Below are 57,671 nucleotides of genomic sequence, written 5' to 3'. Positions count from 1 at the left end.
TTTCATCTCATCCTTTGCAAACAGGTCACCCTGGCCATCATCCTCAGATGATTTTTTTGATCGTGAACGCGTGACCTCTTCACCGATATATTTCCTCGTCAACCGCCGAAATTCCATGCGTTTAAAAAACTTGCCAAGCTTCTCCTCATTGGGACCTTCCCATCCCAGCTTTTCCCATTTAACCGTATCGGGTACATCCGTTTTGATCTTTACCATCTCTTTGGCATGTAAGGCCTCTTCGGCATATTCCTGCAACCCCTCGCGATGCCTTTTAGAGCTCATATTCGGCGCATCATCGATAGCTTCCTCAAGTGTACCGTATTTATTAATTAGCTTGGGAGCTCCTTTTTTACCGATACCCTTAACGCCTGGAATATTGTCGGATTTATCACCCAAAATGGCTAATACATCCACTACATTTTCTGGATATACTCCAAAATAGTCCTTAACGCCTTCCCGGTCTATCAGGTTAAATCCTCCATTCTGGTTATCAGGCTTATACATAGTAATATGATCGTGAACCAGCTGCATAAAATCTTTATCCGGCGTCACTAAAAATACATCCACATCTTCAGCATTCGCCCGATCAGCGATGGTGCCTATAATATCATCGGCCTCATAACCGTGCTGTTCAAGGTTTTGGATGCCGTATCCCTCAATCATCTCCTTAATTAGCGGGATACCAATTTTGAGCTCCTCCGGCTGTGGTGGACGGTTGGCTTTATAATCTTCATCCATTTCGTGCCTAAAGGTCGGTTCATCAGTATCCCATACTACAGCAATATGTGTGGGTTCATGTTCTTCCAGCAGTTTCTCGAGTGTATTGGCAAATCCCAGAATAGGTCCTGTTGGGATTCCCTCTGAATTCTTTAAATTACTGCTGATAAATGCATAGTGCGAACGATAGGCCAACGCCATACCGTCTAATAAAAAAAGGAGGCTTTTAGACATTCTTTATCTTATACTTCAATCTTTTAAAATTTGGAAAAAAATATTCCTTCATTAAAACAGTGAAAAGGTAAAACTTTTTAGGCTCGTTTTCGAATAACGAGTTTAAGAAAAATTTGATCATTTCTGCATGGGTCTTAAAAACGAAGCACAAACTGCTTTTAAAAATACCAAAACCTTCTATAAAGAATATATCTCGGGGATGACCCGGGAGCGTATCGGTAAAGAGTTATATAAAGATACAGACCGGCTAAAACAACTATATAAAGAAGCTGTAGGTGAAGATATTCAGCGAGCCGAAGACCAGGAAGTGCCGGGACATTTAAAATTTCTACGGCTTTTTTCCGCTCTGACCCAACGTTTGAATCCCACACGAAGGCTGTTATTTGGTTTATCCGTTGTATCCTTTATTGCCTATTACTTGTTTGGATTTCTGCAAATAACCGGCTTTGTAATATTTTATGATCTGTTAATTCCGTTTGCATTCGGATCAATGTTGATGCTGCTCTTGGTCGAGCTGCTTGAAAAATCGGATATGAAGCGTGAAATCGATCTCGCACGTGAGATACAACTTAGTCTGCTGCCAAACACAGAGCAGAAACGCGATCAGCTCGAAATGTTTTCCTTCGCCAATACTGCAAAAGAAGTAGGTGGTGATTATGTAGATATTATCCCCACTGATAAAGGTACTTATATTGTCATAGCAGATGTTTCTGGCAAAGGATTATCGGCCGCCCTGTATATGGTCCGTATGCAAGCTCTGGTCCATCTAATCATCGAAAAAAGCCATCCCAGTCCTAAAGAACTATTCCTGGAACTCAACAACTATGTAAAATCTGACATCGAAGATAAAACATTTGTAACAGCTTGTGCAGCATTTTTTCCAAAAGGAGAAGACAGTTTTAACTTTGCACGTGCCGGACACAATCCGCCGATCCTTTACAGCAAAGAACGGGACGCTACGTTCAATTTACGTTCTGACGGGTATGCCCTTGGGATGACCTCATCCAGAAATATGGAGCTCCACCTTCAGCAAAAGAAGTTTCATTTTAAGCCCGGCGACAGCGTTATTTTTTATACAGACGGATTAACCGAAGCACGAAATGAATATGGAGAAGAATATGGTGAAGAACGCCTGGACGGCATAATGAGCGTTTACGGATCACTGCACGCCCAGACAATTATTCATAAAATTCATTCTTCACTTAATAACTTTATCGGCAACGAAGAGCCGACAGATGATGTCACATTTACCTGTGTTCACCATAACGAATAACTCGGAAATTAGCTCACTAACTTTTTAGCTTCTTCGACCATACGTTCTGCCGTTATATTGAATTTTTGAAAGATCTCTTCAAAAGGTGCAGAAGCTCCAAAGCGATCCAGCCCTATAGCTACACCTTCATCACCGACCCATTCCTTCCAACCAAAGGTTGCGGCAGCCTCAATAGAAACACGAGCTGTTACTTCATCAGGTAAAACCTTTTGCTTATAAACATCATCCTGCTGGCGAAAAAGCTCCCAGGAAGGCATGCTTACCACCCGGGCGTCGATATCTTGATCGGCAAGTTTTTCTCTGGCGTCCATAGCCCGCTGAACTTCTGATCCGCTACCCATAAGAATCACATCGGGCTGGTCTTTGTCTGAATCCGCGAGTATATAACCCCCGCGCAAGGTATTCTCGGCTGCATTTTCTTCGTCACGGGCAAATGTCGGTACATTTTGTCGTGTCAGCACGATAAGTGAAGGACCATCTGTATGATCCAAAGCAGCTTTCCAGCACCAGCCCACTTCATTGGCATCGGCCGGACGTAGTACCAGTGTGTGCGGCATTGCTCTCAACGAAGCCAGATGTTCTACCGGCTGATGAGTAGGGCCATCTTCTCCCAGTCCAATGCTGTCGTGGGTAAACACAAAAATAGATGGAATATGAGAGAGCGCAGCTATACGAATGGCCGGACGGCAGTAATCCGAGAAAATCAAAAATGTACCTCCGTAAGGAATTACTCCACCGTGCAAGGTCATCCCGTTGAGGGCTGCTCCCATAGCGTGCTCACGTACACCAAAATGGATATTTCGTCCACTAAAATCAGATGACGAAAATATACCACCGTCATCTATCCAGGTCTTATTACTTCCCGTCAGGTCAGCAGATCCCCCGATCATATGCGGGATTTTCGCAGTAATAGGTTGTAAAACTTTACCTGAAGAAGCTCTTGTTGCCAATCCTTTTTCATCAGCTTCAAAAGTTGGTAAGATATCCTTAAAATTCTCAGGTAGTTTTCTGTTTAGAGCATCCTCCAATTCTCTTACTTTTTGAGGATATTTCTCTTTATAGTCGCTATAAAGCTCTTGCCATTGCTGATAGACGTTAGCCCCTTTATCTTTTTCTTGTCTGAAATGATCTGATACTTCATCAGGGATATAGAACTTTTTATCAAAATTCCATCCCAGGTTATTTTTTGTCCTTGTAATCTCTTCTTCTCCAAGAGGTGATCCGTGGGCGTCAGCACTATCCTGCTTATTGGGACTGCCGAAGCCTATATGAGTCCGGCAAATGATAAGGGAGGGTTTATCAGTAACCTTTTGCGCTTCAATTATGGCTTTTTCAACAGCATTGCGATCATGACCGTCAATCTTTACAGTATGCCAATCATTTGCTTCAAATCGCTTTTGGACATCTTCTGTAAAAGCGAGATCTGTACTGCCGTCAATAGAAATTTCATTATCATCATACAGATAGATGATTTTTCCGAGCCCCAGGTGACCTGCCAATGAAGCCGCTTCCTGAGAAATTCCTTCCATCAGATCTCCATCACTTACAATGCCATACGTATAGTGATCAGTGATCGGGAAATTATTTTCATTAAACTTAGCAGCCAAATGAGCTTCGGCCATCGCCATTCCCACCCCGGTGGCAAATCCCTGGCCCAGCGGTCCAGTTGTAGTTTCTACTCCGGGCGTATAGCCATATTCCGGGTGACCCGGTGTTTGGCTGTCGAGCTGACGAAAATTCTTCAGCTCTTCGAGCGGCAAATCATAGCCGGTAAGGTGAAGCAAGCTATATAAAAGCATTGATCCGTGACCTGCTGAAAGCACAAAACGATCACGGTTATACCAGTCCGGATTCGCAGGATCATGTTTCAAAAACTTCGTCCATAAAACATAGGCTGCATCGGCCATTCCCATAGGCATACCGGGATGTCCTGATTCCGCAGCTTGCACGGCATCCATCGATAAAGTTCTGATTGTATTAACACACAATTCATCAAGAGAGGTAGTGACTTGGCTCATTTTAAAAGAGGATTCAATAATTTTTATTTAGCAGCATAAAGTAAATTAGAGCTGAAAATAGTTAATGCTATGCTTACATAAAAAATTCTCTTTATAAAAAAATTAAGGCCTCCTGATTTTTCAGAAGGCCTTAATTCAGCGTTAAAGTTTTGTAGGTTGGCAAAGACTAGTTCGAAGCACTTTCCTCGCATTCTAAATCATATTCCATCGCATGCTCTGCCGGAGACTTGAAACTGCCGTAGGCAGCATTACTGAATGCGGAGCACGCCTCTTCTTTCATACCTAATCCTTGATATGCATTACCAAGTTCAAAGTAGTATTTCGCCTGATCGCTACTTCCGCCCGTTTCGAGTTCTAACCCTTTTTGAGCATAATCTCTCGCTTGATTCCATTCTTGAATTTTGTTGTGTGCTTCAGCCAAACGAAAGAACAATTGTGCCGACTCAGGGGTATATTCCAAAGCTTTTTTATAGGCTTCTATACCTTCTTGAACCTGATTTTGCTCATTAACGAGGTTATGACCCCGTGATAAGTATATCCCGCCTAACTGTTTATTAGATTCAGTAATTACTGAACTGTTATTCTCTTGCTGTGCAATTTCCAGAGCCTCTTCAAAAGATGAAATTACTTCATCCTGGCTATATCCTTCTGTATTCTTTTGCACTAATGCGATTTGATAATAAGCATTGGAATAATTGGGATTGGCTTCTATGGCATTATTCAATGCATCTAAAGCAACTTCAGGCTGATTACTCTTATATGCAAAAACGCCCTTATTGTAAAGTAGTTGAGGAATAATTTGAGATATTTTCTCCTGTACTTTAGCACTTTCATAGTCCTCCGCTACATCCCTGGCATTTTCAAAGGCTGCAATTGCATTATCAAAATTGTCTAAATTTTGATTCTTCTGAAGATTTTTATATTCGCTCACAGCTTGTTTATAGTAAGTATCAACCAGCTGCTGTTCAGCCCGATCCACAAGGTCAGAACCCTCTTCACCTAATTCTTGAGCACTATTTATAGTCTGGTTAAAGGTGTTTATAGCCTGTTCAAACTCACCATTCTGCTTTAACTCAATGCCTTTATTATATGTCTTAACAACAGATCTTCGATCTTGTGCTTGCATCTCACTAGCTGCACCCAGCACAAAAAGGCCCAGTAATAATACCGTAAAGCTTGATTTTAACAACTTCATCATTTAGTTCTTTTTAGGTTGACTGTTCAAATAAGCAAATGTAATGAATTAATCATTTTACTTAAAAGCAAAACTTATATCCTGCTCCTTTATTGTTTCACTTTAAGTTTCTGCTCTGTTTTATTAAAGGATTATTCTCCTTTTTTGTTTCTGATTATTTGTCGCATAAACATGTGATAAATAAATGCTTAAAAATTCGGGCTAAGTGTATGTTTCTGATAAAAGTCGCAAATTATACTTACCGCCTCTTCAGGTTCATCTGTTAATTGAAAGAGGTCTACATCATCTTCTGATATTGTGCCGTTTTGTATCATCGTATTTTTTATCCAGTCTACAAGACCGCCCCAATAATCACTGCCAATTAACACAATTGGGAATGGATTAATCTTTTGTGTTTGGATCAAGGTTAAGGCCTCAAAGAATTCGTCCAGTGTACCAAAGCCACCAGGAAAAACGATGAAACCCTGAGCATATTTCACAAACATTACCTTTCGTGCGAAAAAGTAATGAAAATTTATAGTATAATCTTTATCGACATGGGAGTTGACCCCTTGCTCATGAGGCAGAGATATCCCCAGGCCTACTGATTTGCCACCTCCTTCCTGGGCTCCCCTGTTGGCTGCTTCCATAGCTCCAGGACCGCCGCCAGTTATAACACCAAACCCCTGCTCGGTAATTTTACGGGCTGTCTCACGCGCCATTTCATAATATTTTTCTCCTTCTTTAGTGCGTGCTGATCCAAAAATAGAAACACAGGGCCCAATCTTGAAAAGCTTGTCGTACCCTTCTACAAATTCACCCATAATTTTAAAGATACTCCAAACATCACCTTCGTGACTATCACGAAAATTATCAGGTACTTTCAGTTTTTTATTTTTTCTGTTGGAATTTTCCATAATCAATGTCACTTCTTAATTAAATCGATAGATAATGTGATACCGGGTGTACGTTGAGCCATTATCTCAGGTTTAATACTCGGTCGCATACTCAAATCCTCAGAAACATCAAATGAGCGCATATGTGCAAAAACATAGGCATCTACAATATTTAATCCATAAGCTACCGCCAACCCTACATATACTAAATCTCTTCTATTGCGAAAAGTGTTTCGCTGGGTTCTGATTTGCTCAAGATTAGCATTCTCCGGAATATATGACGGCGTTGGCCCAAACCGTAAATCATCATTTTCAGTTTCCGGATTTAAATTATAATAAGCCGCACGATAATCATGATATTTTTTATGCAGATGTACACTATAATAACCCAATCCTCCTAAAATGCCATAGATGACAGGGACTTTCCAGGCTTGTTTATTAACAATCTGTCCCCATCCCGGCATAATCATCGACTTGTAAAGGACCGAAGTGGGATCGGGTAAATCTTCGTTCAAATTCTCTTCGGTCGTATCCTGAATCTGATAATAAAATGTGGGCGATGACGCCGAATAGGACTTTTTGTTTTTATGTGAAAAGTCTTCTAATGACGAAGTGCTTAACGACTGCCCCACAATTTTAAATGGTGCAATCAGAAGAATGGACAGACTAAGAAATAGAATCGAAAAGATCGAGCAGGCGATCCAATTCCTCATCCGAATAATATTCGATACGTATTTCGCCACCATTCTTTTTTGACTTGATGTTTACCTTGGTACTTAATGTACGCCGCAGCCGGTTAGATATTTCTTTCAGAAAAGCGCTGTCCTCATCTTTCTGATCCTTTGTTTTGGATTCCTTTTCCTGCTTATTCAACGCCCGAACTGCTTTTTCAGTCTTTCGAACGGAATACCCCTTATCAATAATCTTGTTATAAATTTTTTCCTGATCCTCTTCATCCTCTACCGATATCAACGCCCGGGCATGCCCCATCGAAATTTTACTATCTCTGAGACCAGCCTGAATAAAAGCCGGCAAGTTCAGTAGTCGCAGCATATTAGTAACGGTAGACCGGTTTTTGCCAACACGTTCGGCCACCTCGGCCTGGGTGTAGTCGGCTTCTTCGATCAATCTCTGATAACCCAGTGCTACCTCAATGGGATTTAAATCTTCGCGCTGAATATTCTCGATAAGGGCATATGATATAATATCATCATCATTGACCTCGCGGATGTAAGCCGGTATCTCTTCCAGTCCTGCCAGTTTGGAAGCCCGAAGTCGTCGTTCACCACTGATCAACTCAAAGCGCTTTTCACCAATGTATCGAACGGTAATAGGTTGGATAAGGCCGTGATTATCAATCGAATCCGCCAGTTCATCCAGTCGATCCTCATTAAATTCTTTGCGCGGCTGATGCGGATTCGGTCGTATGTTATCTACCGGCACATGTAAAACAATATTCACACGCTGCTTCGGATCTACATACGGCGATTCTTTATCATTGTCAGCTGCTTCACCCTTCTTTCCCTCGGGCTGTTCCCCCTCATCCTCGTACTCAGGGAAAAAAGCTCCTAAACCACGTCCTAAAACTTTTTTTGATGCCATAATATAATCACCCTAACTACTTGCAAATACGGGGCTATTTTCGAAAAGCTTCTTATTTCTGCGAATAATTTCGCGTCCTAAAGCAAGATAATTCTTCGCTCCCACACTGGTTGAATCATACAATAATGCCGGTTTGCCAAAACTGGGAGCCTCCGCCAGCCGTACATTACGCTTTATAATTGTTTCAAACACTCGGTCGTCAAAATATTTGCGTACTTCTTCAGCTACCTGGTCCGATAACCGTGTACGCGTGTCGTACATGGTTAAAAGTACACCTTCAATTTCAAGATCCGTATTCAGGTGCTGACGCACAATTTTTATCGTATTCAGCAGCTGTCCCAATCCTTCAAGCGCAAAATATTCACATTGAACGGGAATCAGTACCGAATCGGAGGCTGTAAGCGCATTTATCGTAAGTAGGCCCAGCGAAGGCGGGCAATCAATGATGATGAAATCGTATTGATCTTTGAGATCAGTAATCGCTTTTTCTAATATTCGCTCGCGCTGTTCCCGATCAATCATCTCAATTTCTGCGCCTACCAGATTGATGTGAGATGGTAAAAGCTCCAAAAAGGGCAGTTCGGTTTCACGGACAGCATCGGTGGCATCCACCCCTCCCACCATAACTTCATAAATTGAGTGTGATACTGTTTTAGCCTCAATCCCCAACCCACTGGTGGTGTTACTCTGGGGATCAATATCAATAATAAGTGTGGTATGTTCTATTGCCGCGAGGCTGGCAGCAAGATTAATAGCCGTCGTCGTCTTGCCAACGCCACCCTTTTGATTAGCTATGGAAATTATCTTACCCATGTAAACAATCTGTGCAAACTATTATCAGTGTAATGTTTCGAAAATATAATGGGATGACTTATGGTAAACAAAAATTCTTATTAACAAGTTATACACCAAAATATCAACAATGCTATTGTCAAGTATTTCAATAAGTTATAACTGATCAGCTAAGAAAATATTTTGGATTTTTGTACATCCCAAAAAGCAGAGTGGGCAGCACAGTAATGCTAATTAAAATAAAGGCCGAATATTCGATTGAATATCCGGCTTTGGACGGTATGTCCTGATTAAATGAAATTGTCGATGCTGGAATAATCCATCTCAAAAGCTTTAGCTACATCACGATAGACAATTTCGCCATTAACAATATTCAGGCCCTTCTTTAGTTCCGGATCGTCATCCAACGCCTTTTCCCAACCCTTGTTGGCAATATCTACTGCGTATGGGAGAGTGACATTGGTCAAGCCCAGGGTAGAAGTGTATGGAACTGCTCCCGGCATATTTGATACGCAATAATGAACCACATCGTCCACTAGATAGATCGGGTTGTCATGAGTCGTAGGTTTTGAAGTTTCAAAACAACCTCCCTGGTCGATGGAGACATCTACCAAGACCGAACCTTTTTGCATATCGGCCAGCATATCACGAGTAACTAAATGAGGAGCTTTTGCTCCGGGTTTTAACACCGCTCCGATAATCATGTCCGCACTGGGGAGCATGCTTTTAATGTTAGCTTTCGAAGAATACATCGTATTTACATTTCGTGGCATCACATCATCCAGATATCGCAGGCGCGACATATCGATATCCATAATTGTAGTATTGGCGCCCATACCAGCCGCAATTTTGGCTGCATTAACACCCACGATACCTCCGCCGATAACCAGAACATTGGCTGGTTTAACACCAGGTATACCCCCTAACAAAATTCCTTTACCGCCTTCTGGCTTTTCCAAATACTTAGCTCCTTCCTGCGTTGCCATACGGCCGGCTACTTCGCTCATCGGGATTAACAGCGGCAGCGAACCGTCTTGTTTTTCCACCGTTTCATAGGCAATAGCCACACATTTCGATTCGGCTACAGCTTCTGTCAGTTCCCGACTGGCTGCAAAGTGGAAATAGGTAAACACTATCTGATCTTCCTGCAGTCGATCATACTCTTCTTCAATCGGTTCTTTCACCTTCATTATCATTTCTGCACGATCCCAAAGCTGGTCAACATCATCTACAATTTCAGCGCCGGCTCCAATATAGTCCTCATCGGGAAAACCACTTCCTTCACCGGCTCCCTTTTCAATCAATACGGTATGACCGTTATCTATCATTTTTGTTACTCCGCCGGGTAACAATGCCACGCGATTCTCGTGTGTTTTTATCTCTTTGGGTACACCTATAATCATGGATATAATAGTTTTGTTAGCAGTATTTCCTTTAATAAAATCCGTGCCAAAGGTAGGTAATTTTTCCGAAAAAAATGAAATAACAGTGTAGAAATATTATATCTCCACACAACTTAGTTTTGCAGCTCCCGATACTTTTGTAAACCGGCTTCTTTAATCCTGACATGACCGTATAACCAAGGTCCGCCGATTGAAACGATCTCTATGTACCCGAGTCCTTCAAAATATTCGAGAATATTTTTTATTTCAGCACGGTTTAATTTTAACTTTGCGTTGATATCCTGAACAGAAATTTTCTTTGAAATATCCCCTTCAGAAAGATTGCCAATTACTTTTAAGTATTGATAGTATTTTTCACTGAATTCACTGCCAATTATCATATGCTGATCATGCAAACTTTTAAACTTTTACAGTACTTTTTTAATACAAGGAAGGCAGCTAATGAAAATATTATCGAACTATTACGATATTGTTAACTTCTTATTTATAGTAATTTGTCGCATCAACTTTTAAATACCCTATAATTATCCTATCCTTCCGGGTAGTCTTCAGCCAAGATAACGCCATATGATTTCGAAAGAGATACTCCAAAAAGTCCGTAAAATTGAGATTCGTACCAAGGGAATGGTAAACAGCCTTTTCGGCGGCGAATATCAATCCGCTTTTAAGGGACGAGGAATGGAGTTTTCGGAGGTTCGCGAGTACACCTACGGAGATGACATTCGCCAGATCGACTGGAATGTTACGGCACGTACCGGAGATCCCTTTATTAAACAGTTTGAAGAAGAGCGTGAACAAACACTGATGCTTTGTGTGGACATCTCTCCCAGCGGGATTTTCGGAAGTAAGAACCAAAGTAAAATGGATCTCTCGATTGAAATCTGTGCTGTTCTGGCCTTTAGTGCTATCAAAAATGGTGACAAGGTGGGACTTATATTATTTACTGATGAGATTGAAAAAGTCATCCCTCCCAAAAAAGGTCGCCTGCACGTTCTGCGATTAATTCGTGAACTGTTAACTACAGAACCCGAAGGCACAGGTACAGATATCAGTGAGGCTCTTTCTTACGTAAATCGGCTGTTGAATCGCCGGGCCATAATTATTCTGGCCAGTGATTTCCAGGATGAAAGTTATGACCGGCAACTGAAAATTACGAACCGTAAACACGATCTGGTTAATATCTTTATTAACGATAAGCTGGAAGACGAACTGCCGGATCTTGGACTAATTCCGCTAAAAGATGCCGAGACCGGCGAAGAAGTGCTCGTAGATACATCCAGCAAAAAGGTTCGGCAGGAATATCAGAAAAAACGCCGGATTAAAAAGGAGAAGTTACGGGACCATTTTATGCGGATGAAAATCGATACAATCGAGCTTGAAACCAACTCCTCCTACATTCGTCCGCTGATGACATTTTTCCGCCGGCGAATGCACCGATATTAATCTTAGGGTCTTTGCAAAATCTACCATGTCATGCTGAACCCTGTCCTGAACTTAATTCAGGATCTCTTCAGCATCTTTATCTCATGTAGATTTAAAAGCTAGTAACTCAACTTTTTGCAACAGACCCTGAAATGGATTCAGGGTGACACGGTTTTGCAAAGACTCTTAGCCAAATTTCTTCGTCACTTTGCGACCGTAATAATCGGGATATTTTTATCTTCTTTTACTGTATCTTCGTCGGCTTTTAGCTGACGTTCCAGCTCATTTCTTACCTCTTTGAATTCCTCCATCAAATTATCTGGCACGGCCTCAGATGACGGAAGTTCAACATTCATTGGATTTACATGTCTGTCATTTTTATACAGAGAATAATGGAGATGCGGTCCCGTTGATCGTCCCGTGCTGCCCACATAACCAATAACCTGTCCCTGCTCTACCCTGGCTCCGCGATGAATGCCGTTGGCAAAACCCTGCAGGTGCAGATAAGCCGTTCGATAGGTACTGTTATGTTTAACCTTTACAATATTTCCATTGGGACCGCGATATTGAGCTTCGGTTACCGTACCGTCGCCAACCGACAAAACAGGCGTTCCGCGAGGCGCTGCAAAATCAACACCATTGTGAGGCACTCTTCTTTTTAACGTAGGATGATATCTGCTGCGTGAATAATGCGAGCTGATACGCTGGTTATATTCAAACGGTGCTTTAAGAAGCGCTTTCTGAACGCTCTCCCCTTCCTCAGTATAATATCCATCGGCTTCGGGATGATTAAACTGATAGGCCCGATACGTGTCGCCCCGGTGAGTAAATTCGGCTGCCTTTATCTCTCCAATACCTAAAAATTCATCATTGATATATCGTTTCTCATAGACAACATTAAACGAATCACCTTCACGTAATCCAAAAAAATCGATCTGCCACGCAAAAATTTGGGCCAATCTGTATGCTAACCGTGGACTTGCATTTCTGCTACTGATTGTCTGATACAGTGAATTATTGATGGTACCTGATACCCGGACCGTCTCTTTCGAAAGCGGACGTGATGCCTTGTAAATTTCAAGCGAATCGGATTGCCAGTCGAAAACTACATAGTCCAGTGGATTTGGCTCCCAGACAATATGCTGGAGTTCGGCACTGCTGTCAGCGGATGAGTAATAAGCATGATACTTTTGTCCCGGTTTAAACGATCTGATATTTACAAAATCGCTGGCTTTCTGGGTAGCTGCGTAAATCTCCTGAGAACTGAAGTCAAACTTATCTAATATCAGGTAAAAACTTTCGTTACGCTTGACGTTGTACTGTTCTACTTTAAGACTGTCGATCTGTATTCCGAAATTATCGTAAGTGGGCGATTGAGCTACAGTGGAATCCGTCTGTTCGGATTCTTCTACTTCTGTTTCAATTTGTTGAGACTGCCTATCCGGCTGACATCCCCATGCTAATACAGCACAGAAGATCCCCAGTAAGATTTTTTGCATCTGATTGGTTCCGTTGAAATGAGCTTTAGAAATGAATTTGATTGAAAATAATATTTTCTAATCTTCTTTGACAGCAAAAATTCCTCTAATGTAGATTTTGTAATCTTTTTCTGAATGGAATGATTTTTCTATTTTGGGAGCCGCCCATTTCGGCTAAATACCAATTGGGGATTTAACTCGTTGTTTCAGGCATTAATAATCATAAGCTGGATTACGTGGTGAAAAAGAAGTTTCAGAACTTACTTTTATTGTTTTTTATTGGTCTCCTTAGTGCTATCCCCACTCTCTTGCAGGCACAAGGTCTCACCGAATATGCTCCCACTGATTCCCTTAGAGTTGGCGATACGTTTGACTTTGTTATCACACTCGATCGAAATCAAGAATACGATGAAGTTATTTTTCCTGATTCGGCCGAATTCGGCTCTACGTTCGAAATTCGCTCCCGGGATCAATATAAAGTTACCACTTATAAAGATAGTGTAGTCTACAAACTGCAGTTTTTCGGAACGTCCGATACCACCCTTCCTCAAACGCCTGTCCATTTGGTTCAGGATCAGGATACAACCACTCTTTATACTAATCCGGTACCTGTCCGTTTCAGCTCCACACTTGCTGAAGGAGAGGATTCTTTCCGCCCCCTTAAACCAATTTTCGAATTTGCTGCTGACTGGTGGCCGTATATTTTGGCATTGATCATCCTGGCATTCGCGGGATATTACCTGTATCAGTATTATTTGAAAAAGCAAAAAGAGGAGAAAAAATCGAAAGAGCGACCTGAATTTTCTCCAGAGCCTTTTGTTAATCCAATCAAAGAGTTTCGAAAAGCAATCAGAGAACTCGAGGATGCCGAACTCGAAGACCAGGAAGATTTCAAGGCATTTTATATTGATTTGGGAGATGCCATCCGACAATATTACGAGTCGCTCTATAACTTGCCGGCCCTCGAATCTACAAGTCGAGAACTACTGACAATGCTTAAAAATGGCGCTATTGATGAAAACCTTATAGCCGACACCCGTGCTGTGTTGCAAGAGGCCGATATGGTAAAATTCGCCAAGTTTAAACCTACCCAAAAACAAGCAGACCGGGCCCTGAGTAAAGCATATAATTTTCTGGAAAGAGCACGAGAAATAGATGGTCCCCGCATAGAACATCTCAGGCGAAAACATCAGGCGAAAATAGAAGAAGAGCGCAAGCAATTTTATGAGAAATATGAAAATCAGGAAAAAGAGGTACCAGCATGACGTGGGCAAATCCGGAATGGCTTTGGTTATTACTGCTGCTGATCCCCGTCATAGGGTATCAGATATGGAAATACTGGACGAAAAAAAATCCCAGTCTCACTTTTTCCGACACCTCGGATTTGAAAAATATCTCTGGCAACTGGCGCTCCTATGGTGTTTGGGTAACGCCACTTCTGCAGTGGCTGGCTTTTGCCCTCATTGTAATTGCTATCGCCCGTCCCCAGTACCAAAATACAACCGTAGAACGTGATGCCGAGGGTATTGACATTGTGTTAACGCTTGATATATCTACCTCCATGAAGGCCGAAGATCTTAAGCCCAATCGGCTGGAGGCGGCTAAAGAAGTAGCAGAGGATTTTGTTAATAAACGGATCTCCGATCGCATTGGGCTGGTGCTGTTTGCCCGGCAAAGTTTTACAATGGTTCCTCCTACACTGGATTATGAGTTGCTGCGAAATATGCTCGACGAGGTCGAAATGGGTATTGTCGAAGACGGTACTGCTATCGGTATGGGGATTGCCACAGCCGTAAATCGACTCAAGGAAAGTAATGCCGAAAGCAAGGTTATAATCCTGCTTACCGATGGACAGAATAACGCTGGTGAAATTGATCCGGTTACAGCAGCCGATCTTGCTTTATCCTACAATATTAAAATTTATACTATTGGGGCCGGCACGCGTGGAACGGCGCCATACCCTGTTCAGGATCCAATATTCGGTAATCGTTACCAAAATGTTGAAGTCGATATTGATGAAGAAATGCTGACTCAGATTGCTGATATGACGGGTGGTGAATATTTCAGAGCTACAGATACCGAAAGCCTGCAAGATATATATGAACAAATTGACGAGCTGGAAAAGACTGAAATTGAAGAAGTTATATATACGGATTATCAGGATCTGTATCCCCGCTTTTTGCTTCCGGGAATTTTACTACTGATCCTTAGTATCGTCTCCGACCGTTTTCTCTTCAGAAAAACAATTGAGTGAGAGTTGCTGACTCTGGGTACTTTCAATACTATGTCGAATTCATCTTGTCTGTTTTTGGATGACTGTACATATTCGATCCTCAAATGACGTCATTGCGGACTTGATCCGCAATCTCGCACGGCAAAAGCCACGTATTTACCTCTGGATGATACCAGCGGTTCGTCAAGGTAAGCAGATTTGTTCATACGAAACATGAATTATGATTTCCCGATCGACAGTCGAGAAATCTCCCGGACGAGGCGCGCGTAGGATCTAAAGGTTGCCTCCTATTCACTTACGAACTATTTCCGGAAGATCTTTCGACTCCGTTCGTTCCTCACTCCGCTCAACATGAAATCATCGTTGGCTATAGATTCAAATGAATCCCCCATAGCGCGTGTGCCCGCTCGTGCTATGATCACTATCCCCCCGAAAAAATCGCGGCTGACGAAAACTTAGTGTAACTCTGTGCCTTCTCTGTGGATCTTTGTGAAATAGCCTATTATAGTTGTGAGAGGGTTGTACCCTCGAACAAACCATTGCTGGCACAAATCTCTGACTTTTCTGTAATTGTAAGCCGCTGTTCTGTACGTCCTGCCAAAGCATATTTCCTGCTGTACGAGATCCCGGAGTAGGTCCGGATGACGTCGCTGGCTGGTGGTTCGCAACTCGAAAACGAAATCCGTAACTCGCATCCCAAAACGCGCATCACAATACCCCTCAAAAAGAACCGTTTAAATACTTATCTTAAGCATGATTAGAGTTTCAATCTAGCACTTTAACCTCTTCATGGCATTACAATCCGTTTTAAAAACATTTTCTGCCCAAATTCCGTGGCGTGATCTGAATAAGAATATCCAAGATCGCAACGCGATACTTCTTAATCATTTTGTGGGATCAACCCCTTCGCTGTTAGTTGCTAAGCTGGCTCAAAAGTATGATAAAGTAGTCGTCATTCACGGTGATACAGAATCAGCTCAGTTCATGCAGGGAGATCTGGAAGCACTGGATGTTGAACAAGCCAGCTTCTTCCCCGCGACGGGACACAAACCATATGACGATCAGCAGATTACCGATAGCTCGATTGTGGTCCAGCGATCAGAGGTGCTAGAAGAAATCAATACAAATCCAAAGTCAGTTCTCGTCACCTCGGCCCCTGCTATCTTCGAAAAGATTGTAGCTCCGGAAATATTCAACAAATCATCGCTGACAATTTCCAACGGCGATACCGTTGAAATCGACAGTCTGAAAGAGAAACTCGTTGATCAGGAATATGACCCTGTAAAATTTGTGAATCACCCGGGAGAATTCGCCCATCGCGGCGGTATTCTGGATGTTTATCCATTTTCAGGCGAATACCCGATACGGCTGGAGTTCTTTGGCAACGAAGTAGATTCGATTCGCGAATTTGATCCCGATTCACAGCGCTCGATCTCATTTTTAAATTCTGCACGTTTTGTACCGGATGCTTCCAGCCTTAGCGAAGGCAACAAGCGCGGACTCCTCTCATATTTTGATGAGGATACTGTTTTTGTCCTGATTAACCGATCGTTTATAGAATCGGATATCAAAGAACGTTTTCAAAAAGCATCCGAAGAATACAACGACCGTGAGAATAAGGACGAGCTTTTGCCGCCGGAAGATTTGTATGTAGATCCGGAAAGCCTAAAACAATCCCTCCAAGACCATGCTCAAATTCATCTCGGCGGATTCTCACAAAACAATGAAGCCGACTGGTCTTACCGGCTGGATGCCAGTCCGCAGCCCGACTTTAATGGCAGTATTAAACTGCTGCGTGAAAATATCCAGAAGCTGAGCAAGCAAAGCTACGATACCTATATCCTCTGCGATAATGAAGGGCAGCGTGATCGCTTTGAAGAACTGCTTGGCGAACCGTCAAAAAACCTCCGTTATCACCTGTCTGTTGAGTCGATCCATGAAGGCTTCACCCTTAATGAGCAGGGACTGGCAGTCTATACCGATCACCAGATCTTCAATCGATATCATCGGCCTAAAGTACGCCGAAAGCGTCATACTAGCAATATATCACTTAAAGAGTTGCGTGATCTCAATATCGGGGATTATGTCGTGCATGTTGATTACGGGATCGGCAAGTTTGCGGGATTTAAAAAGATTGAGGTACGGGGTGTAGAACAGGAATCTGTTGTCCTGCGATATCAGGAAAATTCGCTGCTGTATGTGAACGTTACGAGCCTGCACAAGATCCAGAAATATTCGGGCAAGGAAGGAACGCAGCCCCGAATCAGCAAATTGGGATCAGGCAAATGGGCACGCAAGAAGGCACAGACCAAAGAGAAGGTCAAAGATATCGCCCGCGATCTGATCAAGCTTTACGCAAAACGTAAGTCGCAGGAGGCGTTTGATTTTTCTCCCGACAACGCCTGGCAGACCGAGATGGAGGCTCGTTTCGAATTTGAGGAGACGCCCGATCAGCGCGAAGCCATCGAAGCGGTTAAATCGGATATGGAAAGCAATACGCCGATGGACCGGCTCATCTGCGGGGATGTCGGATTCGGCAAGACTGAAGTGGCTGTCCGTGCCGCCTTTAAAGCAGTAATGGATCACAAACAGGTTGCCGTACTGGTACCTACCACTATTCTGGCCGACCAGCACTATAAAACATTCGCCAAACGTATGAAGGATTTTCCCGTGAAGGTGGATGTCATTTCGCGCTTTCGGACACGTAAAGAGCAGAGAGAAACGTTAAAGAAGCTAAAAGAAGGCAAGCTGGATATTATTGTAGGCACTCACAGGCTTACGTCTAAAGATGTGGAATTCGACGACCTTGGTTTACTAGTTGTTGACGAGGAACAACGCTTTGGGGTTAAAACCAAGGAGAAGCTGAAAGAGTATCGTGCCACGGTGGACGTACTGACTCTTACAGCGACACCCATTCCGCGGACGTTACAATTTTCACTGATGGGAGCACGCGATCTCAGCATTATCAATACCCCGCCGGTCAATCGTCAACCGGTTGATACCGAAATTCACAGCTTTGACAAGGATCTAATCCGCGATGCGATTTCCCAGGAGGTTTCTCGGGGTGGGCAAGTGTTTTTCATCCACAATCGGGTGAAAAATATTGAAGCTATGACAAATATGGTGCGTGAGTTGATGCCGGATGTGCGTGTCCGTTTTGCTCATGGACAGATGAGCTCGAGCAAACTCGAACATATTATTGAAGATTTTTACGATCATAAATTTGACGTGCTTGTCTCAACAAATATCGTCGAAAACGGCATCGACATTTCAAATGCCAACACAATGATTATCAACCGCGCCGATCACTTTGGATTGGCAGAACTGCACCAGCTCCGGGGACGCGTGGGACGATCCCAGCGTAAGGCTTTCTGCTATCTGATTACACCTGATATTAAATCGCTCACCGATGACGCGCGGAAACGACTGCTGGCGCTCGAAGAATTTTCTGACCTGGGTGCCGGTTTTAACATTGCGATGCGCGACCTGGATATCCGCGGAGCCGGCGACATCCTGGGAGCTGAACAAAGCGGCTTCATCAACGATCTTGGTTTCGAACTGTATCAAAAAATACTGAATGATGCGGTTAAAGAACTTAAAGAGCAGGAGTTCAGTGATGTATTTGATGATGTTGAGGTAGAGATGGAACTTCCGGAAACACAGGTGGAGTTTGATCTGCCTGCCCTGCTCAAAACTGATTATGTTTCGGATAATGTAGAGCGGTTGAATCTCTATCGTAAACTGTCCGGAGCGGATGACCTGGAAGAGATCAGGGATTGGAAAGAAGAAGTCGAAGACCGATTCGGTCCTATTCCCGAGGCTACACAAAATCTGATCACTGCTACCGTCATTAAGCTGTATGCTTCGAAACTGTTCGTAACCAAGGCACGAATACGCTCTGATCGGATGTGGCTTGAATGTCCGAAGCACGATTCAGAATTGGGTGAAGAGTTTTACGGCAATTATTTCCAGCAGGTACTGCGAGCACTACAAAAAGAAGCGGAAGATCGCTTCGAAGTAATCCAAAAAGATGACAAGGTCCGATTTGTGATCAACGAAATTCCGAATCTGCAGGCCGCGGCAGAATTTCTCAAGGAACTTTCGACTGCCTATCATCCGAAAGAGGAGGTCAGCTTTGCTTGAACGGTATGTACAGCTTATAAAAAGAGGCGACGTTGTCGCTTTTCCCACAGAAACAGTATACGGACTCGGCGCTGATGCGTGGAATCGGGATGCGGTACAAAAAGTATTTGATATCAAAGGACGCCCGGCCGACAATCCGCTTATCGTGCATGTAGCAGAATACAGAACCGTCAGGGAGTTTGCCAAAGAAATCTCCGAGGACGCGGAAAAGCTGATGCACTACTTCTGGCCAGGTCCGCTTACGCTGATCTTTCAAAAGAAAGACGAAGTACTCGATATTGTCACTGCAGGACTCGATACCATTGCGCTTCGTTGGCCTAAGCATCCGCTTTCGCAAGAGCTTATAGCACTGGCCGGTCCATTGGTTGCGCCAAGCGCCAACACTTCGGGCAAACCAAGTCCCACCAAGGCTGAGCACGTGAAAAAAGATTTCGGTGAAGATTTTCCCGTCATCGATGCCGGCGAAACAGAAATTGGTTTGGAATCCACGGTATTGGATATCTCCAAAGAACCTTATGAAATTTATCGTCCGGGTGCGGTGAGCGCAAAACAGATCGAACAGATTGTTGGCAAGAAAGTGTTAACTGCTGATTCATCTCCGGAGGATTCGGCTGCCAAAAGTCCGGGGACTAAGTACAGCCATTATGCACCCGATGCCGAAGTACGGTGGCTGGAGGATTCGCCGAGCGATATTAATATTAAAGCTGATACCTTGTATCTGCTTCACAGCCGTGATCTGCATCAGTCAGCTGGCAATATCATCCTTTACCGCGGCAATTATCGCCGGATGGCACACGAACTCTACGATCGTTTCCGACAGGCCGATCTGCAGGAATTTTCTACAGTGAGGATTGAGCCATTCTCTGACTCCGATAAAGAAAATGAAGAGCTGATTCCTGCCCTGGTGAATCGTATTGAGAAGGCGCTGTCGTAGCAGATTGACCGGCCGTTGGCCTTCGCCCGGCCTTGAAAGACCGGGCTATTCCTGTAAAACCAAAGCTGTCTGAAGACAGCTACAGTTGTGAGGGAGTTGGACTCCCGAACATTTTCCCACCTTGATTCCATAGAGTAAACATTCAAGCGAATCTAAAGCGAACAATTGCAAAAGTTGCTGCCATCTATTATCCTAGTTTAAAACAAAGGCTATATGTTATGGGTATAAATAAATTCATCATTGCTTTGTCAGGCCTCTCACTATTGATTGGATGCGCCTCAATCCCCAAAGAATCTCCCGAACTCTCTCACGAAGTCGGACAGCGCATATCCGCTATGAAAGAAGCCCACCTCAATTTGGTCGAGCAATATTTTAATCTGAAAAAAGAGGAGGTAAAACAGACCTTTGAAGAAGAATGGATCCCCGCCTACGCTGAAAGCTTTTTCTCACATCCCGAAACAAAAAGTTATTGGGATTCTCTTGCCGATGGCGATGAAGATGAACGCGTGCAATTTTTTGTAGAGACAAATCCGACTATGCTTAAGGAGATCCGTGCAAAACAGAATGAATATTTAGCACCGCTCAATGAGATGGAATCACAGGTCAAAGACAGCCTGCGAAGAGAATATAACCAGATACTTTCGGCAAACAATACGCTGACCAGTTTCTTATCCGGAGCTGCTGAAGTAAACGAGAATCGTGAGCAGTATTTGGAATTGTTTGGCGTAAAGTCTGAAGAAATTGACCATCATATTGAGAGGGTGGAAAAGCAATCAGAGGAAATTATGGAGGAAATCAAAGAAGCCAATATCAATTAAACCGCAAAATTATGAGCAAAACACCTGATTGGGATAAAATTTCTGAAGAAGCCAGTAAGGAAGCGGATAGTAAGGTTGGGGATAAGATTTTAAAGAAAATTCAGATGGACCAAGAGGAAATTGAAGAACTTTTTCCTGATACAAAGGACCAAAAGAAGTTTTCGGAGTTAATGAATATTGTTAAATCAGCTGATGATCGAAATCAAAAGGTAAATAAAATCAATAATCGTATCGAAGACTTTTCGGGGACTATCCTTACCCTTTTGGATACGGTTGTTTGACTTGGAATTAATTAAAATGAAAGAAGATCGTTATGGCTAAAAACATTGTCATTTTATCGGATGGAACGGGCCAGAAGGGTGGCGAGGGGTATAATACCAACATCTATAAGATTTTTAATACCATTGAAAATCGCACCGATAACCAGATTATTTTTTATGATCCCGGAATCGGTACCAGCGGCATAGAACTAATCAAACAGATCTCCGGCTATGGAATCTCCGAAAATATTAAAGATTGTTACCGATTTTTGTTTGAAAATTTCCAGGCAGGTGACAGTATTTACCTAATGGGATTTAGCAGGGGCGCAGCAACTGTCCGCAGCCTGTCAAGCTTCATCCATTATTTTGGCATTTTGCCTAAATCGCGGGAAGATTTAATTGATGAGGCTTATAGAATTTATAAGATCGACAATGACGAAAAGAGAAAAGCCAAAGCAGAGGCTTTTATCGATAAACACCACACCATGTGGACGCGCATCAAGTTTTTGGGATGTTTTGATACGGTATCTGCTTTAGGGCTTCCATTTGAAAAAATAAGTGCCATTTTGGATAAGATTCCATTCTTCCGACATAATTTTCATAACTATAAGCTTAGCAAAAGTGTTGAACATGCTTATCACGCTTTGGCCATCGACGATGAGAGAAAAACCTTTCATCCAAAATTGTGGAATTCAGATATTGAAGAATACCAGACATTGCAACAAGTGTGGTTTCCCGGCATGCATACGGATGTAGGAGGTGGATATGAGGAGTGTGATCTTTCGGATATTCCCCTGCTCTGGATGTGTCAAAAAGCAATAAACCACGGACTCCGAATCTATGATGAGGAAAATTTGGATATAACTCCAAAAGCAGACGCGGTAATGCACGATTCCCGGAGTAAATGGTGGGAAAAATTAATTTATAGTCAGAAAGAACGTTATTGGCCTAAAGACAGATCTGATAAACCAGTTATTCATGAATCTGTGGTGGAACGAACAGAAAAGAAAGATTATGAACCATGGATTCTTTCCACTGATTATGAGGTTGAATCGTATGGAGAAACAACAGCATCACGTGACCCGTCGGTGGTTTAGATTCTTTATGCGATGTCACTCCGCCCCCGACTGGTCCGACTACAGGCGGATGCGGAGTCTCGAATAACAAGAAAATGATTGACAAATATGAACAGCGTTCTCCCAGCAGATTTCCAATAATATCCTTCTTGTTCGGACCCACCCCCAAGTTGTGAGGGAGTTGCACTCCCGAACAAAAGCATGCCAGCTTTAGGGCTGTAGAGTTATCAGCTACTTGCCAAAACCTATTTTCTAATTACTCCTAGGGTGTGTACTCCGAATATCTCTTGGTTCGTTTAAAGTAGATGATTAAAGAATTCTTATATACGAAAAAAATCAACTATATAAAGCAAACTGATCGTTGGTTGCTATAGATGATTTACATCTTCTAAAAGTAATTTATGGAGATGCATATTTAATACTTGCGAGTTAACTATCTAATAGACTGAAATCCCACTAAATGGAGAAGTGCTCCAACCTACAACTTCTTTCAATAGCAAACAGCTGTCTTCAGACAGCTTCGGGTAATTTTAATTAGCCCAGTTTTTTAAGGCTGGGCATAAAGGGTATCATTATCAATAACACCCCTCCCCGCCTCCGGCGGTACTCCCCTGGAGGGGAGATCTATGATCAATGAGCGATTTGACAAATCGCTCTACACAAATAAGCTGTTACAGGCTTGCATCTGATCCTATAAAAGTGAGATACGAGGATGTCTATAGTTAAAATGCAGCATTTAGGCTCAGTAAAAAGCTAGAGTATTTAAGCCAAAACCGGAACAAAAGCTGGAAAATTACCTAAATCTTAACACCTCTCTTTCTATGATGTATTGGAATAAGTCACAGGTGCCCATAAACAACTTTAGTTCAGCGCTATGAATAGAAAATTTTTCGAAATTAGCAATTGGCCGGAACTGTCGGCGGTATCTGATTGGGTGGATACGCTCAACTCGATTCATCTTTGGTCGCAGATTGTTGGGAAAATCCGCATGACGCATATGCCCTGGACGAATCACAGCTGGCACGTAACGCTGTATGTATCATCCCGCGGATTGACTACTTCCCTGATCCCGCATCCTTCCGGTGCATTTGAAATCGAATTCAACTTTGTGGAGCACCAACTGGAGATACAAAAAATAATCGGTCAGGAGATCAAAATTGATCTGCAATCAATGTCCGTTGCCGATTTTTACAATGATATCTTCGATGCTCTCAAGCAGATGGATCTGGAAACGAAAATTTATCCTATGCCCTCTGAAATGCCCGATCCCATTATATCTTTTCCTGAGGATACCGGACCGAGAGCTTATGACAGCAAATCTGTTTTCCGTTTCTGGCGGTCGCTGACCGATATCCACCGGGTTTTTACGCAGTTCAGATCTGATTTTAAAAGCAAAGCAAGCCCGGTTCATTTTTTCTGGGGCTCTTTCGATTTGGCAGCGACGCGCTTTTCCGGCCGGACCGCTCCCAAGTTCTCGGGCCATGTACCCAACTGTCCCGACTGGGTGATGGAAGAAAGTTACTTCCGCGAAATGTCTAGTGTGGGATTTTGGCCGGGTACCGGACTGGGAGAAGAGGCTTTCTATTCCTATGTCTACCCCGAGCCGGAAGGTTACCGCGACTCCGAAATTGAGCCGAAAGATGCCTACTACAATAAAGAGCTGGGAGAGTATATTCTGCCATACCAGTCAGTGAAAAAGGCATCAAATCCAGATAAAGCGCTGCTTGGTTTTTCTTCAATCGACGTATGAAGCTGCAGCAGAATACGGCGGCTGGAACAGAGAAGGATTGGAAACAGATTGAAACCGATCTGCTGAAACTGTCCGAAACTGATTTCCAAATCTAACCCCTGCAGACGATGACCTAAAAAATCAGGAATTATCTGCGACATTGTCGGCATGATAAGCATTCCTGTCGCCCATGGGTCTGTCTTTGCCGATGGTTGTATCCTTGCGGGTCTGATGCTCCATTTCAGAATTGATTTCAGCGCCCAGTAATATAACGTAAGCCGTAATATAGAACCACAGCATGAGTATGATCACTGCGGCAAAACTTCCGTACATCTTATCATAATTCCCAAAGTTACTGATATATATTGAGAACAGAATTGAGCCCACCAGCCATAAAATAGTAGCTATAACGGCTCCCCAGCTGACCCAGCTGAATTCAGGATTGCGGCGGTCGGGAGCTATTTTATATGTAAGAGCCAGAACCCCCATTATGATTAGTGCCAACAAAGGCCATCGCAACCATTGGATGACAGTTTCCACTCCATAAGCAGGCAGATTAAAACCTCCAATAATTGCAGGGAAAACTACAACCAGCGCGGTACAAATTATACCTATCACTATTCCGCCGATGGTGAAGAGCAGTGTTAATCCATTATATTTGAAAAATCCCCGCTCATCAACTTCATCATAAGCAACATTTATACCTTCAAATACTGCCTTTGTCCCTTGCTGGGCACTCCAAAGACTAAAAAGAACACTTGCAATTAAACTCCATCCCAGCGTTTCTTCCGTTTTTCCCGTAATATCTTCAAGGATATCCGAGATCATATCAGCAGATTGCTGGGGCAGGATATGAGCTACTTCGCTTATTTGCTGTTGAATCTGTACTGGATCCATAACCAATCCAAAAGTAGATATAGCTGCTATTAATATGGGAAAAAGCGCCAGGAAAAAATAAAAGGCTACACCCGCCGCCACTATTGCAATATGATCTATAGTAAGTTCACTATTTATGCGCTTGCCTATTTGCTTCCAGCTTCTCCAGGATAACTGAATGGGTTTCTCGGCAGAGTGCATATTTTCCGTTTTCATTTTATTACTTACCTGTTAATTCTGCTACTGTTGGATTCTAATAGATACCGTTTTTTTATATAGATAGAGCCAGGATACCACCAAGGGATGTAAAAGTTTCAATTTATAGTCCGTTTTAAAGTTGCTCCTCTCTTTTAACTTTTATTTTCCGCGCCTCCGAGAGTGATCCCTATAACTAATTTTAAAGCAACTAGTCTCTCATTTTGTTCCTTTACACATTTTGGGTTTTCTGTAATAATAAACAGCATCCAGTAGTGAAATAAAGATGTTGAAAAGCTAGAGATATCTCCTGCCAGTTCGATTACCAGCACGTTAATAATCCACCAGATTCTTGGCGTAGTAGACCTTCAATTTGACACTACCCACTCTCGAAAAAATTTACATTCCGTACCAGCGCGGATAGACAGTCTGCACTTCACGGGATATTTCACAGCTCCTCTTCGGTGGGCGGTTTGGGACGTGGGGTTCCAAATGGACGTCCGCCTTTCATACTGAAAAGCATCTCGCGAACACTGAGAACGCGTATCTCGGGATAACGTTGATATTCGGCTTGTACATATGACATATTGGTAAAGAGAAATACACCTCCTACCGTATTGCCCAGCAGCACCGGAATCCAATAATCGGTTACAACAGCTAAAGAAAAAACTTCCCAGTGATAAAACATAAAGAAAGCTACCTCTGCCGCCGCTGTAATAACATGAAATAAGTTGCATGCGGCAATCATGAAAAATACCATGTAGATAATAACAATTCGGGATATCGTATCACGTGCGGCTATCGTGAGCCACACCACTCCGGCGACAAGCCATCCGGCAAAAAGTGCCCTGAAGAACACATCCCACCATTCCAGTTCTATTCCATGACTAACAAAACCGGTTGCGGCCTCTCTTGCTTCGGGAGAAAGGACGGCGGTATTTGCTAATATATATGCTCCGAGAATGGCACCCATAACATTGCCAATTAGCACAATTCCCCACACGCGCAGCAACTTGGGCAGGCTGGCTAATCGCGACAATACGAGAGCTACGGGAGGAAGCGTATTTTCGGTAAAGAGCTGGTAACGTCCGAGAATAATGTACATGAATCCCAACGGATATAGCAGTGACCCCAGGTATATATTATCAGGGAAAGACGTGGTCCCTACTGCAAATCCTATCAGGGTTAATATGATGGCGATTCCGGCGGTAATTCCGCTAAAGAATAACTCCCGAAAGCTGCTTGTGATTTCTTCACTGGCCGAAGCGAGTACCCTGTGCTGAATTTCTTGCCACGAAAAACGATCGCCCAGGGCCCATCCCGATCGGGGAGCTCCCGAGGCAGTTTGGTCGCCTTTGCGCATATCAGGGGCCTCTTCTTCTTTATCCATATCCTTTTTCTCTCAGTTCATATTCATAATGCATTAGCTACCAGGCTGACTGTTGAGCAGTAGCTGATTCTGTAGTACAAACTGTAATGCTATCCTTTCCATTCAATGAACGGCATAGAATACGTACTTTTTCTGAATGTTATCTCTCACACACTTGCGAGCTATTTCCGGGAGACCCTTCGACTCACGCTCAGGGTGACATCAGCGTTGGTCTTTCTTCGGGGAGCGTCCGACTTTCGGCGTCATTCCGACTAAGTCCGCTGAGATCAAGCGGACGCTCGGAGGAATCTGAAAAAAGCTTTATCGGAAAATTTGCCATGATAGATTTCTCCGCTTTTCCGACAGTAGTCGGAACCGGTCGAAATGACGTCGGAGTGGTTATCTGCGCACAATAACATCAGCGTTGTTTTATAAGGTTGTTCTGCCTTCATAGATTTACCAATGCTGCCAAATAATTTTTGAATCTCATTAGTCATTTACCGATGCTTCCGTGTACTACCAACAGAACCGGAGATAAATTTGCGTATGGGATCAGCTACTGATCAACAATTTAGAGAGTGGGCTCAGCGGATTCGTGCATCTGATGAGGATGCCTTTGCTGATCTTTTTCGCGCATGTTATCCCCGGATGATAAAATTTGCCTGGCGCTATGTTCGAACCGAAACAGAGGCTCATGATGTAGTTCAGGAATCGTTTATAAATCTATGGAAAGTGAGGAAAAATATTGATCCTCATCTATCACTGCGTTCTTATTTGTATCAAATAGTACGCAATCGTGCACTCAATTATCTGAGAGATAAAGAAGATCATACTCCAATTGAGAATGCAAGTAAAGATCGACTGAAAGTAGAAAGCCAGGTACTTTCAAAAGTTGGCGAAAACAAAAATTATGATAAAAAAATGGCCCAATTAATAGCCGAGCTTCCGGATCGCCAGCGCGAAGCTATGGAGCTTAGTCGTTTTGAAGGACTTGATCACGACGAAATTGCTAAGGTTATGGATATTTCGCCACGAACAGTTAACAATCATATCGTAGCTGCACTTAAAACGCTGCGAAAAGAATGGAAGTCGTTTAAGAGTAACCATAATGGATAATGCCATGAGTGATAACAACAAGCTGTTATCGATTTTAAAACAATCCGGTGAAAACCCGGATAAAGAAGCTCGTAAAGAAATGGAGCAGGTCTGGGAACGTGCTTCCAAAGCCGATCCCACAGAATCTCTGCACATTTCTGATCGAAAAGTGGATGAAGCATTGAAAAAAGTCCAAAAGAAAATACAACCCAACAGTCAGGTTGATAGTGGTCAAAGTAGATTTACATATTTCAAGTATGCAGCGGCAGCGGCTGTTTTGCTGATTGCTGTCGGACTGACTTATATCTTGATGCCTGTCAGAATAAGTGTCCCATATGGAGAGACACAAACAGTAACGCTGCCCGATGAAAGTACAATCAAGTTGAACAGCGGTTCAGAAATTACCTATTCTCGTCTTTTCGGGATATGGAATCGGGAAGTATCGTTGCAAGGCGAAGCATTTTTCGATGTCCGGTCAGATGGCAGTACGTTTACCGTTACTACAGATAACGCTGCAATCCGTGTTGTAGGAACCAAGTTCAACGTGCGATATTGGCCCTCCGAAATCGAAAACCGTACTTCTGTTTTTCTGGTAGAAGGCGCCGTAAATTTCAGTTCACTGCTAGCAGACCATGATTCGATCATGTTAGAAGCCGGCCAACAAAGCTGGGTTTCCAATGAGCAGCCCAGACCTGTCGATCCGATCACGGCCGATCAAAAAAAGGCGCTGGCCTGGCAGCATAATAGCATGGCATTTGAAAATCAGCCACTTTCATCCATTTTTGCAGAGCTTGAACGACGATTTGATGTTGATATCAACGGACATCCGGATATAATGAATGATAAGATTACGATTTATCTTTCCGGAATCGAAAATGCTGAGTCGGCTATAAAAGATATTTGCCGGGCCCAGGGATTGATCTATAAAGAGCAAAACAGGAAGTTTCTGATCTTGAGGAACAAATGACAACGGCATGAGCGCAATCAATCGAAACATACTATCGCTATTCCTGGGTTTTTTCCTGCTACTTCCAGCCGCATTGTTGGCACAGGATGCATCCGACGCTGACAATTATAACTATACATTTATAGCTCGAGGCGAATCACTCGATTTTACGTTGCAGCGATTGGTCCAAAAAACGGATATTGATCTTATATATGATCCGCAGTTGATGACTGATGAACCGGTCTTTGTGCGGGCAAAGGATAAAAATGCCGAAGAAATTCTGCGGCTTATCCTGGAAGAAACTGATCTCGACTTTATCCAGCTTTCATCGGGGACCTATGTGCTTGTTAGAGATACGCGCCAGAAAATTTCGTGGGGCAGTATGACGGGTAAAGTAGTCGATAAAACAACAGGTCAGCCTTTGAGCGGCGCTCATGTAATGCTTGCTGATGCCTCAGGCGGAACTTCCACAAATAGGTCGGGATACTTTAATATTCCCAAGCTTGAGCCCGGACATTATGAGATCACGGTTACCTATGTAGGATATCGCCCGGTCAAAGATACCGTCTGGGTGCCAGCTGAAAACCCAGTGCAACAATATATATCGCTGGAGACTAAACCCGTTTGGGTGGAGCCAATTATAGTAAGTGACACTCAAAAACTATTGCCGGCAGCTAGCTCTTTTACCGGCAAGGTCGAAAATCCCCAGGAAACAATGCTGGGCACAATTGATGCGGTAAAAAGTATGAATACTGTTATGGGCATCAATTTTAATCTGGCGCTGGCCGATTATCATATCCAGGGTGGTAATACGGGACAACATCAGCTGCGTCTGGACGGCGTGCCTGTTTACAATCCTGTTAGTATGGGTCGGCTAATCGGAGCCTTCAATCCCTATGCCCTGGGGCCCATCAATATTCACAAAGCAGGTTACAGCACGTCGGTTGGCAGCCAGCTTTCAGGAGTAGTCGACCTAAAACACGATTTGAGTAATCAGCAAGATCAGTCATTGCTCGTGCAGGCCGATCCTTTGAGCGTCAATGCTCGTTTTGATTATCACCTCGATAATGAGGACGGGCCAGATATCAACCTGATGCTGGCCGGCCGTGGTAATATCTGGCGCTGGTACGAAAAACCCGAACTTGCAAAAACATTTAGGGAATGGGATCAGGTGGATCCACTGCTGACGAACAACCTCCTCGATATAAGCTCAACGAATATGAATTTTCTGCAGGAAAATCATAGTTCTGATATCCACTATTCTGATCTTCATCTGGCTGCTTCTATTGAACACAGTGATTTTCAAACCACAAAGATTTCGGCATATCGCGGCAAGAATTTTTTACAAACAGATCTTTTTTCCCAAAATGTAGAGCTGTCTTTTGATGCTCCCAACTACATGTCTGCCATCGATCGATACAACTGGACCAACTGGATGGGCAAAGTAGAGCATGAGTGGCTCGTTAATCCCCGGCTGGATGCCAGCACATCAGCATATATGACCCGTCATACATTAAGGCATCAATATGCCATGGGTGATAATTTGAATACGACGTTAAATTTTGCCGGGTCAGTTTCGGATCAGCTAAGATCGGAAGCTATGCAAAATATGAGTACCGGCGATCAAAATGGAGTGACAGAATCGGGTGTGGAAGCAAATATCAGTTACAGCGTAAACAATAATTATCAAATAAAATCGGGACTCAAACTGACCCACCTGGATTATCAATTTCATCTCTCCGATCTGTACGTGAATACTGCCCATTCGGAATCAACAAGCTTTCTGTTATCCAATTTTGTGCAGAATAACTTTTTCTTTTCAAACCAGACGAGCCTTTCGACGGGCAGTCGATTTACATTTATTCCCAGCCGAGACCTTGTTTTTGCAGAGCCTCGACTATCGATTCAGCATGATGAACCGGAAACCCCCCTTGGGTATTTATCTGCAAAACTTTCGGGCGGCATTTATCGTCAATTCATCAATCAGTTTGATGTGAGTAATATCGCCCCCTCTGCCCTTGTGCCTTCAATGCGATTTTGGGTACCGGCAGATTTTTCGACGGATGTACCCAAGGCCTATCATCTGTCCGGCAACTTACTCTGGGAACCGAATGAGCTCTGGACGGCAGAAGTTGAATCCTATTATAAGTGGATGCCTACAACACTGTCGCTGGATTACCGCAAACTGTTTGACTTCAGCCTGATTGGTCCTCAGAATCTGGCGCAACAAGCACAATTTATAACTGATTCTCAGCAGTATGCCTACGGCAGTGGACTTTCTATTCATAGAGTGTTACCTGCCCTTCAAATGCAGCTTACCGGGAAATATCAGTTCAGCCGCGTCCAGCGGCGGATTGGGTATCGCTTTGACGGCGAATATGAAACAGTGCCGTGGAACCACCCCCATCAGTTTAATTTCCGAGCTGAATGGCAGGCTTTTTCTGATTTCATGGTGCTTCTGCAATGGAAAAGCATCTGGAATCGAAGCTGGGGATTTCGAAAAGCGTATTATGATTACCTGGCAATAGATGGTGCTGATAATAGCAGTAACTACAATTTTAATGATCCATCACGCGATCGGCTTCCGGCTTATCATCAGCTGAATGCCGGAGTCAGCTATAACTTTAAGCTAAAAAAAGGAACCCTTCAGATGCGAATGGATGTTTTCAATTTATTAGATCACTCCAACGTAGTGAATTGGTGGCTTTATCCCACAGCTACCGACAATGATGAGGAAATATCATATGAAATGAGGGAACGCCAGATGCCCGGCTTCAGCCCATCGGTCAGCATAAAATTTTCTTTCTAGCCACTAGTCATTCCCGCTGTTTTCCGGGTATTATATTCTAAGCCTTAAATCTAGATACCATGTATTTATCAAAACTGCTCCAAACCCCTGGTGGAATTCTTGTATCAGCACTTGTTGCGCTTTTAACTTTAACGTCTTGTCTTAACGATGAGAATACATCACAGGCGGACTCTGAGGTAGATCTCATTGAAGAAGCTAATGTCTATGATGAACTGAATACTTTTTCGGAATATGCCGATAGCCTGAATCTCGAATCATTGCTGTCTGAGTCTGGCAGTTATTCGGTATTTGCTCCCACAAACGAGGCTTTCTCCGACTTTTACCAGAGTATTCTCGATACGCTTTCTACAGAACAACTCGAGGAAGTTTTTTCATATCATATAGCTGATACTGCCCTGTTTACCAATCAGCTTAATCCTAATCAACAAATACCAAGTCTCACAGGCGAAGATCTTTTCATTTCGCTGGGCACCCAAAATATTTTCATTAATAATGGAATATTGGTAGCCGGAAATATTCAGGCTACGAACGGCATTCTGCATGCCACCAATGTTGTACTTTTTCCTGATTCATACCTTGATGTGGCACGCATAATTGGCAAACGTTATGACCTGACTACAATAGGTTCTGCCCTTGAAGAAACAGGTTTACAGTCAACGCTGACTGAAGATACAGAGAATGGATACACTGTCTTTGCTCCCACAAATAGTGCCTTTGAAAATATTATTCCACCCGAAAATGAAGAATTGCAAAACCTGCTTGAATATCATGTTATCCCGCAAACGTTGCGGGCCGATGATCTCGGGGCATCCCAGACTCTTGAAACAATGAACGGTGAGGAAGTCATCATTGAGGTTGATGGTGATACAATAACTGTCAACGACTCTGCCTCTGTAACCACTGTTGATCTGGAAGGCACCAATGGTGTGGTCCACATTATAGACAACGTTTTGACCTCTTCGCAGGATAATTGATTTAATCCCTGGAAACCTACGTCAAGAGAGCCAAACACCTATCAAGACATAAAGCCTGCCGTTTACCCCCGGCAGGCTTTATTTTTTAGCTCATATTCCGATCCAAACTCTCGTCCTAATTTAACTTCTATTTTTACAGTAACAGCATGATCCACTTTTAGCTTTTGTGGTGACTTGCGGCCTCCCACATGGAAGTCGTACTTCGAAGCGACTGCTTCGATATATTAATTTCTATACTTCTTCAAGCAGCGCGCTTGGAGTTACATTTCGTTTTTTGATCTTTTACCACATTTCTAAACTCCTATCTGGGAATGAGTTTACATGGATTTCTCATTTCGCTACGCTCATGCGAAATGAGTCTGAGCTACGTGCCTTCGATTCTAACAAGATTAGTTTAGGACGACGTCGAGGGATAGCGCTGGAAAAATCAGAACCTACTCTCCGTTTTTGTCATCCTGAACCCTGTTCTGAACTTGATTCAGGATCTCTCCAGGATCTCGCACGGCAGAGATCGTTGCTAACACTACAAAATTAATCAGTGATTCTTGCTATACGAGATCCCGGATCAAGTCCGGGATGACGTCGTATTTTTTATCTCATTCCCAAGCCTGTCCTTCGTAGTTTCAATGAAGTTGGGGCTCTTGCTTGAGAATGTAATATATCTTTGAAAGCGGATCTTCTTTCAGGGGCCGTTCCGAAGCAGGAGCTTCGGAACGAGGAGAATTCAATCCACCCCGACGTCTTTTCGACCGAAATCCGGCAACCGGCGGATGGAGTGGAGAAATCTATGCATTTTTTCTGTTCAACAAATATTGATCTGGATTCAAAGTGAAAGAGATCTTCACGCTCCCGATTCCGCCGGAACTAGTTGGGATAAAGCAGTGATGAAATTTCAGATAATGCCGCTCCATCCGGTCGCTGGGTTTGCGATCGGATGGATAGATTGTGAGAGCGTTTATCCTCCCAATCCTTCTCATCTGATATTTCTAAAGGTTCCACAGCAATCTACAAAACAAAATGGAAACCAGCGTGTGGCAACTTCAGCCATCCGACGCGTAATAAGTTACTTTAAAACGTGAAATGCCTGATCTGGTTGTAATGCAAGTACGGATTCGGTCATAAGCTCGATAAGGGTTTCCACATCATTCATCGAAGCTGTTTCGACGGGGGAATGCATATATCGCAGTGGAAGTGAAATAAGCGCACTTGGAATACCTGCTTTCTGATGAAAGATACTGTCAGTATCAGTACCTGTCCGCACGCTAGTTGCTTCATGCTGGACGTCGATCTCTTTTCCTTTACCAACCTCTTCAATAAATTCCACAATTTTGGGATGATTTGCGCCGCCGTGTTGTACTACAGGACCTTTGCCCAATTTCACCAATCCATGCTCTTTATGGTCGATACCGGGTGTGTCGGTAGCATGAGTTACATCAGTTACCAATGCCGCATCGGGATCAATACGATAGCTCATCATTCGAGCACCATAACCCCCCACTTCTTCCTGCACTGAATTTAGCGCTACAACATTTACATTCAGCTCATCGCGGCGATTATTCAGATTCTTGAGCACCTGGGCGATGATAAATCCGCCTATGCGATTATCCAGAGCACGTCCCGACAAAATATTATCAGTAAGAAAATCAAAATCATCGGCATAGGTTATAGGATCACCCACCTGTACCAGTTCAAGGGCTTCTTCTTTGTTCTTAGCCCCGATATCAATATAAATATCTTTCCACTTTGGCTGTTCTCCGCCCCCGTTCTTTTTATCCTGCAAGTGAATTGCCGTATTACCGGTAACGCCGGAAACAATTCCCTCACTGGTATGAATATTTACACGCTTGGCACGCGCAATTGTCGAATCACTACCACCCAGCTTGTTTACGTAAACAAATCCATCCTCGGTAATATGTTGCACAATCATTCCGATCTCATCGCAGTGTGCCTCCAGCATCACCGTCATCACATCGAAACTTGTATTCAATTTGGCGCTGGCCGAGCCATAGGCATCGGATTCTACTTCATCGGCAAAGTCATCAACATAGCCAGTCCACACTTTTTGTCCGGCCGATTCGAATCCCGTAGGACTCGGTGTTATCAATAATTCTTCTAAAAATTCTTTTTCGGATGAATCAAACATAAAAGCAACACAAAATTTTATTCTAAATTAAGTTCTGAATATACGAATTCAACGAAGATCAGCTAAAATACATTTCTTTCATACCATTAGATTCTATGTTAAGCACCAACAAGTTCTCACTTTGTTCATTTCCTTAATGTACAGAGAGCACTAACAGCCCTATTCTAGTGTTTAGAGGATCATCAAGTGTGAATGAAACGACTACAAAATTTATCGTTTCACCTATGTTTATCCGATAACCCACCAAAAGTAGTTACAACGTGTCCATCTGGATATCGACTATCAAAGAAAAGCCGGTACTTTTTTAGTACCGGCTTTCTTTTTTTTTATGGCAATCAATTTCGATTAATTCTATAATCTTCTCCCTTGTCAAACTCTTTTTCGAGATAACTCATGACTTCATCATGATCTAATTTATTGACATCACTTTCCTTCATCTTTTCAGCTGCATCTGCAGTTGCGACTATCCATTTAAAAGTGTAATCAGGGATGGTGGCATCAGAAACATCTGGCAATGAGCAATTTGGACAATTGGCGGTATAAAAGTAAAATAATCTTATTTCTTCTACATCGTAGTCATATCGAAAGTTATAGTAAAATTCACTGCCAAACGCTAAAACCTCATAGGGTAATTGCGTCCATTTTTCAGGAGCCCCTCCAAAGCCATCAATAGTTTTAAAATAAACAAGAACCATCCCCGTCTTATATATTTCCTCAGTAAGGTCAGGAACATCTAACGTGGCTACTCTTGCACTGCGACTCATTGAACTATTCTCATCAGTTTGGAAGTAAAATCTTCCATTCTCCCAGTCCGAATCAGTCAATGTAAGAGTATCAGAGGTTACATTCGCGTTCCCCTCTTCACCCTGCGGCCCCTGTTCGCCTTGAGGACCTTGAGGCCCAGCTGGACCCTCCGGACCTTGTGGGCCTTCACATGCAAATAATAAGGCTACCATCAATAAAAAAGACGCAAAGAAACTACTGAAGTTTTTTGAAACCATAGGTAGATGATATTTTTTTATTAGTAATAGTTAGAAAGGAATTATATGTATTAGTAATATTGGACCTCAAAAATAAAGATCTTCGTGGAATCTCCAACTATATTCTATCCAGTAATGCTTCCTATGAATATTTCATATATTTGATTTACTTGATGAAAAATTATCAAATCTATGCAACTGAAATGATCCGGCCTGACTACAATAAAGATACTTTTCCACACTGGACCACTATTCCCATCCGCTTTCGGGATCTGGATCCCTTAAATCATGTAAATAATGCTATTTTTAGCACCTATTACGAAGAAGCGCGAATAACTTTTATACAGGATGCCGGTAAGCTTGCCGAGGAGCTAAAAAATGGATTCAGCTTTGTACTGGCTAATATTGAAATTGCCTTTATTAACCCGGTTGAATATCCCGCCAAATTATTAATTGGATCCGGCATCAAAAAACTGGGGAATACAAGTATCACCAGTTTCCAGGCTATTTACCAAAAGGATGATAAGAAATTAGTTTCAGTGGCGGAGGCTCATGGTGTATGGTTTGATTTATCCGAGCAGCGTCCGAGTCGCATTCCGGAGCTGCAGAACCAGGAAAAATACATACTTCCGGAAACTCTTTTCGAATGATCATCTTACTATGTACTTTTATGGCCTCGGATAGCTATAAAAAAGACGATAATAAAAACCCACCTCTTCCCTCCCTAAAGCTTCAGGGAGGGAGGAGCCTATTATGAAGAAACATAAATCAATTAAAGAGTTAGCCAGGAAACTAAGGAGGAATCCAACTGATGCAGAAAAGAAGCTGTGGAGAGTTCTCCGAAAAAGAAAACTCGGTGGGTTTAAATTCTTAAGACAGCATCCAATTATCTATGAATAAAGACAATATAAGATCAATTTTTTTATCGCTGATTTCTATTGTGCCGAAAAGAAATTAGTTGTTGAATTTGACGGCAAAGTTCATCACCATCAACAATATTACGATCAGCAAAGAGATCTGGTTCTAAAAGAAAAAGACTTAAATGTTTTGCGGTTTGAAAATAAAGATTTAGAAAATATTGAAATAGTAAAACAACAAATATTAAACTTTCTATAGTCAAATATCTTAGCCCCTCCCTAACTATTAGGAAGGGGCTGGGGTGGGTAAAACATGGATAAAAGTACCCAGTATAAAATATTTAATGATCCGATCCACGGATTTATCACTGTCCCAAAGGGAACCGTACTGGAACTCATTGATCATCCTTATGTACAGCGGTTGCGGCGCATCAAGCAAATGGGACTGGGATACCTGGTATTTCCGGCTGCGGAACATTCCCGGTTTTCGCATGCTCTGGGAGCAATGGAGCTGGCTCAACGCACCCTTAACAATCTCCGCGAAAAGGATACGACTATAAGTCCTGCAGAATACGAAGGAACGCTTATTGCCGTCTTGTTGCATGATGTAGGACACGGTCCTCTGTCACACACACTGGAATTCAACCTGATCGAGGATTTCCATCATGAAAAGATGACGCTGGCGGTTATGCGTCATCTCAACAGAGAGATGGATGGAGCGCTGGATATAGCAATTAAAATCTTTACGGATCAATATCCTAAAAAGCCGTTTCTGAATCAGCTCATCTCTTCACAGCTGGATATCGATCGGCTGGATTACCTGAAGCGTGACAGCGCTTTTACTAATGTTTATGAGGGATCAGTGGGAATTGAACGAATCCTCAAAACAATGCGTGTTCATAATGGAAATATCGTCATTGAAAAGAAAGGCATTTACGCTATTGAAAACTATATCCTTGCCCGCCGGCTGATGTATATGCAGGTTTATCTGCATAAAACGGTGTTGAGTGCGGACCAGCTGCTGAGAAGTATTTTTCGAAGAGTACGCGAGCTCATAAATGCCGGACATAAATTATATCACGCCTCCCCTGCCCTGCAATTTTTCCTGGAACAGCAGCCAAGCGCAAAAAAAGATATCTCGAGCGAGGTGTTACAGAAATATCTGCAGCTCGATGACAACGACGTTTTTCAGAGCATCAAATACTGGCAGTACGCGACCGATCCTATTCTCGCTGATCTCTGCAAGCGATTTCAATCGCGATCGCTCTTTCGTACTACGTTTTTGGACAAAAATCCTTCAAAAGATTTTGCAAAAAAAGTAAAGGCAAAGACACAAAAAGCTTTAAAAGATAGAGGTCTTCCCCATGATGACCAGGCTGCTAATTATTTTTATTCTTTTGATAAAAGTTATAGCGAGGCTTATCGATACGAGAATGAAGGTATCTGGATTTTGGAGGAAAAAGATAAAGCGGTAGAATTTTCAAAAGCGGCGGATACAAAGAATATTATTGCTCTCACCGAACCGGTTGTCAAGCCGTATGTGGTGCACCTTAAGAGCATCGAAATTTAATTTTCTACAACTTTTGTCATAAGCTCACTATTATGTCATCCTGAACTCGTTTCAGGATCTATTGCTAGAAATCACACAAAAGCTTTTATCAGATATATTGCGCCAGATGCTGAAAACAAGTTCAGCATGACACACTTATAGCTTTTGTGATGATTATCAACCACCTCATGGAGATCGTACATCGAAGCGCCTGCTTCGATATGCACTTTTCTATACTTCTGCAAACAACGCTTACCTAGCTCCTGCCTTGGAACGTTTATCGAAACATAGATACCTCATTTCTCCCGAAAGTGTTGGGGATTCATTCGAAATGCTACTCTAATCGTAGTAATCCCGATCATCCTTGATTCAAAACTCAAAATTGTTGCCGTTTATACACCACAAAAGAGAGCTCATCTTTATCTTCTCGTTTTATCTCCTTCCAGGTGCTACTTATTTCATCACGGTACTCCGGAAAATAGGTGTCTCCTTCATACTCTTGATGGATTTCAGTGACAAAGAGTTTATCACACTGATCTAAAAACTGACGGTAAACTTCTCCGCCTCCGATCAAAAAAACCAAATCCTCATCTTTCACATACTCAATTGCGTCATCAAATGAGGAAAACGTAGGAACGTGACTGTAATCCCGGGATCGACTCAAAACTATATTTTCACGTCCCGGCAACGGACCATCCAACTCCTCAAATACGATACGTCCCATAATCATCGGATGTCCCATTGTGGTACGTTTAAAATATTTGAGATCCTCGGGATAGTACCACGGAAGATCCCCATCTTTGCCAATTACCAGGTTTGGATCGTGGGCTACAATAGCAGCCAGCGTCATACTGCCACCTCAAATTTGATAGCAGGATGCGGATAATAACCTTCCAGCGTAAAATCTTCGAACGTAAGTTCATCTACCGGCTTATCGGCTATCTCCAGATCCGGGAGCGGACGCGGTTCGCGTGTTAGTTGCTCTTTGAGTCCGTCGATATGGTTTTCGTAGATATGAGCATCCACAATAGTATGAGCAAACGTTCCATAATCCAGTCCTACTTCGTTGGCAACTGCCATAGTCAGCGCAGAATAGCATGCCAAATTAAATGGGATGCCGAGTGCTATATCGCCCGACCGCTGCGTAAGATGACAATTGAGTTTACCATTCGTGACGTTAAAGACATACATCACATGGCACGGCGGCAGTGCCATCTGGTCGAGAAGACCCGGATGCCATGCGCTTACCACAATACGCCGGCTGTTGGGATTTTCTTTCAGCATTTTTATCGCCCGCTGAACCTGGTCGAATTCTTTCTTAATTAGTACGGTTTTGCAGATGTGGGATGCATCACCTTCAAAATGTATCTCTTCCTCCTCGTGGTAAGGAAACCTGCGCCATAATACCGGATAAATAGGACCTACATGCCCATCTTCGTCGGCCCAGTCATCCCAAATGTGACAATCATTTTCATCCCGCAGCCAGCGGATATGATCTTCACCTCTCAAATACCAGAGGAGCTCTAATATTACCGATCGGAAATATACTTTCTTTGTCGTAAGAAGTGGAAATCCCTCTGACAAATCTACTTTGTAAAATTCCGAAAAGTTAGAAATCGTGTCAATCCCCGTGCGATTTTCTTTTAGTACTCCATTCTCTAATACACTTCGAACCAGATCCAAATATGCTTTCATATTATATATATATCATCTTTTAGTTATAGTAATACTCCCTTAAGAAATAACAGCGCAACTGAAAAGTAGATAATGATCCCCGTTACATCAACTAAAGTTGCCACAAAAGGTGCCGAAGTTACTGCCGGGTCTAACCCCATTTTTGACATTACAAACGGCAGCATTGATCCGCTTAAATTTCCAAAGATAACGACACCAATTAAACTTGTACCTACCGTTAACGCCTGCAGTACCAACGCATAAGTAAGAACATCACCACGCATTACCATCCAGGTTCCAATGACGATGGAACCAAGAATTCCCAAAAAACCACCTAGCAAAAATCCGGAAAGAAGTTCACGTTTCAACACCATTTTCCAATCTGTCAAATTAATATCATCGGTTGAGATCGCTCGCACGATAAGTGTTGCTGCCTGTGATCCACTGTTTCCACCACTGGAAATAATCATGGGAATAAAAAACGAGAGCATAGCCGCAGCAGCAAGAGTTTCCTCATAATTGGCCATAGCCGTAACAGTAAGCATTTGTCCCATAAAAAGGATGATCAACCAACCCACCCGCTTTCGAACCATACTGAAAATACCTGTCTGTGAATATGCTTTATCCAGCACATCCATACCGGCCATCAGCTGCATATCTTCGGTGGTCTCCTCTTCGGCAACATCAATGACATCGTCAAATGTCACAATACCAACTAAAATGCCGTCTGAATCGACAACGGGCATAGCTACACGATCATACTTACTAAGCATTTTCACAGCATCCTCCTGGTCGTCAAAAGCACTTAGCGCCTCAAAACTTTCATCCATAACAGATGATATCGGCTCTTCAGGATCGGCCAGGATCAATTGATTCAAGCGTAAATCGTCAATGAGATGTTCTTCGGAATCAACCACATAGATCACATTCACAGTTTCAACACTGTGACCAAATTTTCGGATGTGCTCCATCGCTTTGCGGATAGACCAGTCTTTCTTGACCTTCACATAGCGGGGGGTCATCAGTCGACCCACGCTCTCATCCGGATATCCCAGTAGTTTCTGAGCCTGCTTTCGATCGTCGGGCTTCATCGAATTCATCACCCGCTGTGTTAAATGTCCCGGCAGTTCTTCCATCAGTGAAACCCGTTCATCAGGCTCCAGGTTTGACATTACCTCACTCAACTGCTGGGCCGAAAACATATTCAGCAGCTCCATACCCTTACCAGAGCTCAGATACGTAAATACATCAGCAGCTTTCTGTTTTTTGAGAAGCCTGAAAATGACCACAGCAATTTCGGCATCGAGTTCTTCCAGTAGTTCAGCGACATCAACAGCCGGTACATCATTCAGGATATCTTTCAATGCTACCCAATCCTTTTGCTCAATGAGTTCTTCAAATTCAGGTTTTAGCAGATGAACTATCATAAATGAAACCTTTGGCCATTTTAAATACGCTAAAATTATAACTAAGCATGATATAATATTTGGTAAAATACAACAATTGGACGGGGCAACATCCGGTACCGATTATTATATCGTTGGAAATGTAAGAATAGGTTTTAGAATATCACAACAATTGATTCTTAGAAACCTGTTGGTAGTTAAGATGAGCTCGCAATTTATACACTGTCATATATAAGAAATAAGGTTATACAAAAGGCTATCTATTATACAAAGCCCCGACAAGTCGACGACCTGCCAGGGCTTTTTTAGTGCTCTCTCTTGATCTACTCTTTCACTCAATATGATTCTACTTATATGAAACCACTATGCTTAGAACATTTGTAATATACGTATTCAAAATAGTGAATACACCGCATAGCTATGCATTCTTTTATACAAGGATAGCTTGGCCAATTCGCGGGCTACATGACTTCAAGGACTTTTAGCCATCTACAGAATGAGACACTATTATTTATTGTCATTTTCGGGATCGATAAGCCGGCGTGATATCCCTTTTGAAACGGCCTCGGAACGAGAATGAACCTGTAGCTTTCTGTAAATATTACGGATGTGGTAACGCACCCCATCAACCGATAGGAAGACTGTCTTACCAATAGCTGCATAAGATTTCCCCTTAGCCAGCTGTTCAAGGATCTCCAGTTCCCGTTCATTAAGCTGATCTTCTTTATCAGTTGGTGCAGGCTGATGGAAAGTGGATATCACCTTTCGAGCTATATTCGGTGTCATCGGCGAACCACCATCCCGGGCATCTCGAATAGCCTGTTTTAACTCGTCCGGAGATACTTTCTTCATCAGATATCCTACTGCTCCTGCACAAAGAGCATCAAAAACATTTTTATCGTCATCAAAGACAGTTGCCATAATTATTGAGACCTCGGGATGTTCTTCCCGGATATATTTTACGCCCTCAATGCCCGACATGCCAGGTAATTCGATATCCATCAATACTATATCGGTTTTAGATAACAGATCCGCTTCAAATGCCTCCTCGCATGACTCAAAAGCACCCAACACCACAAAGTCAGACTCAAAATCGAGGATTGTCATCCATCCTTCTCGCATGTAGCGGTTGTCCTCTATGATGATAATTTTTATGAGTTCTTCTACTGTTTTTGACATACCTGAATATAAGCATCAAATTATACTTTGGCACCACATAACTATGTAGTTGTCAATCGTTCATTACTTTCAGCAATTATTAGGGACTTACTTAATCATCGTTATCAGATATTTACCCCACTTCAATTTCCATTGATATAATCCAGCGAGGATCATCGTCACCACGATCCCATTATCCTGTACCATCAGGTTCAGGCGTTCTGCCTGTCGACTACAAAAACAATCATTTGTATCAATCCCAGTTATCAAACCTGTAACCTCATGTTCCATCGAGTACCAACTTCATGATCAGTATCCAACGAAAGCTCTGCACCTAACTGTTTAGCTCTTTTCTTGATATTCTTAATGCCGTGGCCATTGTTTAAATCGATATCGTCTGGCAACCCGGTACCATTGTCTTGCACAACCAATTCTAACGTCTCGTTACGTATCCCAAAAAATATATCCACCCGTTTGGCCTGGGAGTGACGCGCAGCATTAACAACCATTTCTTTGAAAATAAGCCACAAATGCTGCCGCATTTCAATATCTAACGGTCTGGCAATATCGGTATCTATCTCCAGATTGTAGTCCATGTCTTTACTTTCAAACAGGTCAGAGGCAAACCGTCGGCATTTCGACAGCAGGTTTATCCAGTCATCATTTTCGGGATCAATCGACCAAATAATATCAGTGATCTTTTCTTTGGCCTCGAAGGCACTCTCGGAGATCAGCTCCACAAATCGCTCGGTCTTCTGTCCGTTTTGCATCTGGCGGATCGCCTGGGCAAAATAGGTAATTGAGCTCAGCGTGGCACTCACCTCGTCGTGCAGATCACTGGCTATTCGGTTACGGATATGCTGCTCGCGTAAAATGCGATTCACCCGAAATCGATGTATCCCATATAACACGCCTGCAATCCCAATCAAATATAAACCATACGCCCATGCTGTTCGGTACCATGGCGGCAGAATCGTAAACGTAAACGAATCTATTGTCCCCGCCTTGTGATATACATTTCTGCCCTGCACCTCAAAGGTATAGGTCCCTTCGGGTATAAAGGTATAATCTTTTTCTGTCTCCGATGTCCAGCTGCTCCAGTCCTCATCATATCCCCGCAGGCGTGTCCGATACATGTTTTCTTCCGGGGCGATGTAACTTGCTGCCGCATAGGTAAAGCGGAGTTCATTATCCTCATATACAAGCGTTATCGGCAGGTCTGGATCTCCGTATCCGCCATAGATCAGCGAATCGCCCCGAATCAATAATCCGGTGATATTTGTATTAAATTGATAATTGTATTCCCAGTCGGAATCGAAGAGGTGATAAATACCCCTTGTGCCACCAAACCAGACGCTGTTATCTTCACCGCAGTGAAGAGTCGTGATGGTTTCACCTTCATCAATAAGACGATATCGATCTTCCCTTACCTCCCATTTACCTGAGTTAAAAACAGCTTTTTTCATCTTGCGGTTGTTACGGAACCAGATCTCGTTCTCTCTGCACTGCCGAAAATTATTAACCTGTTTCGTCGTCAGTTCACGATGTTGAAAGGTGGTATCCACTACAAAAGAATCCAAACGCGGACTGTGTACAAACAAACCGGCATCGGTTCCCAGCCGTATTCTGCCATCCATAAAGCCCAGGCGTTGAGCTTCTCCATTCTTTTCAGCGGCAATATTATATTTTTTTACTAATAAGCCATTTAACTTGTAACGGAAAATACCTTCACTTGCTGTTACGGCCCATAATTCATCCCGGTCGATAAATAAATCGTAGACATATCCCGGAGCAGCAGTCAGTACCGTCTCCTGAACCTGGCTGCCTTCTTTTTTTATGGTAAAGATCGAATCACTGTTTACACCAAAAAAAAGGTTAGTATCATTACCCGAAGCTTCCAAAAGGCGATATTTAGAGGATGAAAGTAAATTTATATCGTTCCTATATAATTGGTATAATCCTTCCGGCGTGGCCGCGATAATAGTTTTATCCAGTTTTATCCCATCATAAATACGGTTGTTAATACCAGATATCTTATTTAACTGTCCCAGATCATCTGAATAGAAAAGTCCTTCCGTGGAGCCAAAGTATGTTCTGGAGTCAAGCGACTCGATAAACGTGGGAATACCCCCAAAGCCACTGCGCTCATCCAGCTTTGTGACCGGATTATTTACCAGAATTTTTGCTATGCCATTATCCGTAGCGGCCCACAGCGTCTCTTCCTTGTCGACATATAATCCATAAATAATATTCGTGGGCAGGCCGTCTTCTTCAGTCAATATAGTATGAAGGCTACCGTCGGTATTCATGATCACAATACCACCCGTGAGAGTAGCCAAGGCAATTTGGGAGTCGTTGATATAAGTACCGCGATAGATCAAATGCTCTTTGACATAATCCGCCACTTCCGTTTGAAAAGGACGAAATCGCCTGCCGTCAAAAAGCATAAATCCCTGTTCCCGGGATATAAAAAGGTGATGGTCATTTAATGGCAAAACAACATACAAACGATCATTAGCGTAAGATTCAGAAGCAGCAATCGGAGTCAGACGACTTTTTCTAAGATATGCTAGATGATGGTTATTCCTTTGCACAATTATATCATTATCAAGACGAAACAACCCACTGACATCTTCATGAGTTTCAATAACCTCGATAGTATCCGGCTTTACAATAAGGATACCTTCATAAGTTCTTAAATAGAAATGACTATCCTTTCTGATAACCTTCCATACATCGCTGAATTGGTGATCCTGGTGAAAAATGTCACTATCGATTTTTTCGGGTATAAAACTGTTTAATGAGTCTCTTCCTATATATCCAAATTCGCCTCTTCCGCCCCAAAAAACTTTCTCTTCTCCATTAATAAGGGTTCGTACAATACTAGATCCTGGAGTATGTTTGGAGTTCCATTGTACACCGTTAAAACTCACCAATCCACTACTGTTCCCAAAAAATAAGTAACCAGCGTTATCTTGAGTGATATTCCAATTCTGACGAAAATTATCATAGGTTTTTGCATCATACTCTTGTACAAGATAAAGCCCTTGCGAAAAACTCAGCAAGGGCTTTATAAAAAATATTATTGCAATTCCTAATACACGCAAACAGATAGAAATTTTATCAAATAGATTACTTAATTGTCAGGATTATCAGGGTGTTCAACATTAGGATCAATATGTTTGATAAAGTCCTCCCTTTCTTTAACACTTTTACCACTCAGGTCATAGTGAACGAGGGCTTCATACGCATCCTCTTTCTCCAGAAATGTGAAATGATGAGGAACCCCGGACCGCTCACCTGCTATAATTTTTACTCCCCTGGTCTGCCTGTGATTGGGCATTTGATTCATTTCCAAATAGAGGATTAACTTTTTTGTCGGAATATCATCAAATGCCACTTCCAACCCTTCTTTTTTTGGTATCCTGGATATAAATTTTCCATTTCGCCTGCCAGCTCCCCTTCTCTCACCGTTCTCAACCTTAACAAATGCATTTATATCAATATTTAGCCTATTAAAAATTTTCATGCCATCCCACGGTTTATTTATTAAAAATGATTTGGTTTTTAATTAAGAAAGACTAATAAGTTTATCACCACATAGTTATGTGGTAAATCGATCTAACCTCCTGTTGACCAACATATCCTGTTTTTCCATATTCATGAGATTCTACTATATCATTCCTGTTGCTGATTTTAATCGCTCCTATTTTTTAAGAAAACTTTCGTAATTTCTTTGTGCCCAGATTAATAACCAAAGTTGGTTGATCACAACAGCCAAAAGAGAGAAACAGTGATTAGCCGATACATATCTGACCCCGACTTGTAATTATTTTTATTCATTCTAATAATTGCTATTAACTTTTGCCAGTTTTTTCCGGCTATCGTTTTATTATACCTTTGTGTGATAAATCTTATTTTCATAAGCAATATCTTAATTTCAAAAATTATTCATGTTTGATGCTATAATTATCGGTTCTGGTCCCAACGGGCTGGCCGCTGCTATAAGATTAGCTCAAGAGGGATTGTCGGTCAAAGTTTTCGAAAAGGAAGATTCTATCGGCGGAGGTACACGCACTCTCGAACTAACGCGGCCCGGTTTTTATCACGATATCTGCTCGGCGATTCATCCACTGGCCAAAGCTTCTCCTTTTTTAAAAAGCCTGCCGCTCGATGAATACGGCCTCGAATGGATCCAACCTGAAATACCCGTAGCTCACCCGCTGGACAATCAACCGGCAGGAGTACTTTTCCGATCACTAGATAAAACGGAAGAGCATTTTGGGAAAGACGGACTCGTTTACCGCAAATGGGTTACGCCCTTTATTGATTCCTGGAACAGGTTACTTGAAGATGTTCTTGCTCCTTTTTCACCCGTCCCCAACAATCCATTCTTGATGGCGCGTTTCGGATTACAAGCATTGCGATCAGCCAGTGGTTTTTCCAAACGCTATCAAACCGAGAAAGCACGTGCTGTTTTTGCAGGATTGGCAGCACACAGCATCATGCCTTTTGATAAAACAGCCACTGCAGCAATCGGACTAATATTGAACATAGCTGCTCATTCAGAAGGCTGGCCCTATCCCAAAGGAGGTTCACACGCCATCACCAAGGCAATGGCCAGTCATTTTGTAGCGCTTGGTGGAAAAATTGAAACAGGTACAGAAATCACCTCACTTGATGAATTCCCGGAATCTACAATCGTGTTGTTTAATAATACGCCTCAACAGATATTGGATATAGCTGGTAACAAACTCCCGGGAAAATACGCTCAAAAACTACACGATTACAAGTATGGAATAGGAGTTTTCAAACTGGATTTAGCCTTAAGCGACCCTATCCCCTGGAAAGATGCTGTCTGCCGCAAAGCGGGGACGGTGCATGTGGGCGGTACTCTGGAAGAGATAGCAGAGTCCGAGAAACAATCCTCCGAGGGCAAGCATCCCGAAAAACCATATGTGCTGGTAGCGCAGCAGAGTATCGATGACACCCAGCGTGCTCCGGCAGGAAACAACACGGGCTGGGCCTACTGCCATGTGCCAAACGGATCAACAAAGGATATGACAGAACCGATTTTGAACCAGATTGAGCGTTTTGCTCCCGGATTCCGGGATTGTATCATCGATATACACGCGATGAATACACAGGATATTCAGGCTTACAATCCCAACTATATTGGCGGCGATATTAACGGCGGACGTGCTGATATCACGCAGTTGTTTACGCGTCCGGCTGGCTTATTTGACCCGTATCACATCCCCGATACCAATATGTATATTGCATCATCTTCTACACCGCCGGGCGGAGGAGTGCATGGCATGTGCGGATATCATGCGGCCGAATCGGTATTAAGGAGACTATGAAAGTTAGCTGTTTGCGGTTGGCAATGCTAGTTCAGAAACTGTTGTTTGGTTAGATTTCTCAAAAGATTGTTGTTATTTCTCCGAGGAACAACATCAAGCACAGGTTAAACGCTACAAGCGAATAGGAAAAATGCTTGGAACTATGATTAAAAATCCACAAAAATTTCTCCCGCGGAGCTAACGCCACTGCCACCTGCAAACCGCCACCCACCTACTGCAGTTCTACATACCCTTCTACAACCTCTCCCCTTCTCAGCTTATTGGCCCACTTGTGAGCTAAGCGGGTAGTTTGGGGCTGCTTGAATTTAGTCAGCGATTTCATCACAACAGTATTGGCATCTTCGAAAGAACATTTGTGTCCCGGTGAAATATACACCGGATTTACGCCGTTGCGGCTTCGTAATGCCAGTCCCACTTTTTCTCCTTCATCCACCAAGTCAGCTGTTTGGCCTTTTTGCAGTCCCAACTCTTCATGTTCTCCTGTCAAAATATTCTTTGCACAACCGATTGTCGGATGATCGACCTCGATGCCGAAATGCGTGGCAATGCCCATCCGGCGGGGATGCGCAAGTCCGTGTCCGTCCAGAATAAGCACATCCGGCTTAAATGAGAGCTGATTCCATGCTTTCAGCAATACCGGCATCTCACGAAATGCCAGCAGGCCCGGAATATATGGAAAAGGTGTCTCATCGGATGCCAGTGACCTAGCTACAGGCCTCAACTCCGGCAGCTCCAAAACAATAATAGCAGCATGCATCACATCCGAGCCGAAATCGAACGAGATATCGGCGCCTGCTACCAGTTCCGGCTCATCCGGCAACGGCTGCAGTGAAATCTGCTGACGCAACTCATTTTGTACCCGCTTGGCCTCTGCGGGTTCTATGGTTTTGTAGTGGTTTAAACGATTCATGAATATTCAAATTAAGCATCACGACAGATGGAGCCCACCTCCAAGGATGGGCTCCTTCTATGCATCCTCTGGTTTTCAAACCCAATAGCGATCGTCAATTTCTTCTACCATTCGATTCGAAAAATGACGAAAATCCTCTACAGACGAAAAATTTTCTTTAATAATTGATCGATCTACCAATGTACAATTACGATATCCCGCTAAATCCAAATAGCCGGAATACGGCCATTCTGTAAGATTATTAACCAGACCCAATCTAATAGAGTTTTGATGGATATAAGAAATCAAGTTTAATAAATAGCATCGATTATCAATCGGCTCTGCTTTAGTATGTAGTTGAAATAAGCTACCGTTCCTGTTAAAAGCCTTATTGATCGCTTTTGTGTAAGCACTTAATTGTATTCCGATCTGCTTTCTAAGCTCATCAATGTCGTTCGTCTCAACTTTAATCAAGAAGTGAAAGTGAGTCGGCATCAGGCAATAGGCATGGACCGCTAAATAACCTTTAAACCTAACTTTAAAGTTGCGCAAGAAATACCTATAGTTTCTTCATTCTTGAATAATAGCTCCTGATTATTAGAGCGATTATAAAGATGATAAAAATGATCTGGCTCAAGCTGCATCTTACTATTTCTTTTATTAAGTAAGACCGACAAGTAGTCAAATTCTTACAAAAAACTTTCTAAACCTATCAGATGGAGTCCACCTGACAGTGACGAAGTAGAAAAAAATCATCAATCAAACTGCGAGGTGGACTCCATCTGCTGACAAAAACCATAAAACGATGAACAACGATGAATTTCGCGAAAAGGCTCACGAACTGGTGGACTGGATGGCTGATTATTTTGAAGAGGTCGAAGATCATCCCGTTAAACCAGATCTGCAACCCGGTGATATTTTGCAGCAGCTTCCGGAGCAGGCACCAGAGAGTGGTGAATCATTCGATCAGCTTTTTGATGATTTCAAAGATATTATAATGCCCGGCATGACCCATTGGCAGAGTCCCAATTTTATGGGCTACTTCCCCGCCAACAACAGCTATCCGTCAGTACTCGGTGAAATGCTGACAGCTACACTCGGAGCGCAGTGTATGAGCTGGCTAACATCGCCCGCCGCCACCGAACTCGAAGAGCAGGTTATGGTTTGGCTCCGTAAGGTAATCGGACTGCCGGAAACATTTACAGGAGTTATTCAAAGCACCGCATCTACCTCTACCCTTTGCGCACTACTGATGGCACGCGAACGAATCACTGATTTTGAAGTAAATGATACAGGCTTTCCCAATGATCAAAATTTTACCGTTTACTGTTCGTCAGAAACACATTCGTCTATAGAAAAGGATGTAAAAATTGCCGGATTTGGCCGACAAAATCTTCGCAAGATTTCCGTTGATAACACCTTCGCCATGCAGCCGCAAGCGCTCGAAGATTCGATCCAAAATGATCTGGAAAATGGGCATAAGCCAACAGCTGTCGTGGCTACAATCGGTACAACCGGCTCTACGGCTGTCGATCCATTGAAAGAGATCGGAGAAATCTGCTCCAAATATGAAATTTTTCTGCATGTTGATGCTGCCTACGCCGGCACGGCCCTCCTGCTACCGGAAATGCGCTGGATGAACGAGGGGATCGAACAGGCGGACTCGTTTGTCTTTAATCCCCATAAGTGGATGTTCACCAACTTCGACTGCTCGGCTTTTTATGTTCAGGATGAGGCACTGCTGGTGCGAACGTTTGAGATTATGCCCGAATACCTGAAGACGCCCGAAGATCAGCGGGTGAAGAACTACCGCGACTGGGGTATTCCGCTGGGACGACGGTTCCGGGCACTCAAACTGTGGTTTGTGATGCGAAGTTTTGGTGTAAAAGGTCTGCAGGAAAAAGTCCGCTATCATATTGAACTGGCACAGAGTCTCAAAAAAGAGATTGAGCTACATAATCATTTTGAGCTGCTGGCTCCCGTGCCGTTAAATACAATCTGCTTCCGGTTTCATCCTGATTATATCGATGATGAACAAAAGCTGAATGAGCTGAACGAGCAGTTACTCAGTCAAATCCAGGAAAGCGGTGATCTTTTTCTGACTCACACTAAATTGGATGGAAAATATACCATCCGTATAGTGCTCGGCAATACTCGGCTGGAAAAGTTTCATGTAGATGAGGCCTGGACACTGATTCAGAATACAGCCGATGAGCTAATAAAATGACAGAATTGTTGCACAAAGTTACACAAAGAATGCGCAGAGTTACACGGAGAACTCTCTGCATGGATTTAGGTTCTCTGTATTCTTCACAATCGCTAATATTACACTAGAAAATCTGCGGTATCTACGTGATCTGCGGGTGTTTTTCTAGCTCCCAGTTTAAGATATATCCCGAAGATAGCGCGGATTGCGCTGATAAAATGCAATGTTTCTCCGTTCTATAACATCCAACTTTTGGGGAGTATTCAGATTTCTGTTGCCCATAACTACACGATAAAGTTCTTTATTTGTATCTCTGTGTACAGAATCAAAATGAGGAACTTGTTTACCACCATTTAACTGCAAATATTATGTGGTTGTTTAACGTAGAATTAATACTGATAGCTGAATGCTGACAGTTGATAAAAGCGACAAACACAAATTATAATCAAAGATTAAATTCAAAGAGAGAAATTATGGAATTATCGGATATTAACGCACTGGTAACGGGCGGCAGCTCGGGCATCGGAAAAGCAACGGCAAAAGCGATCATCGAGGCGGGGGGAAAAGCTGTAATAGCAGCTCGCGGCAAAGAGCGGCTGGAAAATGCGGCCGACGAGATTGGAGCCATTCCCATCCAATGCGATGTAAGTGTAGAGAGTGAGGTTTTTGATTTGGTGGAAGATACCATAGATGAGCTGGATAATTATAATGTGCTCATAAACAATGCGGGTTATGGAGAGTTCTCCAAGCTTATCAATCTCTCTGCCCAAGAGTTTGAACAACAGCTGAAAACCAATACGATCGGGGCCATGGTGGTCGCTCGAGAATCGGCCCGTTATTTTATTCAGCAGGAATACGGCAACATTATTAATGTTTCTTCAACAGCTGGAAAACGCGGATACGAAGGCGGCACTGCTTATGTAGCAAGTAAATTTGCAATGGGCGGAATGACCGAGTGCTGGAGATCAGAATTACGAGAGCACAATATTCGTGTTATGCAGATCAATCCCAGTGAAGTACAAACAAAATTTTTCGAAAATGCCGGGCGGGGATCGCGTCCGTTTAACGAAACAAAGCTCATTGCTGATGACATTGCTCAAACCATCTGTAGTATGCTTTCCCTTCCCGACCGCGGATTCATTCCGGAAACCAGCGTATGGGCAACTAATCCAAGGTAAATATGAATAAAGCCGACATTAAAACCGAAGAGCTTCAGCAGCAGCCTATTGAGCGCGCCGAAACGATACCTTCTAACTGGTACTACTCTCAAGAAGTTTTTGAGTTTGAACAAGAAAATCTCTTTGCCTCGTTTTGGCAGTACGCCTGTCACGAAAATGAAATCCCTGAAGCGGGCGATATGCATACACTGGAGGTAGCAGGAAATCCATTACTGTTGGTGCGTGACGAGGAAGACTCTATTAACAGCTTCTATAATGTGTGCAAGCATCGGGGCGGTCCTGTGGCCGTCAAAAAAGGCACCACTTCTGTACTCATGTGCCAATATCATGGGTGGACCTATCTTCTCGACGGTTCTCTGCGCGGTGTGCCACAGTTCCGAAAAGTAGATCTGTTTGATAAAAAGGATTTCGGATTGGAACCGGTGAAGATGGATAACTGGGAAGGATTACTATTTGTTTCTCTTGACGATGACATACAACCTGTAAATCACTTCCTGGATGGCGTTGACGATCAAATAGCTCCTATCGACCTGTCGAAATTCCAGTTTGTGGAACAGCAATCCTACATCATCGACTGTAACTGGAAGGTCTATGTCGATAACTTCCTGGAAGGCTATCATATTCCTATTGTACACCCGGAATTAGCAAAACTGTTGGACTATAGTGAATATAAAACAGACGTATCGGATTGGTACTCTCTGCAGCATAGCCCATTTAAAGGTGACGATAATCTTTATAAATCAAATAATGGGAAGGCGTACTATTATTACTTATTTCCCAATATCATGCTCAATATTTTGCCGGGACGATTGCAAACCAATGTCATTCGTCCGCTTACTCCAACCAAGACCGAAATCGTGTTTAAATATTATTATGATAATCCTGATGATACAGAGATGATCGAGGATGACATCGAATACAGTGATGAAATACAACAAGAAGATATCGAGATATGCGAGTTGGTACAAAAAGGTTTACAATCAAAAGCATATGATAAGGGAAGGTTTTCGGTAGAGCGGGAAAAGGGTGTTTATCATTTTCAATCTCTGCTAAAAAAAGTTTATCGCGAGGCTTTAAAGGAACTATAAGACTAGGTTCTAAAGCGATTACATGATCACTAATTTATTACAAATGATATGAAATCCACGACTGCTCAACGTCTGTCTTTACTATTATTTATAATATTTACGGTCTGGCTCAGCTTTTACATTCTACAACCACCAGCGCCCCAATCTGAAACAAGCGATCCCACCTTTTTTTCTGCAGAACGGGCTTTTCATCATGTCGAGCAAATAGCGCAGGAACCGCATCCGCTGGGATCAGCAGCCAACGACAGCGTTCGAAGCTATATCATAAATGAGCTCAACAAGCTGGGTTTAGATCCGGTTGTTCTTGAAGGTGTTGGCGTCAGCTCTAATTTTCAGCGCGGTCTGGCCGGTCATACCAAGAATATTTTTGCCAAAATAGAAGGACAAAATCCCGACAAAACAATCCTGCTAATGGCACATTATGATTCCAAGCCAAATACATTGGGGGCAGGCGACGATGCATCCGGCGTGGCAACCATTTTGGAATCGGCCAGAGCTCTTTTATCTCAGGACATTTCCCCGCAGAATAATGTCTGGCTGCTATTCACTGATGGCGAAGAACGAGGCCTTTTGGGTGCCGAATTTTTTGCGGATGAATTTGAGGAGCTGAGTCAGATCGACCTCGTACTCAATTTTGAGTCACGTGGTTCAAGCGGGGAATCTATGATGTTTGAAACCAGTTCGCCCAACTCCGGCCTTATTTCCCATTTTGCCGAGGCAACACCACATCCCGTGGCCAATTCGCTGATGTACACCGTTTATAAATTAATGCCTAACGACACCGATCTCTCGGTCACAAATCAGGCTGGTCTCAATGGACTCAACTTCGCCTTTGGTAAAGATTATCTGAACTATCACACCATGCAGGATACACCCGAAAATCTGTCGCTGGCTTCTATTCAACACCATGGATCTCACCTGTTGGGGAATGTTCGTTATTTGGATACTAATGATATTGAGCTGGAAGGGTCATCAGAATATGTTTATTTCAACAATGCTACCGGCGGACTTATCTACTACCCTTCCAGCTGGTCGTTACCCCTTGCTATTATCACGGTATTTCTTTTTATCGCATACCTGATTTTTCTGTTTCGCACCGATCAGCTGAGCATTTCAACCTATCTCGGTAGTACCATTCTTTTCATTCTTACTATGGGTCTGGGCGCGGCCGTTACTTTTTTTGGCTGGCAAATTATCAAAGGGTTACATCCCCAATACCAGTGGCTGCTGCAAACTGAAGTCTATACCCACGGCTGGTATTTTTGGGGATTTACGACCCTTATCATCGGGCTTTTCTCGCTGATTTACGGCAACAGCTGGATCCAAAAAAAGCTCTCCGGTCAATCTATTCTAACTGGTAGTTATACTATCTGGGTACTGCTTGCACTGGTTACGGCGTGGTACCTTCCCACAGCCAGCTACATTTTCACATGGCCTGCCCTCCTGGGGCTTCTTGGATGGATGGCTCTCGGACGAACTATCAATCAACCATCATGGAAAACGACCGGCATCCTGGCAATTAGCCTATTTCCGGTATTGTTTATGATACCGCCATACATTCGCCTTGTTCAAATAATGATGACTACAGAAATGCTGTACGTGTGTATGGTTTTGCTAATATTTATCTTGGGAATAACATGGCCACTCGTCCGACAAATTATCCAACCAAACAAAAAGATATGGAATTCGGCTTTTATAATGGTGGGAATAGCTTGTTTCTTTATCGCCGCTCTAAATTCCGATTATGATGCTGAACACAAGAAGCAAAACGATATCAACTACATCCAAAAACTGGATACGAGAACCGCCTATTGGTTCAGCCGGGATCATACGACCGATTCATGGACGGAACAGTTTTTGGGATCGGAATTTGAGAGAGGCTCTCCTACTGATATTTCCGACTTTGGCAGTGACCTGTTGTATAGCGAAGCAAAGTTTGATGAAATAGCGGCCCCTGAATTTGAAGTAACTGCCGACAGTAGCAATGGCACTTACCGCTTCATTACGCTGAATATTAGTCAACAACATAAAGGTTTAGGCATGGATATTAACTGGGAAGGGTCTTCCATTTCGGCATTGAAAATAGATGGAAAGCAAGTATTCAGCAATAACCAGCTGAAAGAAGCAGAACAAAACAGGAGGAACAGTTTAAACTACTTCAAAAATCTTTCAAGCCCGGTAGAAATCCAGGTAACCATAGAACATAATACTGCCCCACCAACACTTCGATTTTCATTTTTGGGAGATGAATTGCCCACGCATCTGCTTTCGAATTATAAAGAGCGAGAAGCCCACATGATGCCCAAACCTTATTGGTTCTCGGGAGTTTCTATCTGGCAAAAAGAGGTGAACCTGGATACGCTGATCGTTGCGAATAATTGATCTTACCAAAGTTCAGGATCTTGGTATCTTGTACACCTAACTAAACAAAACCAGACCTTTGATTCGAAATATATTCTGCCGTTTTTCACCTCCCATACCTTTTTTAAGTGGAGATTTTTATAGCCAATTTCACGGTTTTTTAAAGGGCCTAAGAATTGTGTGCTGAAGCCAAAAAGATGCGGGTGTGGATTTTGTATTTATGCTACGAAGCTTTAGCGTAGTAGTACCGGTGACAGATTCATACATGAGACAATAGTTGATGGACCATCAAAATCCACGTATCCTACAGGCTGAAGCGGGATTCAGAATTCTTCAGCCCGTCCTGTGGAATGCTACAAAGTAGCCCTCCGATAAATCGGAGGATTCCACGGAGGACCTTGATTTTTTTAGTCCCTTTTGTATCAAGACAAAAGGGACATTAATTATACAAATCAACCCGCAGAGCGGGTTACTATGTTGTACCGCAGCAGAGCTACGGTACAAGAATAATAGAGTAAACCTAGATACATTCGCATTGCAAAAAATAGAGCATAACTTAAAGTTACTATGAACTACTCCTGTTCGGGATAACACTCCTCACAAGGACACATCTCTCGTAGTGTCTCCCATTGGTACATGCCATTACTGTGACCATCGCTCCAAAATATTTTAATCGCGTGATTCCCTACCTGCTTAATATCCTCGACTTCGAAATGCTGTGTCGGATCCACAAAAAACAGTGATCGGTCATAGGTATTCATATTGGCATGTCCTCCACGACACATTACACAAGGACAGTTTTTTCGTAATCCAAAAAGAGAATACTTGGAATAATGTCCGTCAGACCATCTGATTTCAAATATTTGTTCACTGTTAGAGACTTCAATTTCGGCAGGAATAGTATCGGTTTCCATGAGATCTATTTTTTATATTTAGAAGAAAGGTAACGTCTTAACTACTTTGATTCCAACGATTTTAACGAACTGTTTAACATCGCATGTATATCTTTTATAGCCTTCTGGGTTTAGTATTTATTGGTTCTTTTTGGATGGGATATAAGCGCCTGATTCAGCTTCAACACTTGAATCAAAGTCGTGTTATTAACGGATTTATTGCGGCTATCATTTTGCTCACCCTCATGACGATTGGTCAGGGATTTGGAATTGTCACAGAAGAAGTTGCCGGCCGATTTACGATGATTTTATACATCAGTGTAGCCGGATTTTTCTGTGGCTTTGCAACCAAAATGGTGATACTTCGTCAGAAAGCAGAATCCACAGAATATATCTACCGCTCTTTCTGGACCGAGGCTGCCCCTAACCTACTCGCTGTGTTATTGATCGCCTTTGGACTCTATCGTACAGGATTATTTACCTTTGGTCCCTATACAGGCATAGGCATCACTTCGGGCATTTCACTGCTCGGCTTTGGTTTGTTAGGATTTACTCTTCGTGTAGTTCCGGAATTCCGCCGAAAAGGTGTGCTTATCCTCGATCAGTTTGTGCCGTGGAAGCAGATTGTTTCCTATCACTGGGAATCAGAAAACGTGTTACAAATTGACTATTACAGGTCCGACGATATACTAACAGATTTTACAACTTATATTCCCGACGAGGATAAGCTACATGTGGAACAACTTCTGGGAGAAAAGCTCAAAAAATACGAGCAGGAGCGAAAAGAGATGATGAGTAGTCAAAACGATTCATAAATTTTTGCTGTGCTCCACCATAATACATCGGTTTTCAACATAATCTAAACCTGCTTCTTCGGCCATTGTTTTAGCATCTGAAGATGAAACAGCAAGCTGAGTCCACACCAGCGGTTTCTGCCCGGTTTTTTCCGCCCAGTCAATAATATCGCTGACCATATCTGCTGTATATTGTGAATCTCTGAAAATATCCACAATATCTATTTCAGCATCTGTGGGGACAGCATCCATTTCAGGATAGCATTTCTGTCCCAACACCTCTTCGTAATTGGGATTGACCGGTATGATTCTGTATCCATTTTCTTTCAAATAGCTGGCGATATGATAACTGGTTCGATATTTATTGGCCGAGCAGCCGATAATAGCAACGGTATTCGCTTCGCGTAATCTCTCTAAAAAATCATCCATAATATCTTGAAAATCCTGTTTATAAATGTGACTCAAGCCCAAGATAAGAATTAATATATTCAATTCATTTGATTTATCTTTGGCCTCAATTTGATTTAACAACAGTAAATTGGTTACTGCAGCAAAACGTTTTCTCAGGAAGCACAAGAAATACGCTCCGGTTATATTCTTTATCGGAGGATTTATCTGGGACAGCCTTACTCTCGGATATATAGACAGTTGGTATAGCAATACAAT

Annotated in this window: 48 protein-coding genes and 1 pseudogene (2 of these 49 cut by a window edge); 24 read left to right on the top strand and 25 right to left on the bottom strand. The window is 42.8% G+C overall.

Annotated elements, in window-relative coordinates; genetic code table 11:
• Positions 1-951 carry the beginning of a DNA polymerase I gene (polA, locus tag ACT3ID_RS05765; RefSeq protein ID WP_491541044.1) on the bottom strand. It extends 1,830 nt beyond the left edge of the window, so 951 of the gene's 2,781 nt are visible here — the first part of the coding sequence; its start codon is at positions 949-951; the stop codon falls past the left edge of the window.
• A gap of 127 nt (positions 952-1,078) precedes the next feature.
• Here polA and ACT3ID_RS05760 point away from each other — a divergent pair, with 127 nt between their 5' ends.
• Positions 1,079-2,224, top strand: a complete 1,146-nt coding sequence (locus ACT3ID_RS05760; protein ID WP_491541043.1) for a PP2C family protein-serine/threonine phosphatase — start codon at positions 1,079-1,081, stop codon at positions 2,222-2,224.
• Positions 2,225-2,232: 8 nt separating this feature from the next.
• Here ACT3ID_RS05760 and tkt read toward each other — a convergent pair whose 3' ends face one another.
• From tkt to ACT3ID_RS05720, 8 genes are all read right to left on the bottom strand, one after another.
• On the bottom strand, positions 2,233-4,242 hold the full coding sequence (gene tkt, locus ACT3ID_RS05755; protein ID WP_491541042.1) for a transketolase: 2,010 nt from the start codon (positions 4,240-4,242) through the stop codon (positions 2,233-2,235).
• A gap of 166 nt (positions 4,243-4,408) precedes the next feature.
• Positions 4,409-5,440, bottom strand: a complete 1,032-nt coding sequence (locus tag ACT3ID_RS05750) for a tetratricopeptide repeat protein (protein ID WP_491541041.1) — start codon at positions 5,438-5,440, stop codon at positions 4,409-4,411.
• A 185-nt stretch (positions 5,441-5,625) separates the two neighbouring features.
• A complete protein-coding gene (locus tag ACT3ID_RS05745; protein WP_491541040.1) occupies positions 5,626-6,333 on the bottom strand; it encodes an LOG family protein in 708 nt (235 codons plus the stop codon).
• Between the two features lie 8 nt (positions 6,334-6,341).
• Positions 6,342-7,025 carry a DUF5683 domain-containing protein gene (locus ACT3ID_RS05740; RefSeq protein ID WP_491541039.1) on the bottom strand — a complete coding sequence of 228 codons (684 nt, stop codon included), beginning with the start codon at positions 7,023-7,025 and terminating at the stop codon, positions 6,342-6,344.
• The gene (locus ACT3ID_RS05735; RefSeq protein ID WP_491541038.1) at positions 6,979-7,914 is read right to left on the bottom strand and encodes a ParB/RepB/Spo0J family partition protein; all 936 of its coding nucleotides are present in this window, start codon (positions 7,912-7,914) and stop codon (positions 6,979-6,981) included. Before ACT3ID_RS05735 ends, ACT3ID_RS05740 begins: the two co-directional genes overlap by 47 nt.
• A gap of 12 nt (positions 7,915-7,926) precedes the next feature.
• Entirely contained in the window at positions 7,927-8,727 is an 801-nt protein-coding gene (locus ACT3ID_RS05730) for a ParA family protein (RefSeq protein ID WP_491541037.1), read from the bottom strand.
• A gap of 269 nt (positions 8,728-8,996) precedes the next feature.
• On the bottom strand, positions 8,997-10,109 hold the full coding sequence (ald, locus tag ACT3ID_RS05725) for an alanine dehydrogenase (RefSeq protein WP_491541036.1): 1,113 nt from the start codon (positions 10,107-10,109) through the stop codon (positions 8,997-8,999).
• Between the two features lie 113 nt (positions 10,110-10,222).
• Positions 10,223-10,504, bottom strand: a complete 282-nt coding sequence (locus ACT3ID_RS05720) for a hypothetical protein (protein WP_491541035.1) — start codon at positions 10,502-10,504, stop codon at positions 10,223-10,225.
• A gap of 172 nt (positions 10,505-10,676) precedes the next feature.
• On the opposite strand from ACT3ID_RS05720, the gene ACT3ID_RS05715 reads away from it, so the two are divergent.
• Positions 10,677-11,552: a DUF58 domain-containing protein gene (locus ACT3ID_RS05715; RefSeq protein WP_491541034.1), complete on the top strand. Its 876-nt coding sequence runs from the start codon at positions 10,677-10,679 to the stop codon at positions 11,550-11,552.
• 182 nt (positions 11,553-11,734) lie between these two features.
• On the opposite strand, the gene ACT3ID_RS05710 is transcribed toward ACT3ID_RS05715, so the two are convergent.
• Entirely contained in the window at positions 11,735-13,030 is a 1,296-nt protein-coding gene (locus tag ACT3ID_RS05710; protein ID WP_491541033.1) for a M23 family metallopeptidase, read from the bottom strand.
• Between the two features lie 218 nt (positions 13,031-13,248).
• Between ACT3ID_RS05710 and ACT3ID_RS05705 the strand changes: the two genes are divergently transcribed.
• From ACT3ID_RS05705 to ACT3ID_RS05670, 8 genes are all read left to right on the top strand, one after another.
• Positions 13,249-14,274: a hypothetical protein gene (locus ACT3ID_RS05705; RefSeq protein WP_491541032.1), complete on the top strand. Its 1,026-nt coding sequence runs from the start codon at positions 13,249-13,251 to the stop codon at positions 14,272-14,274.
• Positions 14,271-15,263, top strand: a complete 993-nt coding sequence (locus ACT3ID_RS05700) for a vWA domain-containing protein (protein WP_491541031.1) — start codon at positions 14,271-14,273, stop codon at positions 15,261-15,263. Before ACT3ID_RS05705 ends, ACT3ID_RS05700 begins: the two co-directional genes overlap by 4 nt.
• A 768-nt stretch (positions 15,264-16,031) precedes the next feature.
• The gene (gene mfd, locus ACT3ID_RS05695; RefSeq protein WP_491541030.1) at positions 16,032-19,385 is read left to right on the top strand and encodes a transcription-repair coupling factor; all 3,354 of its coding nucleotides are present in this window, start codon (positions 16,032-16,034) and stop codon (positions 19,383-19,385) included.
• A complete protein-coding gene (locus ACT3ID_RS05690) occupies positions 19,378-20,319 on the top strand; it encodes an L-threonylcarbamoyladenylate synthase (protein WP_491541029.1) in 942 nt (313 codons plus the stop codon). The genes mfd and ACT3ID_RS05690 overlap by 8 nt, the downstream gene beginning before the upstream one ends.
• A gap of 218 nt (positions 20,320-20,537) precedes the next feature.
• Entirely contained in the window at positions 20,538-21,137 is a 600-nt protein-coding gene (locus tag ACT3ID_RS05685; protein WP_491541028.1) for a hypothetical protein, read from the top strand.
• An 11-nt stretch (positions 21,138-21,148) separates the two neighbouring features.
• A complete protein-coding gene (locus ACT3ID_RS05680) occupies positions 21,149-21,418 on the top strand; it encodes a hypothetical protein (RefSeq protein ID WP_491541027.1) in 270 nt (89 codons plus the stop codon).
• 32 nt (positions 21,419-21,450) lie between these two features.
• Positions 21,451-22,494, top strand: a complete 1,044-nt coding sequence (locus tag ACT3ID_RS05675; RefSeq protein ID WP_491541026.1) for a T6SS phospholipase effector Tle1-like catalytic domain-containing protein — start codon at positions 21,451-21,453, stop codon at positions 22,492-22,494.
• A gap of 853 nt (positions 22,495-23,347) precedes the next feature.
• Entirely contained in the window at positions 23,348-24,223 is an 876-nt protein-coding gene (locus ACT3ID_RS05670) for a DUF5996 family protein (protein ID WP_491541025.1), read from the top strand.
• A gap of 120 nt (positions 24,224-24,343) precedes the next feature.
• Here the strand turns inward: ACT3ID_RS05670 and ACT3ID_RS05665 are convergent, their stop codons facing one another.
• From ACT3ID_RS05665 to ACT3ID_RS05655, 3 genes are all read right to left on the bottom strand, one after another.
• A complete protein-coding gene (locus tag ACT3ID_RS05665; protein ID WP_491541024.1) occupies positions 24,344-25,294 on the bottom strand; it encodes a YihY/virulence factor BrkB family protein in 951 nt (316 codons plus the stop codon).
• Between the two features lie 427 nt (positions 25,295-25,721).
• Complete coding sequence (locus ACT3ID_RS05660) at positions 25,722-26,663, bottom strand: formate/nitrite transporter family protein (RefSeq protein ID WP_491541023.1); 942 nt, start codon at positions 26,661-26,663, stop codon at positions 25,722-25,724.
• A 190-nt stretch (positions 26,664-26,853) separates the two neighbouring features.
• A complete protein-coding gene (locus tag ACT3ID_RS05655; RefSeq protein WP_491541022.1) occupies positions 26,854-26,982 on the bottom strand; it encodes a hypothetical protein in 129 nt (42 codons plus the stop codon).
• Between the two features lie 206 nt (positions 26,983-27,188).
• Between ACT3ID_RS05655 and ACT3ID_RS05650 the strand changes: the two genes are divergently transcribed.
• Genes ACT3ID_RS05650 through ACT3ID_RS05635 form a run of 4 tightly spaced genes read left to right on the top strand, consistent with a single transcriptional unit; the run spans position 27,189 to position 32,466 of the window.
• A complete protein-coding gene (locus ACT3ID_RS05650) occupies positions 27,189-27,758 on the top strand; it encodes an RNA polymerase sigma factor (protein WP_491541021.1) in 570 nt (189 codons plus the stop codon).
• A gap of 4 nt (positions 27,759-27,762) precedes the next feature.
• The gene (locus tag ACT3ID_RS05645) at positions 27,763-28,704 is read left to right on the top strand and encodes a FecR family protein (RefSeq protein ID WP_491541020.1); all 942 of its coding nucleotides are present in this window, start codon (positions 27,763-27,765) and stop codon (positions 28,702-28,704) included.
• A 7-nt stretch (positions 28,705-28,711) separates the two neighbouring features.
• Positions 28,712-31,492 carry a carboxypeptidase regulatory-like domain-containing protein gene (locus ACT3ID_RS05640; protein ID WP_491541019.1) on the top strand — a complete coding sequence of 927 codons (2,781 nt, stop codon included), beginning with the start codon at positions 28,712-28,714 and terminating at the stop codon, positions 31,490-31,492.
• Positions 31,493-31,551: 59 nt separating this feature from the next.
• On the top strand, positions 31,552-32,466 hold the full coding sequence (locus tag ACT3ID_RS05635; protein WP_491541018.1) for a fasciclin domain-containing protein: 915 nt from the start codon (positions 31,552-31,554) through the stop codon (positions 32,464-32,466).
• Positions 32,467-33,529: 1,063 nt separating this feature from the next.
• Here ACT3ID_RS05635 and ACT3ID_RS05630 read toward each other — a convergent pair.
• Both ACT3ID_RS05630 and ACT3ID_RS05625 read right to left on the bottom strand, forming a co-directional pair.
• Entirely contained in the window at positions 33,530-34,609 is a 1,080-nt protein-coding gene (locus ACT3ID_RS05630; RefSeq protein WP_491541017.1) for a M42 family metallopeptidase, read from the bottom strand.
• A gap of 335 nt (positions 34,610-34,944) precedes the next feature.
• On the bottom strand, positions 34,945-35,610 hold the full coding sequence (locus tag ACT3ID_RS05625; RefSeq protein ID WP_491541016.1) for a collagen-like triple helix repeat-containing protein: 666 nt from the start codon (positions 35,608-35,610) through the stop codon (positions 34,945-34,947).
• Positions 35,611-35,762: 152 nt separating this feature from the next.
• On the opposite strand from ACT3ID_RS05625, the gene ACT3ID_RS05620 reads away from it, so the two are divergent.
• From ACT3ID_RS05620 to ACT3ID_RS05610, 3 genes and pseudogenes are all read left to right on the top strand, one after another.
• On the top strand, positions 35,763-36,239 hold the full coding sequence (locus ACT3ID_RS05620) for an acyl-CoA thioesterase (protein WP_491541015.1): 477 nt from the start codon (positions 35,763-35,765) through the stop codon (positions 36,237-36,239).
• Positions 36,240-36,342: 103 nt separating this feature from the next.
• Positions 36,343-36,705: pseudogene (locus tag ACT3ID_RS05615) on the top strand (endonuclease domain-containing protein).
• 54 nt (positions 36,706-36,759) lie between these two features.
• Positions 36,760-38,016: an HD domain-containing protein gene (locus ACT3ID_RS05610; RefSeq protein WP_491541014.1), complete on the top strand. Its 1,257-nt coding sequence runs from the start codon at positions 36,760-36,762 to the stop codon at positions 38,014-38,016.
• Between the two features lie 355 nt (positions 38,017-38,371).
• Here ACT3ID_RS05610 and ACT3ID_RS05605 read toward each other — a convergent pair whose 3' ends face one another.
• From ACT3ID_RS05605 to ACT3ID_RS05580, 6 genes are all read right to left on the bottom strand, one after another.
• Entirely contained in the window at positions 38,372-38,845 is a 474-nt protein-coding gene (locus ACT3ID_RS05605; protein WP_491541013.1) for a dihydrofolate reductase, read from the bottom strand.
• A complete protein-coding gene (locus ACT3ID_RS05600) occupies positions 38,842-39,690 on the bottom strand; it encodes a thymidylate synthase (protein WP_491541012.1) in 849 nt (282 codons plus the stop codon). Before ACT3ID_RS05600 ends, ACT3ID_RS05605 begins: the two co-directional genes overlap by 4 nt.
• A 23-nt stretch (positions 39,691-39,713) precedes the next feature.
• Positions 39,714-41,096, bottom strand: coding sequence for a magnesium transporter (gene mgtE / locus ACT3ID_RS05595; RefSeq protein ID WP_491541011.1), 1,383 nt, complete (start codon positions 41,094-41,096; stop codon positions 39,714-39,716).
• Positions 41,097-41,582: 486 nt separating this feature from the next.
• A complete protein-coding gene (locus tag ACT3ID_RS05590) occupies positions 41,583-42,254 on the bottom strand; it encodes a response regulator (RefSeq protein WP_491541010.1) in 672 nt (223 codons plus the stop codon).
• Positions 42,255-42,499: 245 nt separating this feature from the next.
• Entirely contained in the window at positions 42,500-45,298 is a 2,799-nt protein-coding gene (locus ACT3ID_RS05585; RefSeq protein WP_491541009.1) for a sensor histidine kinase, read from the bottom strand.
• A 71-nt stretch (positions 45,299-45,369) separates the two neighbouring features.
• Entirely contained in the window at positions 45,370-45,762 is a 393-nt protein-coding gene (locus tag ACT3ID_RS05580; RefSeq protein WP_491541008.1) for a hypothetical protein, read from the bottom strand.
• Between the two features lie 424 nt (positions 45,763-46,186).
• Here ACT3ID_RS05580 and ACT3ID_RS05575 point away from each other — a divergent pair, with 424 nt between their 5' ends.
• Positions 46,187-47,596 (top strand): phytoene desaturase family protein, encoded by a 1,410-nt coding sequence (locus ACT3ID_RS05575; protein WP_491541007.1) that lies wholly within the window; start codon positions 46,187-46,189, stop codon positions 47,594-47,596.
• 211 nt (positions 47,597-47,807) lie between these two features.
• Here the strand turns inward: ACT3ID_RS05575 and nfi are convergent, their stop codons facing one another.
• Together nfi and ACT3ID_RS05565 are read right to left on the bottom strand one after the other, a co-directional pair.
• Positions 47,808-48,506 carry a deoxyribonuclease V gene (gene nfi, locus ACT3ID_RS05570; RefSeq protein ID WP_491541006.1) on the bottom strand — a complete coding sequence of 233 codons (699 nt, stop codon included), beginning with the start codon at positions 48,504-48,506 and terminating at the stop codon, positions 47,808-47,810.
• A 75-nt stretch (positions 48,507-48,581) separates the two neighbouring features.
• Positions 48,582-49,037 carry a transposase gene (locus tag ACT3ID_RS05565; protein ID WP_491541005.1) on the bottom strand — a complete coding sequence of 152 codons (456 nt, stop codon included), beginning with the start codon at positions 49,035-49,037 and terminating at the stop codon, positions 48,582-48,584.
• 253 nt (positions 49,038-49,290) lie between these two features.
• Between ACT3ID_RS05565 and ACT3ID_RS05560 the strand changes: the two genes are divergently transcribed.
• From ACT3ID_RS05560 to ACT3ID_RS05545, 4 genes are all read left to right on the top strand, one after another.
• Positions 49,291-50,712: a pyridoxal phosphate-dependent decarboxylase family protein gene (locus ACT3ID_RS05560; RefSeq protein WP_491541004.1), complete on the top strand. Its 1,422-nt coding sequence runs from the start codon at positions 49,291-49,293 to the stop codon at positions 50,710-50,712.
• Between the two features lie 452 nt (positions 50,713-51,164).
• The gene (locus ACT3ID_RS05555) at positions 51,165-51,869 is read left to right on the top strand and encodes an SDR family oxidoreductase (protein ID WP_491541003.1); all 705 of its coding nucleotides are present in this window, start codon (positions 51,165-51,167) and stop codon (positions 51,867-51,869) included.
• Positions 51,870-51,871: 2 nt separating this feature from the next.
• Positions 51,872-52,957 carry an aromatic ring-hydroxylating oxygenase subunit alpha gene (locus ACT3ID_RS05550; RefSeq protein ID WP_491541002.1) on the top strand — a complete coding sequence of 362 codons (1,086 nt, stop codon included), beginning with the start codon at positions 51,872-51,874 and terminating at the stop codon, positions 52,955-52,957.
• 48 nt (positions 52,958-53,005) lie between these two features.
• The gene (locus tag ACT3ID_RS05545) at positions 53,006-55,339 is read left to right on the top strand and encodes a M20/M25/M40 family metallo-hydrolase (protein ID WP_491541001.1); all 2,334 of its coding nucleotides are present in this window, start codon (positions 53,006-53,008) and stop codon (positions 55,337-55,339) included.
• Positions 55,340-55,890: 551 nt separating this feature from the next.
• On the opposite strand, the gene ACT3ID_RS05540 is transcribed toward ACT3ID_RS05545, so the two are convergent.
• Positions 55,891-56,232, bottom strand: a complete 342-nt coding sequence (locus tag ACT3ID_RS05540; RefSeq protein WP_491541000.1) for a gamma-butyrobetaine hydroxylase-like domain-containing protein — start codon at positions 56,230-56,232, stop codon at positions 55,891-55,893.
• A gap of 83 nt (positions 56,233-56,315) precedes the next feature.
• Here ACT3ID_RS05540 and ACT3ID_RS05535 point away from each other — a divergent pair, with 83 nt between their 5' ends.
• A complete protein-coding gene (locus tag ACT3ID_RS05535) occupies positions 56,316-57,026 on the top strand; it encodes a DUF5673 domain-containing protein (RefSeq protein WP_491540999.1) in 711 nt (236 codons plus the stop codon).
• Here the strand turns inward: ACT3ID_RS05535 and ACT3ID_RS05530 are convergent.
• Positions 57,021-57,434 (bottom strand): CoA-binding protein, encoded by a 414-nt coding sequence (locus tag ACT3ID_RS05530; RefSeq protein WP_491540998.1) that lies wholly within the window; start codon positions 57,432-57,434, stop codon positions 57,021-57,023. The two genes, ACT3ID_RS05535 and ACT3ID_RS05530, sit on opposite strands and share 6 nt — an antisense overlap.
• Positions 57,435-57,543: 109 nt before the next feature.
• Here ACT3ID_RS05530 and ACT3ID_RS05525 point away from each other — a divergent pair, with 109 nt between their 5' ends.
• Positions 57,544-57,671 carry the 5' portion of a DUF2914 domain-containing protein gene (locus ACT3ID_RS05525; protein ID WP_491540997.1) on the top strand. Its footprint extends 964 nt past the window's final position, so 128 of the gene's 1,092 nt are visible here — the first part of the coding sequence; the start codon lies at positions 57,544-57,546; the stop codon falls past the right edge of the window.

The sequence above is a fragment of the Fodinibius sp. GM108 genome, from assembly GCF_058386985.1.
This window is presented reverse-complemented; position numbering and strand designations above follow the sequence as displayed.

Bases quoted from the DNA above. Each gene is read 5' to 3' on its own strand.
- ACT3ID_RS05760 (WP_491541043.1), top strand. From the start codon at position 1,079: ATGGGTCTTAAAAACGAAGCACAAACTGCTTTTAAAAATACCAAAACC.
- tkt (WP_491541042.1), bottom strand. From the start codon at position 4,242: ATGAGCCAAGTCACTACCTCTCTTGATGAATTGTGTGTTAATACAATC.
- ACT3ID_RS05750 (WP_491541041.1), bottom strand. From the start codon at position 5,440: ATGATGAAGTTGTTAAAATCAAGCTTTACGGTATTATTACTGGGCCTT.
- ACT3ID_RS05745 (WP_491541040.1), bottom strand. From the start codon at position 6,333: ATGGAAAATTCCAACAGAAAAAATAAAAAACTGAAAGTACCTGATAAT.
- ACT3ID_RS05740 (WP_491541039.1), bottom strand. From the start codon at position 7,025: ATGAGGAATTGGATCGCCTGCTCGATCTTTTCGATTCTATTTCTTAGT.
- ACT3ID_RS05735 (WP_491541038.1), bottom strand. From the start codon at position 7,914: ATGGCATCAAAAAAAGTTTTAGGACGTGGTTTAGGAGCTTTTTTCCCT.
- ACT3ID_RS05730 (WP_491541037.1), bottom strand. From the start codon at position 8,727: ATGGGTAAGATAATTTCCATAGCTAATCAAAAGGGTGGCGTTGGCAAG.
- ald (WP_491541036.1), bottom strand. From the start codon at position 10,109: ATGATTATAGGTGTACCCAAAGAGATAAAAACACACGAGAATCGCGTG.
- ACT3ID_RS05715 (WP_491541034.1), top strand. From the start codon at position 10,677: ATGATTTCGAAAGAGATACTCCAAAAAGTCCGTAAAATTGAGATTCGT.
- ACT3ID_RS05710 (WP_491541033.1), bottom strand. From the start codon at position 13,030: ATGCAAAAAATCTTACTGGGGATCTTCTGTGCTGTATTAGCATGGGGA.
- ACT3ID_RS05700 (WP_491541031.1), top strand. From the start codon at position 14,271: ATGACGTGGGCAAATCCGGAATGGCTTTGGTTATTACTGCTGCTGATC.
- mfd (WP_491541030.1), top strand. From the start codon at position 16,032: ATGGCATTACAATCCGTTTTAAAAACATTTTCTGCCCAAATTCCGTGG.
- ACT3ID_RS05685 (WP_491541028.1), top strand. From the start codon at position 20,538: ATGGGTATAAATAAATTCATCATTGCTTTGTCAGGCCTCTCACTATTG.
- ACT3ID_RS05680 (WP_491541027.1), top strand. From the start codon at position 21,149: ATGAGCAAAACACCTGATTGGGATAAAATTTCTGAAGAAGCCAGTAAG.
- ACT3ID_RS05675 (WP_491541026.1), top strand. From the start codon at position 21,451: ATGGCTAAAAACATTGTCATTTTATCGGATGGAACGGGCCAGAAGGGT.
- ACT3ID_RS05670 (WP_491541025.1), top strand. From the start codon at position 23,348: ATGAATAGAAAATTTTTCGAAATTAGCAATTGGCCGGAACTGTCGGCG.
- ACT3ID_RS05665 (WP_491541024.1), bottom strand. From the start codon at position 25,294: ATGAAAACGGAAAATATGCACTCTGCCGAGAAACCCATTCAGTTATCC.
- ACT3ID_RS05660 (WP_491541023.1), bottom strand. From the start codon at position 26,663: ATGGATAAAGAAGAAGAGGCCCCTGATATGCGCAAAGGCGACCAAACT.
- ACT3ID_RS05655 (WP_491541022.1), bottom strand. From the start codon at position 26,982: ATGGCAAATTTTCCGATAAAGCTTTTTTCAGATTCCTCCGAGCGTCCG.
- ACT3ID_RS05650 (WP_491541021.1), top strand. From the start codon at position 27,189: ATGGGATCAGCTACTGATCAACAATTTAGAGAGTGGGCTCAGCGGATT.
- ACT3ID_RS05645 (WP_491541020.1), top strand. From the start codon at position 27,763: ATGAGTGATAACAACAAGCTGTTATCGATTTTAAAACAATCCGGTGAA.
- ACT3ID_RS05640 (WP_491541019.1), top strand. From the start codon at position 28,712: ATGAGCGCAATCAATCGAAACATACTATCGCTATTCCTGGGTTTTTTC.
- ACT3ID_RS05635 (WP_491541018.1), top strand. From the start codon at position 31,552: ATGTATTTATCAAAACTGCTCCAAACCCCTGGTGGAATTCTTGTATCA.
- ACT3ID_RS05630 (WP_491541017.1), bottom strand. From the start codon at position 34,609: ATGTTTGATTCATCCGAAAAAGAATTTTTAGAAGAATTATTGATAACA.
- ACT3ID_RS05625 (WP_491541016.1), bottom strand. From the start codon at position 35,610: ATGGTTTCAAAAAACTTCAGTAGTTTCTTTGCGTCTTTTTTATTGATG.
- ACT3ID_RS05620 (WP_491541015.1), top strand. From the start codon at position 35,763: ATGAAAAATTATCAAATCTATGCAACTGAAATGATCCGGCCTGACTAC.
- ACT3ID_RS05610 (WP_491541014.1), top strand. From the start codon at position 36,760: ATGGATAAAAGTACCCAGTATAAAATATTTAATGATCCGATCCACGGA.
- ACT3ID_RS05605 (WP_491541013.1), bottom strand. From the start codon at position 38,845: ATGACGCTGGCTGCTATTGTAGCCCACGATCCAAACCTGGTAATTGGC.
- ACT3ID_RS05600 (WP_491541012.1), bottom strand. From the start codon at position 39,690: ATGAAAGCATATTTGGATCTGGTTCGAAGTGTATTAGAGAATGGAGTA.
- mgtE (WP_491541011.1), bottom strand. From the start codon at position 41,096: ATGATAGTTCATCTGCTAAAACCTGAATTTGAAGAACTCATTGAGCAA.
- ACT3ID_RS05590 (WP_491541010.1), bottom strand. From the start codon at position 42,254: ATGTCAAAAACAGTAGAAGAACTCATAAAAATTATCATCATAGAGGAC.
- ACT3ID_RS05580 (WP_491541008.1), bottom strand. From the start codon at position 45,762: ATGAAAATTTTTAATAGGCTAAATATTGATATAAATGCATTTGTTAAG.
- ACT3ID_RS05575 (WP_491541007.1), top strand. From the start codon at position 46,187: ATGTTTGATGCTATAATTATCGGTTCTGGTCCCAACGGGCTGGCCGCT.
- nfi (WP_491541006.1), bottom strand. From the start codon at position 48,506: ATGAATCGTTTAAACCACTACAAAACCATAGAACCCGCAGAGGCCAAG.
- ACT3ID_RS05560 (WP_491541004.1), top strand. From the start codon at position 49,291: ATGAACAACGATGAATTTCGCGAAAAGGCTCACGAACTGGTGGACTGG.
- ACT3ID_RS05555 (WP_491541003.1), top strand. From the start codon at position 51,165: ATGGAATTATCGGATATTAACGCACTGGTAACGGGCGGCAGCTCGGGC.
- ACT3ID_RS05550 (WP_491541002.1), top strand. From the start codon at position 51,872: ATGAATAAAGCCGACATTAAAACCGAAGAGCTTCAGCAGCAGCCTATT.
- ACT3ID_RS05545 (WP_491541001.1), top strand. From the start codon at position 53,006: ATGAAATCCACGACTGCTCAACGTCTGTCTTTACTATTATTTATAATA.
- ACT3ID_RS05540 (WP_491541000.1), bottom strand. From the start codon at position 56,232: ATGGAAACCGATACTATTCCTGCCGAAATTGAAGTCTCTAACAGTGAA.
- ACT3ID_RS05535 (WP_491540999.1), top strand. From the start codon at position 56,316: ATGTATATCTTTTATAGCCTTCTGGGTTTAGTATTTATTGGTTCTTTT.
- ACT3ID_RS05530 (WP_491540998.1), bottom strand. From the start codon at position 57,434: ATGGATGATTTTTTAGAGAGATTACGCGAAGCGAATACCGTTGCTATT.